Source organism: Microbacterium sp. CIAB417 (assembly GCF_022788845.1).
This window is the reverse complement of record NZ_JAHZUT010000012.1, coordinates 54350-110897: the sequence shown is the minus strand read 5'-3', so window position 1 is coordinate 110897 and position 56548 is coordinate 54350. Positions and strand designations below refer to the sequence as shown.

Genomic DNA, 56548 nt, shown 5'->3' with positions numbered 1-56548 from the left:
GTCGCCGACCTCGGCCTTGCCATGCGCCTGCACGCCTCGGGCGCCGTCCGCGATGCCCGACGCCACGGCTTGCGCGTCCGGGCGGCCCTCGTCGCCGAGGCGGAGAGCGACCGCGTTCAGGATGACGCCCCACAGCGCTCCGGACGTCCCGCCGGCCTTGTCGGCCCAGGCATCGGCCGCGCGGGCGAGCGTCGTGCGGGCGCCGGCCCCGGCGTCGGCGGCGCGGATGCCGGCCGCCAGAGCAGCGTGCGAACCGCGCTGCATGCCGATGCCGTGATCGCCGTCGCCGGCGATGGCGTCGATGCGGCCGAGCTCCTCGACGTTGGCGTCGACCGTGTCCGCGATCGTCTGAAGCGCCGCGCGGACGGTCTGTGCGACGGCCTGGGAGTCGGCGTCGCCCGGAACGATGGGGTCTTCGGTCGTGTCGATGTCGGCGGCCTCCGCCTGAGCGGCCACCGCGACGGACCCGCGCCGGTAGGCGGGGGCGTCCACCGGTGTCTCCCACAGCTCGGCGAGCTCGTCGTCCAGCCAGAACAGCGTGAGGGAGGTGCCGGCCATGTCGAACGAGGTGCAGTACTCGCCGACGTGCGGGTCGACGATCTCGACGCCGGCCTCTTCGAGCAGCTGGGCGATGCGCCGGTAGACGACGAACATCTCCTCGTACTTGAGCGAGCCGAGCCCGTTGAGGATCGGGATGACGCGGGCGCCGGCGACATCGACGCCATCCGGCACCTCGGCCAGGAGCCTGCCGACCAGCAGGGCGGCGAGCTCGTCCGCCGTCGGGATGCCGGTCTCGTCGATGCCGGGTTCGCCGTGGATGCCGAGTCCGACCGCCATCCGGCCGGCCGGCACCGTGAACAGCGGCTCGGGGGCGCCGGGGAGTGTGCATCCCGTGAACGCGACGCCGAAGGAGCGGGTGCGCTCGTTGGCCTTGACCGCGACCGCCGTGACGCCCGCCAGGTCGTCGCCGCGCTCCGCGGCCGCGGCGGCCGAGCGGAAGACCGTGAGGTCGCCGGCGATGCCGCGGCGCTTGTGCTTCTCGGCAGGAGCCGCGCTGGAGATGTCATCCGTGACCGTGACCGTGGCGGCCTCGATGCCCTCGGCGTGCAGACGCTCCTGCGCGGCGTCGAAGTTCAGCACGTCTCCGGCGTAGTTGCCGTATGAGAAGAACACCCCGGCTCCGCGGTCCGCGGCCTTCGCGACCGCGTGGATCTGCTGGGTGGACGGCGAGGCGAACAGGTTCCCCATCGCCGCGCCGTGCGCCAGTCCCTGCCCGACCATCCCGCCGAACGCGGGGTAGTGGCCGGAACCGCCGCCGATGACCACCGCGACCTGTCCCTCGGGCACGACGGTCGAGCGGACCACGCCGCCGGGAACGCGCCGCACGGAGCGGGCGTTCGCGGCGACGAAGCCGTCGATCATCTCGTCGGCGAAGTCCGCCGGGTCGTTCCACAGACGCGTCATCGAGGAGTCTCCGAAGCCGTGGCCTCGGCATCCGTGCTGCCGGACGTGTCGGATGCCGCGCGATCGCGTCCCCGGCGGGCGAGCACGATCATCAGGACGGCCGAGATGAGCATGAAGCCGCCGACGATGAACATCGGGACCTCGTAGCCGCCGGTCCAGTCGTGCACGGCGCCGGTGATGTAGGGCGCGCTGAAGCCGGCGAGGTTTCCGATCGTGTTGATGAGCGCGACGCCCGCGGCCGCGGCCACGCCGGTCAGGAACTGGGTGGGCAGCGTCCAGAAGTTCGGCAGCGCGGCGAAGATCGCGCAGGCTGTGACGGTGATGACGGCCATCGTGGCGGCCGGGGATCCGGCGAACAGCGCCACGGGGATCGAGATCGCGCCGGCGATCGCGGGTGCCGCGATGTGCCAGGTCTTCAGTCCGCGCTTTCCGGCATCCCGCGACCAGAAGTACATGACGATGGCGGCCGGCAGGTACGGGATCGCGGTGATCAGGCCCTTCTGGAACACGTCGTAGGTGACGCCGGACTGCGCCTGGAAGCCCTCGATGATGGTCGGCAGGAAGAACGCCAGCGCGTACAGGCCGTAGATGAAGCCGAAGTAGATGAAGGACAGCATCCAGACGCGGCCGCTGCCGAAGGCGAACCGCACGGAGACGTGCTTCTCCTTCGCCTCGGTCGTCTTGCGCTCGGACTCGAGCGCGTCGGTCAGCCAGACCTGCTCCTCGGTGGTGAGCCACTTCGCGTCGGCGGGCTTGTCCTTGAGGTAGAACCACGCGATGACGCCGACCACGATGGCCGGGATCGCGACGCCCATGAACATGAAGCGCCATCCCTCGAGGCCGAAGAAGACGCCGTGCTGCTGGATGAGGGCGCCGGCCAGGGGAGCGCCGATGACGGTGGTCAGCGGCTGGGCCAGGTAGAAGAGCATGAGGATGCGGCCGCGGTACTGCGCGGGCACCCAGAGGCTGAGGAAGAGGATCGCCCCGGGGAAGAAGCCGGCCTCGGCGACGCCGAGGAGGAAGCGCAGCACGACGAGCTGCTCGAAGTTCTGCACCCAGGTGAACAGGAGTGCGACGATGCCCCAGCTCACCATGATGCGGGCGAGCCAGCGCCGTGCGCCGAACTTGTGCAGGGCGATGTTCGAGGGCACCTCGAGGATGATGTAGCCGATGAAGAACACGCCAGACGCGAAGCCGAACTGAGCGGCGCTCAGCGCCAGATCCTCGTTCATGCCGTTCGGGGCGGCGAAGCCGATGGCCGTGCGATCGAGGTAGTTGATGAAGAACATCAACGCCACGAAGGGCACGAGGCGTACGGCCACTTTTCGGATGGCGGATTTCGCGACCGGGTTCTCGGTCTGGGTGCTGTCCACGATGACTCCTGGGATCGACGGTGATGCGCTGTGATGCTCGAGTCATTTTGGCAAACCGGTTGACCAATTGCAAGCCCACGTCGCCGAGGCTGCCCGGGCGTCAGCCGTGCGTGCGCGTCCGGATCCGGTACAGGCTCGTCGTCGCCGTGATGTAGAGGTCGCGGCCGTCCGGGCCCCCGAAGCACAGGTTGGCCGTGATCTCGGGCACCGGGATCCTCCCGATCTCCGTGCCGTCGGGCGCGAACACGATCACACCCGTGCCGCTCGAGGACCAGATCCGGTCCTCCTCGTCGACCCGGATGCCGTCGGGGATGCCGTCCGCGGCGTCCAGGACGGCGAACAGTCGCCCGTTCTTGCAGCGCGCGCCCTCCTGCACGTCGTACACCCGGATGTCCCGCCGCTCCGACGAGTCCGCCACGTACAGCAAGGAGCCGTCGCGGGAGAAGGCGAGTCCGTTCGGCTGCTCGATGTCGGTGATGACGGGCGACGTGCGTCCCGTCGCGGGGTCGTGGCGGAAGACGAAGTGGTCGCCGTACTCCCTCTCGCCCGGGTGCCCTTCGCGGGGTTGCGTGATGCCGTACGCCGGATCCGTGAACCAGATCGACCCGTCGCCGGCGACGACGATGTCGTTCGGCGAGTTCAGTCGGACGCCGGCGTAGGAGTCGACGACGTTCTCGACGATGCCGTCCCGATCGCGCTCGACGCGCCGCCGGCCGTGCGAGCACTGCAGCACGCTGCCGTCCCGGTCCCGCGTGCGCCCGTTCGTGAACTCGACGCCCTGTGCATAGACGGAGGTCTCGCCGCCCACGGGGTCGTACTCGCGGATGCAGTCGTTCGGGATGTCGCTGAACCGCAGGCGTCCGCGGTCGGGGATCCACAGCGGACCCTCCGCCCAGATCGAACCGGTGTGAACCCGCTCGAGCGACGCATCGGACGGCAGGATGCCCGCACGGATGAGCGCGGTGGTCATGGCGTTCCTTCCTTCGTCGCGCCTAACCGGTTGACCAAAATGATGCCGAATCGCGCGCCTGCCCGGTAGGTTACTGCCATGCCCGCCTTTCCCGGAGACCCCGTCGACGACATCGCCGCCGCGCTGGGAGTTCTGCCGTCCGGCACCCCGGTGTCGGAGGTCGCCCGGCGGCTGCTCGATCTGTTCACCGGCGGGTCGATCGCACCGGGGACGCGGCTTCCGCCGGAGCGCCAGCTCGCCACGGCCCTCGGCGTCGGACGGTCCGCGGTCCGCGAGGCGCTGGCCGCGCTCGAGATCCTGGGCATCGTCGACGTGCGCCCGGGATCCGGCACCTACCTGCGCGGGGCGGCCAGCGAGCTGCTGCCGCAGACCCTGCGATGGGGGCTGCTGATCGGAGAGCGCAACACCGCCCAGCTGCTCGAACTGCGCGAGGGCCTGGAGATCTTCGTCGCCCGGCTTGCGGCCGCGCGCGCGGATGCGGCGATCCTGAAGCGGCTCGAGAAGGACGTCGCCCGCATGCGCGAGACGATCGACGATCTCGGGGCGTTCGCGAAGGCCGACCTCGACTTCCACCACGCGCTCGCCGAGGCCGCGGGCAACGCGACGCTCACCGACCACCTGCACGTGATCCGCTCGCTCCTGCAGGTGTACGCCGACCGCGCCGTGCACGATCGCACGCACGCCGAGCGGGCGACTGCCGAGCACGAGGCCGTGCTCGCCGGGGTGAAGGCCGGCGACGGGGATGCCGCAGCATCCGCCATGGCCGTGCATATGGCCACGGCGACCAGCCGCCTGCTCGCCGAACCCACCAGCTGACGAGGAAGAGTGATGATCAACGACGATCACCGGACGCGCCGCGTCATCATCGACTCGGATGTGAAGAACGAGGCGGACGACCAGTTCGCGCTCGTGCACGCGCTGCTGTCTCCCACTCTCGACATCCGCGGCATCATTCCGGCGCATTTCGGCACGCATCGCACGACGTCGTCCCTCGCCGAGTCCCGCGACGAGCTCGAGCTGCTGCTCCGCCTGCTGTCCCTCGATCACGCGGTGCCGACCGCCGACGGGGCACCGCACGCGCTGCCCGATGAGCGCACGCCCGTCGACAGCCCCGGGGCGCGACTCATCATCGAGGAGGCACGGCGGGCCGACGCCGGGCCGCTGCACATCGCGTTCCTCGGGCCCCTGACCGACATGGCTTCCGCTCTGCTGCTCGCGCCCGACATCGCCGACACCGACACGACCGTGATCTGGATCGGCGGCCCGCCGTACGGCGACATCGTGTCGGACGGGTCCTGGCCGGAGTTCAACCTCAAGAACGACATCCCCTCGGCGAACGTCGTGCTCGACTCCGGCATCCGCATCTGGCAGGTGCCGTCGAACATCTACAAGCAGGTCAACGTCGGATACGCCGAACTCGAGGCACGGGTCGAGCCGCACGGCGAGCTCGGACGCTACCTCGCTCAGCAGGTCGTCGACTTCAACTCCGCGCACCATCGGCGCGCGATCGAGTCGCGCTCGCTCGGGGACTCTCCGGCGATCGCGCTCATGCTGGAGCCGTCGTGCGCGGCGCTGCGCCGGCAGCCGCGCGTGCGCTTCGCCGCCGACGGGCACTACGAACAGGGTCGCTCGGACGGCGAGCTCCTGGTGGTGGAGAGCATCGACGTGCGGTTTCTCCTGGAGGACATGTTCCACAAGATCGCCCGTCACGCCCGCTGAGTTGAGACACATCGTGCATGGGTTTCGACTCGGTCGGCTTCGCCGTCCTCGCTCGTCGCACCCTTCGTTCGTTGAGCGAGCGGAGCGAGTCGAAACGGGTTGATGCCGTGCGACGGTTGCTGCGTTTCGACTCGGTCGGCTTCGCCGTCCTCGCTCAACGAGCGGGAAGGCGGATCCGCGTTTCGCCCTCCTCGTTCGTTGAGCGACACTTCGACTCGCTTCGCTCGCTCAGTGCAGGTCTCCGCGAGTCGAACGGGGTTGATGCCCTGCGACGGTTGCTGCGTTTCGACTCGGTCGGCTTCGCCGTCCTCGCTCAACGAGCCGGGAAAGGGGCGGGGAAGGCTAGAGGCGGAACACGCTCCGCGGAATCGTGTCGACGAGGTCGTGAGCGATCGTGTGCGCCTCCTCCTCGCCCAGGCGCCCGGTGACGACGAGAGTCGCCAGCCACCCGGCATCCACGCGCCGCGAGACGTCGTGCCGAGCGGGGATCGACAGGTAGGCACGGGTGTCGTCGATGAAGCCGCTCGTCTTGTAGAACCCTGCGGAGTCGGTGACGCCTTCCCGGAAGCGCCGGATGCCGTCGGGGCTGTCGAGGAACCACCACGGCGCCCCGGCGAAGACCGAGGGGTAGAAGCCGGCGAGCGGCGCGATCTCCCGCGTGAACGAGGTCTCGTCCACGGTGAACAGCACGAGCCGGAACGTCTCGTTCGTGCCGAAGTCCCCGAGCAGCTCGCGCAGCGGCTCGGTGTACCGGGAGAACAGCGGCAGGTCGTGGCCCGTGTCCGGACCGAAGCGCTCGGTGGTGGGGCGGTGGTGGCCGCGCAGCACGCCGGGATGCAGCTGCATCACCAGGCCGTCCTCGCTGGACATGCGCGCCATCTCCCAGAGCATGTGGCGGCGATAGGCGGCTGCGTCCGCGTCCGTCGCCTCGCCGGTCAGGCCCGCGCGGTGGATGCGTTCCAGCTCACCGGCGGACAGCCGTGTGGCCCAGGCATCCACGACGCCCGAGTCGGTCGCCGTCGCTCCTAGGGATCGGAAGTGCGCCCGCCGATCCTCCAGAGCCCGGATGAGGCCGGCGGCCGTCCCGGTGTCGATGCCGCTGACGGCATGAAGCTCGTCGAGGGCGCCGCGCCAGCCGGCCGCGGACGGGTCGAAGAAGCGGTCGGGTCGGAACGTCGGCACGACGCGCCCGGTGAAGGACGTGTCCTCCCGCAGCGCCGCGTGCGCGTCGAGCGGGGCGGCGGGGTCGTCGGTCGTGGCCAGCACTTCGATGTCGAATCGGTCGAACAGGGCGCGGGGGCGGGACCCGTCCTCCGCGATCCAGGCGGCGATCGCATCGAACTGGGCGTCGGCGTTCGCCGCGGACGGATGCTCGTCGAGTCCGATCACGGAATGCAGGGTGTCCTCGAACCAGGCACGGACGGGCGTTCCGGCGAACACGTGCCAGTGCGTCGCGAAACGGCGCCAGATCTCGCGCGGTTCGATCTGTGACGATCCGCGGCCCAGTTCGTCGAGGTCGAGCCCGTGGGCGTGCAGCAGACGCAGCACGTAGTGATCGGGGACGATGAGCAGATCGGCCGGGTCCGTGAACGCCTGGTCGTCGCGCAGGAGCGCGGCCTCGACGTGACCGTGCGGCGACAGGATCGGCGCCTCGCGCACGCTCTCGTACAGGGTGCGGGCGAGGGCGCGCGTCGCGGGATCCGCGGGAAGCAGACGATCGGGGGAGGGGGCGAGTCTCACGGGGTGTCCTTCTCGGTCGCGGGCGCGGGGCCGCTGCTCTCGCGGGTGCGCAGGTAGGTGGGCAGAAGGGTGCGCAGTCGCGGCGTGCCGCTCTGCGACAGACGGCTCAGCAGCATGGTGACGGCGACGCGGCCGGCCTCCTCGATCGGCGCCGAGACCGTCGTGAGCGGCGGATGGCAGAAGTCCGACCCGAAGATGTCGTCGGTGCCGACGATCGACAGGTCCTCGGGGACGCGGATGCCGCGCTGGGACAGCCTCTTCAGCATGCCGATCGCCAGCAGGTCGTTGAACACGATGCAGGCCGTGACGTCGCGCGACGCGACGCTGTCCGCCGCCGTGGACCCGGCCGCGGCGTTCGGGGCCCACGGCCCGAGGAAGGTGAGCTCGACGTCGAGATCGGCCGCGGCTTCCTGCAGCGCCTCCCAGCGGCGTGCGCTCGACCACGAGCCCGCCGGTCCCGCCACGTAGGCGATCCGCCGGTGGCCGAGCGAATGCAGGTGCGTGAGTGCCAGGCGGACGCCGGTGGGTGTGTCGATGAGCACGCTCGGCACGTCGGGCAGGTCGCGGTTGACGGTGACGAGCGGCTGCCGGGCCGCCGCGGCGACGAGCTGGTCCTCGTCGAGACGCGAGGCGGCCAGGATCACACCGTCGGCGGACTTGCGCATGACCTCCAGCGTGTCGGCTTCGATCTCGCGGGACTCCTCGGTGTCGACGAGCAGCTGCGTGTAGCCCGCGGCACGCAACTGGCGCTGGGCTCCGCGGATCAGGTCGAAGTAGAACGGGTTCGCGATGTCGGGGACGAGCAGGGCGACCGTGCCGGTCCGGCCGGATGCCAGCGAGCGCGCCTGCGAGCTCGGAACGTAGGCGAGCTCAGCGGCCGCCTCCTCGATGCGCTGCCTGGTGACCGCATTCACGCGGGCGGGGTTGCTCAGCGCGCGGGACACCGTGGAGGCCGCGACGCCGGCGAGACGCGCGACGTCCGTGATCGTGGCGGCGCGGCCGGTCGTGCCGGCCGGTCCGGCAGCTGCGTCGGTGTCGGTCATGCGGCGAGCATATCTATTCGCATCACGGAATGGCAACCTTGTGGCAAACGCTTGTCAAACAGTTGCCGTATGGTTACGGTGGTCAGCATCGGAACGAGCCGAGCCAGCAAAGGAATGCGATGTCGCCTGCCCACGCCCCTTCTCCCGCCTGGGATCTCTCAGGCTTCGGAGACGAAGTCGACCCCGATCCGCGCATCCAGTGCGCGGTGCTGCTGGCGCTCGGAGCGCAGCACATCGAGGTGCGCTCGGCGTGGGGGATCAACATCGTCGATCTCGACGACGAGCGTCTCGCCGAGCTGGCCGGCATCATCCGGGAGAACGGTCTCGGCGTCTCGGCGATCGCTTCGCCGATCGGCAAGAGCGACCTCACTGCTCCCGTGGAGGAGGAGCTCGCGCGCCTGGACCGGGCGCTGCGCGCCGCCGACGTGCTCGGCTCTCGCTACATCCGGATCTTCTCCTTCTGGCAGCCCGAGGGCGAACCGGTCGAGCAGATGCGCGAGGAGGTCATGAGCCGCATCGCCCTGTTCGCTCAGCGCGCGCAGGCCGCCGGTGTGACTCTGCTGCACGAGAACGAGAAGCACATCTACGGCGACACCCCCGAGCGCGTGCTCGACATCGTCCGCACGGTCGGCTCGCCCGCGCTGCGCCTGGCGTGGGACAACGCGAACTTCGTGCAGGTGGGAGTGCGGCCGTTCACCGAGGCCTTCGCGCTCCTCGCTCCCTACGTCGAGTACCTGCAGGTCAAGGACGCCCGGTTCGACACCGGCGACGTGGTCCCCGCCGGCGACGGCGACGGCGAGCTCGCCGAGACGGTCGCCGGCCTGCGCGATCGCGGCTTCACGGGTTTCGCCTCCCTCGAACCCCACCTCACAGATCAGACCTCCCTGGGCGGTTTCACGGGTCCGCACGGCTACGGCCGCGCGGCCCGGGCCTTCCGCACCCTCACCGACAACGCTGGAGTGACCCTCGCATGAGTACCCTGTCCACCGCCATCATCGGCTGCGGCGTCATCGGACGCACGCATGTCGACGCCGTCCTGCAGCTCGCCGATCGTCTCACGCTGACGGCGCTCGTCGACGTCAGCCGTGATCGCGCTGACGCCCTGGCCGCCGTCGTCGAGGAGCGCACCGGCTCCCGTCCTGCGGTCTTCTCCACCGTCCAGGACCTCGTCGCCGCCGGAGCGCCGCAGCTCGTCGTCGTCGCGACCCCCTCCGGGCTGCACGTCGAGCAGGCCGTCGCCGCGCTCGAGGCCGGGGCGCACGTCCTCATCGAGAAGCCGCTCGACGTCGACCTCGTCCGTGCACGCCGGCTGGCCGCGGCGGCGGACGCAGCGGCCGCCCGCGGCCAGGTATGCAGTGTCATCAGCCAGCACCGCTTCGACCCGTCCAGCCGGATCGTGCACGAGGCGATCGCCGCGGGGAGCTTCGGCCGGGTCACCTCGGGTGTGGCGACCGTGCCGTGGTGGCGCTCGCAGGCCTACTACGACTCGGGCGACTGGCGCGGCACGTGGGCGCTGGACGGCGGAGGCGCGCTCATGAACCAGGGCGTCCACACCGTGGATCTGCTGCTGTGGTTCCTCGGGCGCCCCGTCTCGGTCTCGGCCGAGATCGCGCTGCTCGCCCACGAGGGCGTCGAGGTCGAGGACACCGCCGTCGCGACCGTGACCTTCGACAGCGGGGCGCTCGCCGTGCTCCACGCCACGACCGCTGCCTATCCCGGACTCGGAGTCCGGCTCCAGGTGATGGGGTCCGAGGGCTCGGCGGTCATCTCCCGCGACGCCCTGGAGTACATCCACATCAAGGAGGGCGACGGCGCCGACATGGGGCTGCAGGGATCGGGCAACCAGGCCGATCGCTATGCGGCCGGTTCTGCCTCGGAGGTCGACGCCACCCAGTTCGTCGACGGCCACATCCGTCAATACGACGACCTGCTCGCTGCGATCGACGAGCACCGCGAGCCGCTGCTGACGGTGGACGCCGCACTGCTGGCACTCGCCGCGGTCCGCGCGGTGTACGTCTCGGCGGTCCTCGGCCGGAAGGTCCTGATCGATGACGTGATCGCCGGCGAGTACGACGACCTCGTCCTGGAAGTGCCGAGCATCGAGGTCCCCGCGGTATGACCGTCCCCGACCGCGCGCCCGTCCGGATCGCCCACCTGGGCCTCGGGGCGTTCCATCGTGCGCACCAGGCCTGGTACACGGAGATCGTGAACCGTGCAGGCGGCGAGCAGTGGGGGATCGCAGCCTTCACCGGACGACGGCCGGATGCCGCGCTCGCGCTGTCCGCTCAGGACTGCCGGTACGACCTCGTGGTGCGAGGCCCGCAGGCGGACGCGGTCGAGCGCATCTCCTCGATCGTGGCCGCCCACGACGGTGCGGACGCCGAGGCCTGGCGCGCCGCGATGACGACGGTCGCCGTGCTCACCGTCACGATCACCGAGGCGGGCTATCGAGCCGACGGCGCGGCGATCGCCCGGATCGTCGACGGTCTGCGCGCGCGTCGAGACGCGGGCGCCGGCCCCATCGCGATCGTCGCCTGCGACAACATCGACCGCAACGGCATCCTGCTCGGCGAGCTCGTACGCGGGGCGGCGGACGCCGGGCTCGTGCCGTGGATCGACGCCGAGGTCTCTTTCGTGTCCTCGGTGGTCGACCGGATCACTCCGGCCGTGGCCGATGCGCTGCCGATCACGGTGAGTGACGATCCCTGCGCGATCGTCACCGAACCCGAGGCGTCCTGGGTCCTGTCCGGCGATTTCCCGGCCGGAAGGCCGGCATGGGAGCTGGCCGGCGCGGAGTTCGTCGACGACATCGCGCCCTACGAGCGCCGCAAGCTCTGGCTGCTGAACGCGGGCCACACCCTGTTGGCCGGGCTCGGGCAGCTGCGCGGCCACACCACGGTCGCCGAGGCGATGACGGACGTGGTCTGCCGCGAGGCCGTGGACGAACTGTGGGAGGACGCCGGGGCGGTGCTGCCGTTCGACGAGACCTCGCTCACCCAGCACCGCGCCGCCATCGTCGCGAGGTTCGAGAACGCGCGCATCCGTCACGCCCTGCGACAGATCGCGACGGATGCCGAGCTCAAGCTGCGCCTGCGCGTGATCCCGGTCATCCGCGCCCGCCTCGCGCGGCATCTGGACGCGGGGCGCGGCGAGATCCGCGCGCTCGCCGCCTGGGCGGCACTGGAGGGTCTCGACACGGACGCCGTCATGCGCCGTTTCGAGCTGGACGAGGTCGTGCGCGCCGAGCTGATCGGCGCGACCGCAGAACTGAAGGGAGTGCACGCATGATCATCGACAGGGCCGAGGTGATCGTCACGAGCCCCGACCGGAACTTCGTGACGTTGAAGCTCACGACGGACGACGGCCTGACCGGTCTCGGGGATGCCACGCTCAACGGGCGCGAGCTCGCGGTCGTCGCGTACCTCACCGAGCACGTGGTCCCTCTTCTGATCGGCCGCGACGCGCACCGCATCGAGGACACCTGGCAGTTCCTGTACCGCTCGGCGTACTGGCGCCGCGGCCCCGTGACGATGGCGGCGATCGCGGCCGTCGACATGGCCCTCTGGGACATCAAGGGCAAGGCCGCGGGCATGCCCGTGTACCAGCTGCTCGGCGGCGCCTCTCGTACCGGCCTGCTCGCCTACGGGCACGCCTCCGGCAAGGAGCTCCCCGAGCTGTTCGACTCCGTGCGCTCCCATCTGGAGCAGGGGTACAAGGCCATCCGCATCCAGACCGGCGTACCAGGCCTCAAGGCTATCTACGGCATCGCGTCGCAGTCGGCCGACACGTTCGGCGGTGAGGCGCGCTACGACCACGAGCCGGCCCGCCGCGGCGCGCGACCGGTCGAGGAGGACTGGGACACCCGGGCGTACCTGCGTCACCTTCCCGGGGTGTTCGAGGCGGTCCGGAACGAGTTCGGGCCCGAGATCCCGCTCCTGCACGACGGGCATCACCGGATGACGCCGATCCAGGCCGCGAGACTCGGCAAGGACCTCGAGCCGTACGACCTGTTCTGGCTCGAGGACTGCACACCGGCCGAGAACCAGGAGGCGCTGCGCCTGGTGCGCCAGCACACCACCACGCCGCTCGCGATCGGCGAGATCTTCAACACCGTGTGGGACTTCAAGGACCTCATCCGCGAGCAGCTCATCGACTACGTGCGCGGCGCGGTCACGCACATGGGCGGGATCAGCGCGCTGCGCAAGACGCTCGAGTACGCCGCGCAGTACCAGATCCGATCCGGGATGCACGGCCCGACCGACATCTCGCCGGTGGGCATGGCCGCGGCGATGCACCTCGGACTGAGCATCCACAACTTCGGCATCCAGGAGTACATGCGCCACGGCGCGAAGACGGATGCCGTGTTCCGGCAGTCCTTCACCTGGCAGGACGGGATGCTGCACCCCGGCGACGCCCCCGGCCTCGGCGTCGAGCTCGACGTCGACGAGGCGGGCAAGTACCCCTACGAGCAGGCCTACCTGCCGTACAACCGGTTGGCGGACGGCACCGTCCACGACTGGTGAGCACCGCACGACGAGAGGAAGACACGAGCATGGCACGGATCGGCATCCAGGCGATGATGCTGAAGAACGCCGTCGCAGAACTCGGGGCGTTCGAGACGTTCCGACGGGCGACGGACATCGGGTATCGCGTCGCGGAGCTGTCGCAGATCCCGCTGACGGGTGAGACGGTCGCAGAGCTGCGTCGCGCCCGGGAGGAACGGGGCGTCGAGTACTGCGCCCTGTCGGCCGCGCTCACGGCGGGCGGCATCAACGACTCGCTGGAGGACGACTTCGACAAGATCGTGGCGGACTGCCGGGCGCTCGGAGCGGACCTCGTCCGGATCGGGATGCTGCCGATCCCGGCGCTGCGCTCGACCGAGGCCGTGCTCGACTTCTGCCGGCGGGCGGATGCCGCAGCCGAACGTCTGAGCGACGAGGGCATCGCGCTGTACTACCACAACCACCATGTCGAGTTCGCGAAGGTCGACGGGCGCTACCTGCTGGAGATCATCGCCGAGAACTCGCCGCACGTCGGCATCGAGCTCGACGCGCACTGGATCGCCCGCGGCGGACTGGACCCCGCCAGGGTCATCGAGCAGTACGCGGGCCGGGTCCGCATGGTGCATCTGAAGGACTACCGCATCGCGCTGCCGGACGCCGCGGCGATCGACGCATTCGAGAGCGGCGATCACGCGGCCTGGGGCGCGGCGTGGAACGGCCTCGTCCAGTTCGCCGAAGTGGGCGAAGGCAACCTCGACTGGCCCGGGATCATCGACGCCGGCATCCGCTCCGGAGCCGAATACCTGCTCGTCGAGCAGGACGAGCTCTACGGGCGCACGGTATGGGAGGCGCTCGAGATCTCGCACCGCAATCTCACCCGGCTCGGCTTCGCCGAGCTCTTCTGAAACACCCGCATCACCACGTATCAAGGAGGATCACATGGCACATCGCAGGACTCTCACCGCACTCGCGGGAATCGCCGTCGCAGGACTCGCGCTCGCGGGCTGCGCATCCGGAGACTCGGGAGACTCGGGATCGAGCGGGGACGGCGGACCCGTCACGCTCGAGTTCTGGGCCTGGGGCTCGAACGTCGACAAGCGCGTTGCGGAATGGAACGAGCAGAACCCGGACATCCAGGTGAAGATCTCCGCCCCCGCCGGCGGAGCCGACTTCCCCGTCAAGGTGCTCTCCGCCGTCCGCGCGGGCGAAGGGCCCGACATGGCGCAGGCCGAGTACACCCAGATGCCGACGTACGTCTCGGCGGGCGTCGTGGCCGACGTCGAGTCGGTGCGCGGTGATCTCGAGGAGGCGTACTCCGAGACCACGCTGGACACCGTCACGTTCGACGACACGATCTTCGGCATCCCGCAGGACCTCGGGCCCGCCCTGTTCATGTACCGCACCGACCTCTTCGGCCAGCTCGGCATCGAGCCGGCCCAGACCTGGGACGACTTCCGCGCGCTCGCCGAGCAGGTGCGCTCCCTCCCAGGCGACCACTACCTCGCCAACTTCAGCTCCCTCGACGCCGACCTCTTCATGGGACTCTCCCTGCAGAACGGCGCGCAGTGGTGGGACTTCGCCGACGGCGAGTGGAAGGTCGACATCGACGACGAGGCCAGCGCCGAGGTGCTGGAGTACTGGCAGGGGCTCGTCGAGGACGACCTCGTCAGCACCTACCCGACCGGCAGCCCGGAGTTCAACGAGGCGACGGCGTCGGGGAAGATCCTCGGGCAGATCGCCGGCGCCTGGGCGCCCGGTCCGCTGCTGAACCAGTATCCGGACACGGTGGGACTCTGGGCCGCCGCCCAGATCCCGCAGTGGGATGCCGGGGAATTGAAGACCTTCGCCCGGGGCGGATCCGCGAACATCGTCCTCGCGGACAGCGAGCACTACGAGGAGTCGGTCGAGTTCCTCACCTGGCTGAACGCCTCGGACGAGGGCGCTGAGGGGCTCGTCGGGATCAACAAATTCACCGCCGCCCTGCACGGTCAGGAGATCGACCGGCCCGCGCCGGAGCTGATCCCCGAGGACGACACGTACTGGCCGACCGCCGCCGAGTCCGCATCGGGCCTGCTGTCCGTGCAGTGGGGACCCAACACGCAGGTCGCGTTCACGGCGCTGAACGACGCCCTGGGTGCCGCGATCGAGTCGGGCGCCTGGGCCGATGTCCTCCCCACGGTGCAGACCACCGTCGAGGGCGATCTGGACTGACGTCATGACCGCACTCCTCCAGGAGGGCAAGCCTGCGGGCGGGGAGGCGACGCGCGCCGTCGTCCTCCCGCCCCGCAAGGCGCGCCGACCGCATCTTCACCGGCACACCGGCTTCGCCTACGCCCTCATGGCGCCGGCGCTGATCATGTTCGCCGTCGTGTTCGTGATCCCGATCTTCTACTCGGGCTGGCTGAGCGTCCGCGGACGCGGAGCGTCCTCGAGCGGTGCCTTCGGCCCGCGTGAGGAGACGTTCGTCGGGCTGTCGAACTACGCGACGGTGCTCGAGGACCCGACGTTCTGGACGAGCCTCGGACATCTGGGCATCTACGCCGTGATCATGGTGCCGCTGCTCATGGGCACCTCGATCCTGCTGGCGCTGCTGCTGGACCTGCCGCGCGCCAAGGCCAAGGCGTTCAGCCGGACGTCGATCTTCCTGCCGTACGGCGTGCCGAGCGTGATCGCGGCATTGATGTGGGGGTTCCTGTACGTCCCCGACATCAGCCCGGTCTACCAGCTGGCGAGCACGTTCGGCGTGCAGCTGCCGAACCTGCTCAGCGGAGACTGGATCTACGTCGGCATCGTCAACGTCGTCCTGTGGGGCGGCATCGGGTTCAACACGGTGATCATCTACACCGCACTGCAGTCGCTCGATCGCTCGCAGATCGACGCCGCGCGCATCGACGGCTGCGGCGAGGGGCGCATCGCCTGGTACATCAAGCTGCCCCACGTCGTGCCGGCCACGGTCGTCACGGGCCTCTTCTCCGTGATCGGCGCGCTGCAGATCTACAGCGAGCCCGCGATGCTCTCGACGCTCACGAACGCGATCGACTCGACGTTCTTCCCGCTCATGCGCGTGTACCGCGACGCGTTCGCGCACGACGATCTCAACTCCGCCGCCGCGGCATCCATCCTCCTGGCGCTCGGGACGGTCCTGCTGTCCCTGCTCGTGCTGGCGGGACGGCGCCTGGCCACACGGAAGGGCGACCGATGACCCTGCTGTCCGCGCGCGAGAAGCGCGCCGCATCCTCCGACTCCCGTCCACCCGCGTACGACCGGCCGGCCGGCACTCGACGACGGGGCGTGCCGATCGCGGCGATCCTGCCGACGACCGTGCTGCTGCTGTCGGCGGTGTACTTCCTGCTCCCCGTGGTGTGGGTGCTGTTCTCCGCCACGAAGTCGTCGGCGGAGCTGTTCACGACCCCGGCGTTCAGCTTCGGCACGGCGCTGTGGGACAACATCGTGGCGCTGTTCACGTACGAGAACGGCGGGTTCGCGAAGTGGCTCGGCAACAGCTTCTTCTACAGCATCGTCGGCGCGCTGGCCTCGACCCTGTTCTCGGCTGGAGCGGGCTACGCGCTGGCGATGTACGAGTTCCGCGGCAAGCACGCCATCATGATCGGGCTGCTCGGCGGCGTCCTGCTGCCGACCATCACGCTCGCGATCCCGCAGTATCTGCTGTTCGCGCAGATCGGGCTCGCCAACACCTACTGGTCGGTGCTGATCCCCACGATGATCACGCCGTTCGGCATCTACCTGGCGTACGTGTTCGCCCGCGCCTCGGTGCCGGTCGAGCTGCTCGAGGCCGCCCGCGTCGACGGATCCAGCGAGTGGCGGACGTTCCGCTCGATCGGGCTGCCGATGCTGCTGCCGGGACTCGTGACCATCTTCCTGCTGCAGTTCATCGGCGCGTGGAACAACTTCCTGCTGCCGTACATCATGCTCACGGATTCGGATCTGTTCCCGATCACGGTGTCGATGTACATGATGCTGAACCGCGGCGGCAGCGAGCCCATCCTCTACACCCTCGCGATCGCCGGTGCGGCGGTCGCCATCATCCCGGTCATCGCGTTCGTGCTGGTGCTCCAGCGCTACTGGCGCCTCGACCTCGTCTCAGGGAGTCTCAAGTGACCACTGTCGGACTGATCGGCCCGCGGGCCAACGGCCTCGTCGCACAGCGCGCCGGAGCGGACTACGTCGAACCGACCATCGTCGGCAACGTCATCCTCTTCGACGAGGACGGAACGCCGAGCCTCAACCCGGAGTTCGCGGGCGAGCGGTATCCGTCCTTCGCGATCCTGCTTCCGGGGGACGTGCGGGTCGCCGACCCGGAGTTCGATCTCGACCGGGTGCGGTCGTACTTCGCCGGGGTGTTCCCCGTGCTCGCGCAGGTCGCCGAGCCGGGAGCGAAGATCGTGTTCGGATCGGGTGCCGCGCGGCGCATCCCGGAGGGTGCCGATCGCGCCGCCGCCGAGGCGCGCTTCGCCGAATCGCTCGTGATCGCCCGGGATGCCGCCGCCCAGCACGATCTGCGGGTCATGCTCGAGCCGCTGCACCAGGGCGAGACGAACCTGATCCACACGATCGGCGAGGCCGTGGCCTTCCTGGACGCGCACGGCATCGACGGCGTCCCGGTGGTGGCCGACCTGTTCCACATCGAGCAGGAGGGCGAGCCGCTGGACACGGTCACGGCCCACATCGACCGGATCGGCCACGCGCACATCGCCGACGCCGGCCGGCTCTGGCTGGGCTCGGGTGACGGTCAGTGGCGCGAGTTCGTGGCGACGCTGAGGGATGCCGGCTTCGACGGTCCTGTCTCGCTGGAGTGCAACTGGGGCGACGACCTCGAGACCGAGATCACGGCCTCGGTCGCGGCGTTGCGCGCGCTGCCGTAGCTCCCTCCGTTCGTTGAGCGACACTTCGACTCGCTTCGCTCGCTCAGTGCAGGTCTCCGCGAGTCGAAACGGGATTGATGCCGCATGGCGGTTGCCGCGTTTCGACTCCTCGCTGCGCTCGTCGCTCAACGAGCGAGGGAGGGCGCGCTGTGATGCGTGCGTTCTCGCTCCCTCCGTTCGTTGAGCGACACTTCGACTCGCTTCGCTCGCTCAGTGCAGGTCTCCGCGAGTCGAAACGGGGTTGGTGCCGCATGGCGGTTGCGGCGTTTCGACTCCTCGCTGCGCTCGTCGCTCAACGAGCGAGGGAGGGCGCGCTGTGATGCGTGCGTTCTCGCTCCCTCCGTTCGTTGAGCGAGCGGAGCGAGTCGAAACGGGGTTGGTGCCGCATGGCGGTTGCCGCGTTTCGACTCCTCGCTGCGCTCGTCGCTCAACGAGCGAGGGAGGGCGCGCTGTGCTGCGTGCGTTCTCGCTACCTCCCTCCGTTCGTTGAGCGACACTTCGACTCGCTTCGCTCGCTCAGTGCAGGTCTCCGCGAGTCGAAACGGGGTTGGTGCCGCATGGCGGTTGCCGCGTTTCGACTCCTCGCTGCGCTCGTCGCTCAACGAGCGGGGAAAGGGATCTCGTCGCTCAACGAGCGAGAGAAGCGGGGCGGGACGGGGGAACGTCAGGCCGGGATGACCAGCACGCCGTTGCGGCGGTGCGGCACGGACGCCAGCGCGGCGTCGCGCAGCTCGGGCGGCAGCAGTCGCTCGGGCGCGTCCTGGAAGACGACCGGACGCAGGAAGCGGCGGATCGCCGTCGCGCCGACCGAGGTGTGCAGCGAGGTCGTCGCCGGCCACGGGCCACCATGATGCTGCGACCACGTCACGGCGACGCCGGTCGGCCATCCGGCGAACAGCACGCGCCCGGCTCGCAGCTGCAGCAGCTCCAGCGTCTCGGAGACGTCGTCTCCGTCCTCGGCGTGCAGGGTCGCGGTGAGGCTGCCGGGCACGACGTGCAGCGCCGCGTGCAGGTCGGCCTCGTCGCGATAGCGCACCAGCAGCGTCAGCGGCCCGAACACCTCTTCCAGCAGCGTCTCGGGGCGCGCGGCGACGGCCGCGGCATCCGTCGTCACGACGACCGGACGCGCCCCGTCCGGGGTCTCGGCTCCGTGCGCGATGATCGACGTCGACGCGTCGTCCAACAGGGTCCGGATGCCGTCGGGGAAGGCCGCCGTGATGCGGTCCGTCAGCAGCGGACCGCCGGCGACGGATCCGACCGCGGTCGCCACGGCATCCTCGAACCCGGCGTCGGACGGGATGAAGACGACGCCCGGCTTCGTGCAGAACTGTCCCGCGCCGAGCGTGAACGAACCGACGAGGCCCGCGGCGAGATCCCGCCCCCGCGCCGTGACCGCGGCGGGCGTGAGGACGACCGGGTTGATGCTGCCCAGTTCGCCGTAGAACGGGATGGGGTCCGGGCGGCCGGTGGCGAGATCGAACAGCGCGCGCCCACCAGACACCGAGCCGGTGAAGCCGGCGGCCTGCACGACGGGATGCCGCACCAGGGCGTTCCCCGCCTCGCGGCCCTCGACGAGGGCGAACGAACCCTCCGGGGCACCGGCCGCCCGCAGCGCCTCGGCCACGATCTCGGCGGTGCGCCGCGACAGCTCCGGATGCCCCGAGTGCGCCTTGACGATCACCGGGTTCCCCGCGGCCAGTGCCGAGGCGGTGTCCCCGCCGGCGACCGAGAACGCGAACGGGAAGTTCGAGGCCGAGAACACCGCCACAGGGCCCAGCCCCACCAGCCATCGGCGCAGCTCCGGGCGCGGCGGGGTGGCCCCGGCATCCGCATCGTCGACGACGATCTCGCGGAACGAGCCCTCCTCGACGACCGAGGCGAACGACCGCAGCTGACCGGTCGTGCGAGCCACCTCTCCGGTGAGGCGTGCGGAACCCAGGCGGGTCTCGCGGTCGGCGATCTCGACCAGTTCGGTGGCGTTCGCATCGAGGGCATCGGCGATCGCCCGCAGCCATCCGGCCCGCTCGCCCGCGGAGGACGTGCGCCACACGGGCGCCGCCTCGGCCGCGAGCCGGGCGACCTGTTCGAGCTGTTCGGTCGTCGTGGTCATGTCAGGCCTTTCCGGTGAGGACGGGGGAGAAGCGGATGCCGAGACCGATGTGGGCGGTCTCGGTGAGGTGCCCGTCGGAGATCGCGACGGGAGAGGGGTCTTCCAGCGCGCCGAGGGCACCGAAGCCGGCATCCTCGACGTCCTCGGCCCAGGGCTCTGCGACGTTCCCGGGGAGCGTGAGCGCGAGCTGCCCGCTCAGCTCGGGGAGCAGATGCGGGTGCAACGCCGCACCGTGCTCGGATGCCAGGGCGGCGATGCGCAGGAACGGCGTGATGCCGCCGACGCGGACGATGTTCGGCTGGACGATCTGGGCGGCCCCCGCGCGCAGGAAGTCGGCGAACCGGTGCGCCGTGTGCAGGTTCTCGCCGACGGCGATCGGGACGTCGATGCGGCGGGCGAGCTCGGCGTGACCCGCGAGGTCGTCGGCACGAAGCGGCTCCTCGATCCAGGCCGGATCGAACCGCGAGAGGGCCTCGACCGAGCTCGTGGCGCGGGCGAGATCCCACCGCTGGTTCGCATCGATCATCAGGGCCCGGGCGGGACCGAGAAGCTCGCGCACCGCCTCGACGCGATCGACGTCCTCGGCGATGTCGGGCTTGCCGACCTTGATCTTGACGGCCTCGAACCCGGAGTCGATCCAGCGCTGCACCTGGGCCAGCAGCTCGTCCTGCGTGTAGTGCAGGTTGACGCCGGAGCCGTAGGCGCGCATCCGATCCCGTTTCCGGCCGATCAGCGCGGACACCGGCAGATCGCGCGCACGCGCCGCGGCATCCCAGAGCGCCAGGTCGAGCCCCGCGAGCGCGATCGTCGTGAGGCCGCCCCCGCCAGCCTCGTGCAGATGCTCCCACAGACCCTGCCAGGCCTCGCCCGGCTCGGCGGAGCGGCCGATCGCTGCTGTCGCGATGTCGTCCGACAGCAGGGCGTGCACGGCCGAGGCGCCGATCTGCGGCGTCCACGAGAATCCCCAGCCCTCGACGCCGTCCGAGCGCACGACGTGCGTCGCGACGATCCCGACCGACGTCACGTCGGCCGCCCAGGGGCGCGTCAGCGCGACCCGCTGCAGACGGGTGGAGAAGCGGGCGATCGTGATCACAGCAGGGCGTGTCCGGCGTCGAGGATCTCGGCCAGGCGCTGCTCCTGCGCCGGCGACGGATCCACCAGCGGCGCGCGGACCGAGCCGACGGGCAGTCCGCCCAGGCGCAGGCCGGTCTTGATGAGCGAGACACCGAACCCCGGGGTCTCGTCGCGCAGGCTGACCAGCGGACGGTAGAAGCCGTCGAGTATCTCGAGGCGCCGCGCCTCGTCGCCGTCGACGTACGCCCGGTAGAACGCGTTCGCCACCTCGGGGATCATGGCGAACGCCGCCGACGAGTACAGCGGAACGCCGATCCCGCGATAGGCGCCCTGGGTCAGCTCGGCCGTGAGAAGACCGTTGAAGAACGCGAAGTCCGCGCGCCCGGACTCGGCCACGGCACGGACGATGAGCTGGGTGGTGCCGATGTCGCCCGTGCCGTCCTTGAAGCCGACGACCTTCGGGTTGGCGGCCAGGGTGCGCATGGTGTCGACCGAGTACTGTGCCGCCCCTCGGTGATAGACGATGACCGGGAGATCGGATGCTGCGGCGATCGCCTGGACGTAGGCGATGAGCCCCGCCTGCGTCCCGCCCACGAGGTACGGGGGCAGCACGAGCAGACCGTCCGCTCCGGCATCCGCCGCCGCCTTCGCGACCTCGACGGCGTGGCCGAGCTGCCCGCCGGCGCCCGCGATCACCGGCACGCGACCCGCGACGGCCGACACGGCGGTGCGGGTGACCGCGGCGGCCTCGGCCGCCGAGAGCGCATGGAACTCGCCGGTCCCGCACGCCGGGAAGACGCCACCCGCCCCGGCGTCGACGCCGCGGGCGACATGCTCGGCGAGCAGGTCGTGCTCGATCGTGCCCGTCGCGGTGAAGGGCGTGACGGGGAAGAACAGGATGCCGTCGAAGTTCATGAGAGGCCTTTCGTCAGGAGGGCGTCCGCACTCGCGAGCTCGGTGCGCCAGTCGTGCTGCGGACGCCAGCCGAGCAGGCGCTCGGCCTTCGCGCTCGAGAACGCCGGGCGCGTGCCGGTCAACTCGGCGGCGGCCGGAGCGGTGCCGGGATGGAAGCGGGGCAGGAGGTCCGCCAGCGGTTCGCGGGCGAGCGCGTCGGCGGCGCCGACGAAGAAGACCTCGCCGTTGGGGATGTCGTCGAGGCCGTCCAGCAACGTGTGGGCGAAACCCGCGACATCGCGTGCGTCGACGTAGTTGAACAGCGCCGGCGCGGACAGCGCCGGGTCGTCGAGGCGCTCGCGGACGGTGTGACCCTGCTGCGTCGGTGCGCCCGCCCATTCCTCGGGGGCGATGACGTAGCACGGGCGGAAGGCTGCGAACCGGGTGGTGTCGCCGGTCTGGCGACGCAGCATGCCGAGCGTGTCCTCGATGAGGAGCTTGGACAGTGCGTAGGCGTTCCACGGTCGGGTCGGCGTCTGCTCGTCCAGCGGCAGCCGGTCGACGCTCCAGCCGGTGGGGCAGCCGTAGCCGAGCACCGTCGGACTCGACGCCGCGACGATCTTCGGGATGCCGGCCTGCACGGCTCCGTGCAGCACCGAGACGGCGAGGCCCGCGTTGGTGCGCATGATGACGTCCTCGCGGGCGCTGAACGGCACGGCGATCGCGGCGAGGTGGATGAGGGCGTCGGCGTGCGCGTCGGCGAGGACGGATGCTGCGGCATCCGCGTCGGACAGGTCCAGCGCGATCTGCGTGACGCCGTCCTGATCGAGCTCGGGGGCGTTCGTGCGGTCCAGGGAGAGGATCTCGTGGCCGAAACCGGCGAGGCCGGTGACGAGGCTGCGGCCGAGCCGTCCCGCGCCGCCGGTGATCACGATGCGGCTCATACCCGTGCCTTCCCTTCGAGCAGGCGGATGCCGAGGTCCGCGACCTGGACGGGCATCCCCGTCGTGAGCGACTGGTTGCCTGCGATGCCGACGGCGATCGAACGGACCCCGTCGCCCCAGTCCGCGGGCCGCGCGAGAGGATCGTCGCCCGGGCCCTCGAACACGTCGGAGAGCAGCAGCGCGTCGCCGCCGCCGTGTCCGCCCTCGCCGCGGAGGATCGGCACCTCGCGAGCGGCCTCCCAGTGCTTCTGTACGATCAGGCGCTCGCCCTCGGGACGCAGGGCCGTCGCGGCGTCGGAGCCGGACAGGCTCGGGTCGAGGCTCGGATGCAGGCCCTCGCCGGCCAGCACGGCACCCCGCTCGACGACCTCGAGCTCGGCGCGGCCGTGCGTGCCGTTGACGGCGACGCGGTAGCCCTCCCACGGTGCATGGGCGTTGAGCGAATAGGACAGCGTCGCGCCGGAGGCGTAGTCGACGATGAGGGCGAGGTTGTCCTCGATCGTGATGCCGCCTGCGAACACGTCGCGGTCGCGGATGTAGCCGTCGTGCTTCTCGGCATCCAGATACAGGGCCTTCAGGCGCGGATCGTCGCGCAGGTCGAGCTCGAACAGGTCGCCGTCGTCGTGGGTGCCTCGCTCGGGGCGGTCGGTGAGCCCGCGGGAGGCGGCGTTCTCGGCGCCGTAGAAGCGCAGTCCGCCGGAGGCGTACACGCGCCGCGGCTCGGAGCGCAGCCACCAGTTGACGAGATCGAAGTGGTGACTGGACTTGTGCACCAGCAGCCCGCCCGAATTCGCCTTCTGGCGGTGCCAGCGGCGGAAGTAGTCCGCGCCGTGCTTGGTGTCCAGCATCCACGAGAAGTCGATCGACGTGATCTCTCCGATCTCGCCGTCCTGCAGCAGCTGTCGCAGCGCGCTGTTGCGCGGGGAGTAGCGGTAGTTGAAGGTCAGCACCACCTGGCGCCCGGTGCGTTCGACGGCCTCCTCGATGCGCGCGGCGCTCGGGGCGTCGATGGTCAGTGGCTTCTCGACGACGACGTCAGCGCCGGCCTCGAGGGAGCGGACGATGAGCTCGGCGTGCAGGTCGTCGCGGGCGCAGATGATGACCCGCTCCACGCGCTCCTCGCGGATGACCTCCTCGAGGCCGTCGGGGTCGGACACCCGCGGGGCGGCGGCGCCGGCGGCGGCGATGCGGTCGAGGTAGTACCGCGCGCGTGCGGGGTTCGGCTCGACGATCGCCACGAGCTCGGCGCGATCGCGGTGCTCGCCGAGGATCGCATCGACGTACATCTGGGCGCGGTGGCCGGCACCGGCGATGGCGTAGCGCGTCATTGAGGTTCCGCTCTTCCGTCAGGAAACGTTTTCTCAACCGTAGCACAGCCGTCTCACCCTCGCCCGTGCCCCTCGTCCGTGCCCCTCGTCCGTGCCGCTCGTCCTCGCCCGTGAGACTTGGTTTGCGGAGCGACGCTTGGTCAGGCGAGCCAAGTCTCGCGCTGCAAACCAAGTCTCACGGTTGGGCGAGGGGCGGGGCGGTGGTCTCCCGGACGACCAGCGCCGGAACGACCGTGGATGCCGCGGTCGGTCTGCCGCCCTCGAGAAGCGCGTGCATCGCCTGCCATGCCTGCGCGCCCAGGTCGGATGCCGGAACGGATGCCGTCGTCAGGGGCGGCGTCGCGTTGGCGGCGAAGGGGATGTCGTCGAAGCCGGCGATCGAGAGGCGCTCGGGCACGTCGATGCCGCGGGAGCGGAGCGCCGACAGCAGGCCGAGCGCGACGAGGTCGTTGAAGGCGAGGACGCCTGTCGCGTCCGATGCCAGGACCGCATCGGCGGCTGCGGCGCCGCTGTCGAAATCGACGCCGGTCGGGATCTCGTCGATGCGCAGATCGGCGATCTCCGCGACGGCCCGTGCGATCGCGTCCTGGCGGGCGCGGTGGGAGGCGCTGCGCTCGGAACCGGCGAGATAGGCGAGGTGGCGATGACCGAGCCCGGTCAGGTGCTCGATGATCTCGCGCAGCCCGGCGCCGTAGTCGGCCGCGACGACCGGGGTGTCGGGCTGAGGCGAGCGGTTGATCACCACGGCGGGGGAGAGGTCGGGCAGCAGCTCCTGCAGCTCCTCCTCGGGCATGCGCGGAGCGCACAGGACGATCCCGTCCGTGCGCAGCCGGGTTGTGCGGGCGAGGGCGCGCTCGTTGTCGAGGTCCTCCACCGAGTCGGCGATGAGCACGTGATACTCGTCGGTCGAAGCCGCGCGGCTGAGGCCGCGGAGGATGGCTTGATAGGTGGGGTTCTCGAGGTCGGGGATCACGACGGCGACCGTCTGCGTGCGACCGAGGACGAGACTGCGCGCGAGCGGGTTGGCGGTGTATCCGAGTTCGGCGGCCGCGGCCTTCACGCGCTCGACGAGCGCCGGATCGACGGTCGGGTTGTCGTTCATGGCGCGGGACACCGTCGACAGCGAGACGCCGGCGAGCTTCGCGACGTCGGTGATGCGCGTCCGTGTCGAGCGGCCCATCGCTCACCCTCCGTTCTCGCGCGTGGCGCGACCCACGCCATCGTAGCGACTATCGTGTGAGAAAACGTTTCCGGAACGACGGCAGGAGATCGCGATGGCGGGATCGGATCAGGACCGCAGGGTCAAGCAGGATCGACTGGCGCGCGTGCGCGCGACGGCGGGCGCCCCGCTCGTGCTCGCTTCGCACGAGGCGGTGTCCTGGTATCTCGACGGCGTGCGCACGCACGTCTCGCTCGCCGGTCCGCCGGTGCTCGCCGTTCGCGTCGAGGATGCCGGGGACACGCTGTTCATCGCCGAGAACGAGGCCGACCGGCTGGTCGCCGAGGAACTCCTGCCCGCTGACGTGGAGCGGATCGTGCGCGTGCCGTGGCAGACGCCTCCGGCCGAGGCGGCGCTCGCAGCCGGTGCCGCGGCGCCGGAGGCCTCGGTCGCCGCGGAGCTGCGCGCGGCTCGCGCATCGCTGCTGCCGGGGGAGCGCGACCGCTACCGCGTGCTCGGACGGGATGCCGCCGAGGTGCTGACGGAGGTGCTCTCGCGGGTGAATCCCGAGGACGTCGAGCAGGCGGTGGCGGCGTCGGTGGCGGCCGGGCTCGTCGCGCGCGGCATCGATCCGCTGGTGATCCTCGTCGCCGGTCGCGAGCGCCTTCCGTTCCGGCATCCGCTCCCGACGACGGCGGCGCTGGGCGAGCGCGCCATGGTGGTCGTGTGCGGACGGCGCCATGGTCTGATCGCGAACATCACCCGCTGGGTCGGTGCGGATGCCGCGGACGAGCGCATCCTCGCGGTCGAGCGTGCCTTCCTCGACGCGTCCGTCCCCGGGCGCCCCCTCGACGAGGCGTTCGCCGAGGGAATCGCCGCCTACGGCGCGCACGGGTTCGACGCGGAGGAGTGGCAACGGCATCACCAGGGCGGTCCGACGGGTTACGCGGGTCGAGACCCGCGGGCGACGAGGGCGACGACGGATGCGCTCGCCGAATGGCAGGCGTTCGCATGGAACCCGACGGCGCCCGGAGTGAAGGTCGAGGACACGCTGCTGCGCACTCCGGACGGCTGGGAGACGCTGACGCTCGACGAGCGCTGGCCGACGATCACGCACGACGGCCTGGAGCGGCCCGTAGCGCTCCCGTACGGAACGGTCTAGTCTCCTCACCTCGCTCCTCGAGCGAGGCCGGCGCACGCGTCTCTGCCCCCGCCTTCCGCCCCCTTCCGCTCGTTGAGCGAGGCCGGCGCAGCCCTCGTGTCCCTTTCCGCTCGTTGAGCGAGGACGGCGCAGCGCTCGTGTCCCTTTCCGCTCGTTGAGCGAGGACGGCGCAGCCGCCCGAGTCGAAACGGGCCGACGTCTGAGCAACGCTCGCCGCTTCCCGTTTTCTTCCGCTCTCGCCCCCGCCTTCCGCTCGTTGAGCGAGGACGGCGCAGCCCTCGTGTCCCTTTCCGCTCGTTGAGCGAGGACGGCGCAGCCGCCCGAGTCGAAACGGGCCGACGTCTGAGCAACGCTCTCCGCCTCCCGCCCCGCTCCTCGCCGCCTCGCCGACAGCTCAACCGAGCAGCGCTGCGACCTCGGCATCCGTCAGCCGGCCGTCGGCGACGACACCGCGGAAGGAGAGGGTGACGGCTTCTCCGGCATCCAGGATCACCGGCCGGTCCCAGGCCAGAGCCGAACCGATCCCGGGGTAGTCCGTCACGCGCACGAACCACGGCCGGCGCTCCTCGGAGGCCAGCGCAACAGTCGCCTCGCCGTCCGGGAAGCGCGCGCTGAAGGCGATCCAGTCCGACTCGGTCCCGTGCACGGCGTCCTCGCCGGCCGCATCCGCGGTGCGCACGTCGACGTCGGATCCCGGGGGGAACCGCCACGAGAAGCCGCCGTAGCCGCCACCCGCGCGGCCGTGCGACCCGGGACTGCCCAGCTCGATGTCCGAGATGGCCCGCAGCGTCGTCTCGGTCCGAAACGTCCACGCCCGCGGATCGGATGCTTCGGCGAACCGCCAGGCCGTTCGCTCCTGCAGCAGCACGGCGCCGTCGGGGGCGAGCCAGTCCGCGGTCGCCGCGAATCCGTCGGCCGTGCGCTCGAACGAGGTCGTCGCGATGCGGCTGTGATCGTCGAGCCAGCGGTATCCGGCATCCGCGGTGTAGGTCGGACCGCCCCAGAAGTTCACGCCACCGGCGTGCTGGATCGCGACCGAGACGCCCAGGTGCCAGTCGTGGTCGGCCGGATGCGCATCGGTGACGACGACACCCGCCGGGGTGCGGACAGGGTGCAGGAACGGCCGGGGGCCGGAGGTGGGGGTCACGGCCGATCCGTCGTCGCGCACCGCGATCACGTGGTCGCCGAGCAGGAGGTCCTCGGTGGCCCCGTCGGCCGTCTCAGGCGCGAACGGCGCGCGGACCTCGCTGAAGAGGGCACCGGCGCGGGCGGTGCGCTCGACCCATTCCCCGATGTCGTCCACGGCGATCCGGTCGGAGAGGACGGTGAAGGCGGCATCCGGGATCCGGACGGGATCCTCGGCGGTGCGGACGGCCTCGAGGACCTCCATGTAGGCGCCGGTGTCGACGAGAGCGGACAACTGCGGGACGCCGTGATCGAGATGGTCGAGGAACTGCTCGAACAGCTCGACGCGTCCCGGCCGGGAGACCCGCCCGTCGGGATAGGTGAGGACGTCGTCGGTGTAGGAGAACAGGACGTCCGCGGACGCCGTGCGCACCTCGATCAGCGGCTGGTGCTGGTCCGGCCCTGCCAGGGTCAGGGCCGCCGAGACGACCCGGCCGTCGGAGAGCGTGATCCGGACGCTGGAGGTGTCGTCGGCTTCGATGTCGTTGGCGCGGTACAGCTCGAGCTCGATGCGGCCGATGTCCTCGCGCCGCCGTGCTCCGGCGATGTGCAGGGCGGTGGCGATGGCGTGCGAGAGGGCGTTGGTGAGGACGCCGTCGACGACGGGCTGTCCGTTCAGGGTGCGCCTGCCTGCCCAGGCCGAGCGTGTCCAGTAGGCGAACTCGCGGCTCCAGTTCGCCCAGGTCGCCACCGACGTGGCGCCGCCGAGCTCGGCGATCTCGGCTAGGGCGTGCGAGCCGAAGCTCTGGAACCCGACCTGCACCGTGCGCCCGGTGCGCTCCTGCAGGGCGAGCAGTTCCTCGAACTGATCCATCGTGGCGACCGGTGGCTTCTCGAGGTAGACGTCGCTGCCGTGCTCGAGAGCGCGCGCAGCGAGGCCGAAGTGCGTGTTGGTCGGGGTGGCCACGATGACGATGTCAGGCCGGATGCCGGTGGCGAGAGCGGCGTCCAGGTCCGGCCAGCTCGCGGCATCCGATCCGAACCCCTCGGCCGGTCCGCCCTTGGGATCGACGAGGCCGATCAACTCGACGCGGTCGCCGAGGCGCTCGAGGTTGCGCAGGTGGACGTGGCCGTAGCCGTGGGCGCCGACGAGGAGGACGGTGGTCATGCGGATTCCTTCGCGGTGCGGGATGCTTCGATGCGATCCGTGCCAGCATATCGGAAAGCGCTTACCGAGTCACGGTCGCCGGGTGGTTCGTGGTGGCTGGCCGGAGCGGTTATGATGGCATGACGCGTCCGCGCCTCGGCCGGATGCTTGGAGACGTCGCATAGTCAGGCCTAGTGCACCACCCTGCTAAGGTGGAGTCCCCTCACGGGGACCGAGGGTTCAAATCCCTCCGTCTCCGCCACAGAATTCCTGGTCAAGTGCTCTTTCGTGGGTCCGGATCGTGCGGGCGTTCGGCCCGGTGACCGCGAGACCGCTGAGGGATGCCGCCGTTGACGCATCCAACTGCGCGGTGGTCCTCAGGGAAGGGTTTCGCCTCGCTTGAGCATCTCGACGTACTCGGCCACACGTGCAGCTCGCGAGGCGGGCCGTTTGAGGTTCGCGACACGGAAGGCCATCGAGAATCGGTTCTGCGCCGATTGAGATGCGAAGGCCTCGGCGATCTCCGGGTCCGCATCGAGGGCTTCCCGCAGCTCCATGGGAAGATCGTTGTCGCGTTGCCGGTACGCGCTGTCCCATCGTCCGTCCGCCTTCGCGCGGTCGATCTCGCGCTGACCTTCGGGACGCATGCGACCTTCCTCGATCAGCCGAGTCACGTGACCGATGTTGACCTTCGACCACATGCTCCGCGGTCGCCGCGGCGTGAAGGTCTGCAGGAAGTAATCGGCGTCGACAGATTGCGACTGCCCATCGATCCACCCGAAGCACAGCGCGACATCGAGCGCCTCGGCGTACGTGATCCCAGGCCGGGTCGTCGCCTTCTTGCGCAGTCGTAGTCGGACCCCGCTCGGGTCCGGGTCCGCACTCAACCAGGCTTCCCAGTCCGCGACGGAATCCATGTGCAGCTCGGGCTTGTTCGCGCGATCGGCCATGAGGGGAGGATAGCCCGGACGTACGACGGATCGCTCTGTGCCGTGCGCTGTCGGGGAGCTGGGTGACGAGTCCGCGGGTGCGGCGAGCAGTGCCGGCTGGCGAGTGGCGCTCCCGACGGCCTATAGGCGTTCACGAGACCCGCTCGGTGCGTGAGCATCGCCGCGGCTTCGACACGGTGCGTAGGCCTCCGTCTCCGCCGATTTTCCGGGGATCGTCGGCCCCCGCTAAGGTGCTCGCATGATCGGACCCGTGCCTTCGCCGAACACTCCGCTCCGGATCTTCCTGGCCGGCGCCACCGGTGTGATCGGCACTCGCCTGGCCGGGATGCTCGTCCGGACCGGCCATGTCGTCGCCGGGATGACCCGCTCTGCGGACAAGGCGACACTGATTCGCGACCTCGGCGCCGAACCGGTGATCTGTGACGTCTACGACGCCGCGGGGCTGACGCAGGCCATGCAGGGATTCGGCCCGGACCTGGTCATCCATCAATTGACGGACCTGCCCGATTCCGCCGCAGAGCTACCAGCCAGACGGGCCGCGAACGCGCGCATCAGGGTCGAGGGGACTCGGAACCTGGTCGAGGCCGCCGCGGCAGCCGGGTGCTCGCGGATGCTGGCGCAGAGCGTCGCCTGGGAACTGCCTCCCGGAGAGGGTGCGGCCGGCGTGCAGAGCCTGGAGGACGCCGTCCTCCGTTTCGGCGGCGTGGTGCTGCGCTACGGCCAGTTCTACGGGCCGGGGACCTTCTACCCGGATGCGCTTCCGGCAGGGCCGCGCGTTCACATCGATGAGGCGGCGGCCTGCACGCTCGCCGCGCTGGATGCGTCGAGCGGGATCATCACGATCACGGACGTCGGCGTGCGGCCCGTCTGACAGGGGTCACTCGCCGGCCGGCGGCTCTCCGGGTGCACCGCCAGCGGGCGCCTCGCCGGCCCCGCCGCCGGGTCCTGCGCCCATGCCGCCGGTCGCCTCCTGCTGCTCGACGCTGTTCGCGTAGTCATTCGACGGATCACGGTAGATGGTGTGCACGTGCCCCCATCCGCTCGTCGTGACCCCGTCGACGTCTGCTCCCGCCGAACCGTTCTGGGCCTGGAACGCGACATACACGTCGGGTCCGGAGATCGAGAACGAGATGCCGTCCCCCGTGCTCATGTCGTAGGTTGTCTCGCCTGACCAGGCGATCACAGTCTCGTCGAGCGTCGCCTCGATCTCGGCAAGGGTCGTCGCGGCTGTCTCCTCGTCGGCCATGGCCGCCCAGTTCGCGATGAGTTCCAGCAGGAGTTCCCGCTGATCATCCGTCAGGTCCGCGCCGGTGAGGCCGTCCCCGGACGAGTAGTCGCAGGTGTCACCGGGCGCGCACATCGTCACGTCTCCCGAGGTGAGCGTCGTTTGCTGCTCGGCCGTGAGGCTGTCGAAGAAGGCGAACGCGTCGGTGTAGATCGCGTCGAAGGGCTGCACCTCCTCTCCGTCCTCCGTCGTGTAGACCGCGGGCTGGACGCCGAGGTGGGTCGGCGCGAACGTGATGGACTCCTCGCCGCCGTTCAGGTCGGCGTTGATGCCGAGGTGATGTCCGCCGAACTGCACGGCGTACGCATCGGTGTCCGACGCCTCCCCGAAGAACGCGATGTAGTACTGGCCGAGGGAGGTCTCGGTGCTGCTGCTGTTCTCCAGCAGGTACTGATCGCCGCCCATGATTCCGGTCACCGTTTCGTACGCCTCGTCGCTCAGCAGGGCTTCGAGCACGGCCATCGCCGCCTGCTGCTGTTCGGTGGTGAGATCGGCGAGATTGAGGCCCGCCCGCTCAACGAAGGTGACCGGGAAGTTCGACCAGGACGTCGTCTTGGTCTCGTCGTCGTAGTCGTACGTGACCGCCTCGACCTGCTCGTCCGAGAGCGTCGCGAGGAAGGCCTCGACGGCGGCCGTGGTGTCCTGGATCGTCTGAGCGGTGGTCGTGGCATCCGTGCTGCCGTTGGAGGCGGTGGCGATCGCGCTGTCCAGTGTGCTCGTCGAGGACGACGAGGACGACGGGGACGATTCCGAAGGCGATGCGCATCCTGCGAGGGTCAGGCCGGTCGCGAGCAGGAGAGCGGTGGCCCCGGATGTCACGGGGCGGATCCATCGACGGCGGACGGACGCTTGAGCTGCGTTCTTCGTGTTGATCATGCCGACGACGGTACGCATCGCTTTTCAGCAGGGCCGATGACGAGACTATGGGATTCCTTTGAGGGGTGGCTGCTGACGGGGCGAGCCGCGCCGAAGCGAGCCCGCGAACCCGCGCACAATAGGAGGACGATGACGACCGACCTCCCCGCCCTGTCCGTGGTGATCCCGGCTCGGGACGACGCGCGCATGCTCGAAGCGTGCCTGCGCGCGCTCCAGAACCAGACCCGCCCGGCGGACGAGATCGTCGTCGTCGACAACGGCAGCACCGACGAAACCGCGGCCGTCGCGGAGCGATTCGGCGCACGCGTCGTCGTCGAACCGGTGCCGGGGATACCGCAGGCGGCCTCCGCCGGCTACGACGCGGCATCCGGCGACATCATCGCCCGACTGGATGCCGACTCCCGTCCGGGGTCGGAGTGGATCGAACGGATCGTGCGGACGTTCCGCGAGCGCCCCGAGCTCGACTTCCTCACGGGCGATCCCCGCTTCTATGGGTCGACCCCGCTCGTGCACTGGATGGGCGAGCGCCTCTACATCGGCGGCATGTACGCCGTGCTCACCCCGTTCCTCGGGCATGCGCCGCTGTTCGGCTCGAACATGGCGATGCGGGCGAACGCGTGGCGGATGCTGAGCGAGGAGGTGCATCGCGAGGAGAAGAACATCCACGACGACTTCGATCTCTCCTTCCACGTGCGCCCCGACATGACCGTGCTGCGCGACCGCGGCCTCGTCGTCGAGGTCTCGGCGCGGCCGTTCCGGAACTGGGCTTCCCTCTGGCGACGGCTCAGCTGGGTGCTGCCGACGGTCCGGCTCCATCTGCCGCAGGAGAGTCCGCGTCGACGGCGGCAGGCACGGCGCCGCGCGCGCGAGGCCTCTGCGCGCCGGGGATCAGCCCTCGGAGGAGGCGTACAGCTCGAGCAGGTCGGCGCTGAGCTGGTGCGGGGTCGTCTCGCTCGGGCTGTGCCCGGTCGGATAGACACGGAACTCCGCTCCGAGTTCTCGGGCGAACCGCGCGTGAGCGGTGAGTGGCCACAGGTCCCGTGAGCCGGCGGCGACCAGCTTCGGCAGTGCGAGTTCCCGCACCTCGGTGCGCACATCGGGGGAGGCCATCATCAGTCCGACGATTTCCTCGACGCTGCGCCGGCTCGTGAGCGCGAACCGCGATCGCACGAAGGCGAGCCGACGAGGCGGCACCCGGTTCTTGTTCGTCATGATGCCCCAGATCATGAGCGCGGCCCCGCGGCGCGCGCTCGCGATCGGAGCGAACGGTCCCAGCCATCGCATGCGCGCGAAGACGTTCCCGTGGCCCGGCGGCGTCGTCAGCAGAGCGAGTGAGCGCAGCAGGTCCGGCCGTCGCACCGCCACGAGCTGGGCGACGGTGCCCGCGAACGAGTATCCCAGCAGATGCGCGGGCCCGCCGGATTCCAGGAACGCGATCAGGTCGTCGACGAACAGCTGATAGGTGTACGCCGCGTCCGCGCCGGCGGCATGCGATTCGTACTGGCCGGCGAGATCGAGCGACTGCACGAAGTAGCCGGCCTCGGCGAGGATCGGCAGGACGAGCGAGAAGTCCTCTTTGGAGCCGGTCGCACCGGGCACGAGCACGACGCGCGGGCGCTCCGGATCGCCGAGCGACACGACCGCCAGCTCTCCGCTCGGAGCCGCGAAGCGCGAGGGCTCGGACCCCGCCGGCAGGCGCGTCCAGTCGATGTCGCCGAGCGCCGCGTCCAGGGCGGCAGGCGAGACCTGGGCCCGTCCGCTTCTCGGTTCCGTCGACACGCTCACACGGTACCGTCCGGATCGCCCGGACGGTAGAACTTCCACCCGGAGGTTTCTGCTATTCTGGCCCGCGGGTGCCGCGGAGGCCCCATGTTCCCGTCAGAGAAGGAAGGTCAACGTGGCCCTGCCAGAAGCCTCGGTCCAGCTGTACACGCTCGCAGCGGAGTTCTCCGCCGACATGGAGGGCTCGCTCGACAAGCTCGCCGCGATCGGCCTGCGCAACGTCGAGGCGTTCGACTTCGTGCGCCGTCCGGGCGAGATCCGCGCGGCGCTGGATGCCTCGGGGCTCGCCTCCCCGACCGGGCACGCGCCACTGCTCTCGGACGAGCTGTGGACGCCGGACGGATCGATCCCCACCCCCGCACCCGAGGCGGTCTTCGAGGCCGCAGCGAAGGTCGGGCTCACGACCGTCATCGACCCGTTCGTCGCGCCGGAGCGCTGGTTCACGCTCGATGGCGTCACCGACATCGCCGACCGGTTGAACGCGCTCGTCGACAAGGCCGCCGAGTTCGGCCTCCAGGTCGGATACCACAACCACGCGCAGGAGTTCGTCGCGGACTTCGACGGCCAGACCGCCTACGAGCGCTTCGTGTCGCTCACGGACGAGCGCGTCGTCATCGAGCTCGACCTGTACTGGGCCCTCGTGGGCGGACAGGACGTCGTCGGTCTCGTCTCGCGCCTCGGCGACCGGCTCGTCGCGGCCCACGTCAAGGACGGCGTCGCTCCGGCGAGCAACCCGTTCGCCCCCGGTGCCGAGGCCTTCGGCTCCGACTCCCTCGACCAGCGTCACGCCGGAACCGGAGACGTCCCGCTCGCCGACGCGCTGAACGCGGCATCCGCGCTCCAGTACGCGATCATCGAGTACGACAACGCCCCCGGAGACGTGTTCGCCGATATCGCCGCCAGCTACGCCTTCCTCACCGAGGGCGGGTTCGCCCGATGAGCGCCATCGGCATCGGCATCATCGGGGTCGGCGTCATCAGCGACACGTACCTGCAGAACCTGTCGTCCTTCCCGGACGTCGAGGTGCTCATCGTCGGCGACCTGCTGCTCGACCGCGCGCAGGCGCAGGCCGAGAAGTACGGCGTCCCCGCCTCCGGCTCCGCCGAGGACGTCCTCGCCCACCCCGGCGTCGACCTGGTCGTGAACCTCACCGTCCCGGCCGTGCACATCGAGGTCTCCCGTGCCGCGATCGCCGCGGGCAAGCACGTGTGGACCGAGAAGCCGCTGGGCCTCGACCGCGAGGGCGCCGCCGAGCTGCTGCGCGAGGCGGACGCCGCGGGTCTGCGGATCGGCTCCGCGCCCGACACCCTGCTCGGTCCCGCCTTCCAGGCCGCGCGACGTGCGATCGAGGGCGGGCTCATCGGCCGCCCCCTGTTCGCACAGACCGCGTTCCAGACGCAGGGCCCCGACCTCTGGCACCCGAATCCCGCGTTCCTCTTCGCGCACGGCGCGGGCCCGCTGCTCGACATGGGCCCGTACTACTTCTCGGCTCTCGTCAGCCTGCTCGGCCCCGTCGACCGCGTCGCCGCCGTCGGATCGAAGGCGCGCGAGGAGCGCGAGATCCACACCGGCCCGAACGCGGGGACGACGTTCCCGGTCGAGGTGCCGTCGACGATCCAGATCGTCACGGCCTTCGAACAGGGCACTCAGGCCCAGAGCCTGCTGAGCTTCGACTCGGCGCTCGAGCGGCACGGCGTCGTGGAGATCCACGGCACCGAGGGGACCATCGTGATCGCCGACCCGAACCAGTTCGCCGGTCGCATCGCGTACGTCAAGCCGCTCGGCGTGATCCGCGACGGCATGTCGTTCCAGCAGGAGTGGATCGAGATCGAGCACGACGCCGTCGAGGTCGGCCGAGGCATCGGCGCGCTCGACATGGTCCGCGCGATCGCGGAGGACCGCCCGCACGTGGCCTCCGGCGAGCTCGGGTTCCACGTGCTCGACATCCTGCTCTCCGCTCAGGAGTCCGCGGCCACCGGCCAGACCGTCGTGGTCGGCAGCACGGTCGCACCGGTGCCGCTGCTGCCCGAGGGATTCGACCCCTTCGCGTCGACGCTCTGACTCAGGCGCTCGGGGGCGTCGCGCCCCTGAGCAGCCGGTCGAGCATCTCGAGCGCCGCCTCGTGATCGACGGCATCGTCGAGCAGCCACTGCGTCTGCAGACCGTCGGATGCCGCGATCACGAGGGCGGCGACGAGCACCGGATCGAGATCCGCGCGCAGGTGGCCGGCGGCCTGCAGCTCGCGCACCTGCTCGGCGATGCCCGCGCGGAGCCGCGCGAACCGCTCCGTGATGAACTCCTGGGCGGCAGGATGGTTCTCCTCGAGCGCCATCGCCGTCAGCGTCGAGTACAACTGCACGAGGCCGGGGATGCTGCGGTTCTCCTCGGCGGACGCCCGCATCGCCATGGCAGGGCTCGATGCGGCCGGAGGCTGCTTCGCCCCGCGCGGCTTGCGCTGCGATTCGCGGTACACCTCCACGAGCAGCTCCTCGAGCGAGCCGAAGTAGTGGGTGAGCGCGGCGTGCGTGACGCCGACCTCCTGCGCGATCGCGCGCAGGCTGGTCTTCTGCGACCCGCGCCGCGCGAAGACCTCGATGGCCTTGTCCAGGATCTCCTGGCGCCGCGCGATGCCCTTCGGGTAGCGGCCCCGGGGGCGCGGCGCGTCGGCGTCGGGCGAGCTCATATCCCGATGATACCGAGACGAGCGCGAAAACCTCCGATCGGAGGTTCAGTCCCTGCGCAGGACTGTTGAGGAACGGCATCACCCCTGCGGGATGACCCGTTGGCCGTCCTTCCCGGACGAGTGCGAGCATCCTCGCAGACGCATTCCGTCGCGGGAGGGAGTCGGCCGATGAGCGGCAGCCGCGCCACGCTCGCTCCGGTGCAGTTCGGGCCGGTGGAGCTCACGGTCATCGCGTTGCGCGAGCCCGTGCTGTCCGCCGAGCTCCTGCACGCGCTGGCCGCGCAGGTCGCCGACGGCGTCGTGCGGATGCTGGACTTCGTGCTTCTCTCCAAGAGCGTCGCGGGCGTAGTCCGCGTCGACGAGGTCGACCTCGACGGCTTCGCGCTCGACGGACTGGAGCTGCATGCCCCTGGTCTGGCGGGGGAGGAGGATCTCGCAGCGATCGCGGAGAGGCTCCCGTCCGGAGGCGCCGCGGCGGTCGTCGCCCTCGAGCTGCTGTGGGCCAGGGAGCTGGCCGAGCAGCTCGCGCGAGACGGGGCAACGGTCATCGCGGCCGAGCGGATCCCGGCGACCGTCGTCAACACGGTCGTCGGCATGGCCTCGGACGACTGAGTCGCCCGCCCCTCTCAGGCGAAAAGGCGAACGGCCTCGCGGCGGGACGCGACGCCGAGCTTGCGGTAGATCGCGCGCTGGTGCGTCTTGATCGTGTTGATCGACACGCCCAGCCCCTCGGCGATCTCCTGCATCGTGCGCGTGGTGCGCAACTGTGCGAACACCTCGCGCTCCCGCTCGGACAGCTCCTGCAGCGACCCGGCTCCCGGACGCGGAGCGAGGCAGGCCGTGATGAACTCCTCGTGCTTCGTGCCCCACGCCAGCTGCTCCGTGAGCACCTGGCGCACGTCCAGGCCGCCGCCGGCGAACGGCCGGCGCAGATCCTCGGCGACCGCGACCTCCAGCGCACGCTCGATCACGTCGTGCGCCTGCGGCAGGCGCTCGGCGCGCCAGTGCAGCACGCCCTCGACGAGCATGCGGCTCACCCGCACGTAGGAGATCGCGTCGTAGCGGGCGATCCGGCGCAGCATGTGCAGCGCGGTCTGCGGACGGCCGAGCCGTTCGGCGACGCCCGCGAGCATGACCGTCACGAGCGGGAGATCATCGGCCTCCTCATACATCGACACGATCCGCAGCGCCTGCTCGCGTCGTCCGGTCGCCTCGAAGAGCATCGCCAGTGAGGCATGCCGGAACGCCGGCCAGGACACCCCCTGCTGCATCGTGGCCGGCAGCGCCTGCAGCTCGCGCGCAGCGTGCTGACAGGCGTGCGCGTCGCGCGTGGCCGCGGCCGTGAACGCGAGCATCATCCGGGCGATCCCGGCGAAGGACCGGTTGGCGCTGCCGCTGCGCGTCGCCCGCGTCAGGTCCGCCTGAGCCCGGTCGAGGTCGTCGCGCCAGAAGGCGGCGAATCCGGATGCGGTGGCGGCGCTGCCTCCCGCGTACGCCGCCCATCCGGCCTCGTCCGGTCGTTCATCCGATCCGTCGAGGACCTCGTCCGCTCGGGCGAACTGACCCGCCCAGGCGAGCGTGAACGCCAGATGCCCGAGAGAGCGCTGCTCGAGCGTGTCCTGACCGGCGGCGCGCGCCTCGACAGCGGCGGAGGAGAACAGCTGGACGATGAGGTCGGGGGAGGCGCGATGCCGCAGCTCCGACCAGCCGAGCAGGTACAGCAGCGCGGCCCGGTCCGTGGAGCTCTGGGCGTTCGCGACCTCCAGCTGCTGACGCACCTGCGCGCTCGCCGCGGCCAGATCGGTCCGGTCGTCGAGCAGGAAGAGGTCCGCGCGAGAGCGCAGCACGGCGTACTCGGCGGCGTCGACGAGCCGGGATCGTGCGTCGGCCCTCGCCGAGTACATCAGCGCGACGTCGCGGTTGCCGACCACGTCCTGCGCGCACGCGCGCATCAGCAGCACGCGGGGGTCGTCGGCGTACTCACCGGGCAGCGCCGCGCACCACGCGTCGAGTGCGCGGGCCTTCGGCCCGACGGTGAGCCCCAGCCAGTGGTCGAGGACGATGCGCAGGGCCGCGTCGGGATCCTCCGCGTCGAGCAGGTAGCGCGCAGCCGCGAGCGGGTCCTCGTCCCGCAGGTGCGCGGCCGCGATGCGGAGCACCTCCTCGCGCCGGCCAGGCGACTTCTGCTCGAGCAGGCGCCGGAACTGCCGTGCGGCGATCCCGTGCCAGCGGTACGCCGGGCCGGATGCCGTCTCGAACCGATCCAGGAACAGCCCCATCTCCGTGCACCGCTCCAGCAGCGCGCCCCCGTCCGGTGCGCCGGCGATCGCCGCGCCGAGCTCAGGCGTCAGCACGCTGCACACTGAGGAGTCCAGCACGAAGGCGGCCAGCTCCTCCGGCAGCGCGGCGATGACGTGGTCGCGCACATAGCGCTGCAGCAGCGACTCGTCGCCGCCGCCGGCGGTGTCGGGGTGCACCCCGGACAGCTGCACGAACCTCAGCGCGATCGGCCAGCCGCTCGTCTCGGCGAGCACGGCGTCCGGGTCGAGCGGAAGCCCGGTCGCGGCGTACAGCGCGGCGATCTCCTCGTTCGAGAACGCGAGGTCCTGCGGGTGCACGACGCAGTGCGGCGCCGACAGCGCCAAGCGGCTCAAGGCGATCTCGACGTAGCCCGTCCCGACCACCGCGACCTGCAGCTGTTCGCACTCTCCGCGGATGAAGGCGCCGAGCAGGCCTTCGGACAGCTCGTCCTCGGCGCGGTGCGCGTCGTCGACCACGAGGACGACGGGCTCGGGGGAGGACGCCAGCGCTTCCGAGACGACGTCGAACGCGAGTGCGGCGTCGACCTCTTCGGGCTGAAGCGCCAGGAGACCCGCGAGCTCCGGCCGCCGGGACTCCGCGGCCAGCGCCTGCAGAGCGCGGAGGACGCTGACGTCGAGGTGTGCGCGGTCGGCGTCCCAGGACCCGAGCGTCAGCCACGCGACGCGCCCCGCGCGCGTTGCGGCCCATTCGGCCACCGCGGAGGTCTTGCCGTAGCCGCTGGGTGCGACGACGAGGACGGTCGGATGCTCGGCCAGCCGCGCATCCAGCAGCTCCGTGAGCCGGGGCCGCCGCAGGTGCCCGCGCTGCTGGACGGGCGGCCGGAACCGGACGCCGCGAACGCGGGCGGGAGCGGATGGCGGGGGGACCATGCCCCTCAGTATTGCGTGCCGCGGCTGTTCGGTACGAGCACCGCCCCGCCGCGTGTCCCGAGGGGATCTGCGGTCAGCGGATGCCGATCGGAACGTCCGAGCCGCCTTCGCGGGTCAGTCGCGCCCCCATCTGCACGAGCTGCGGCTCCGACGCGAACCCGCCGGCGAACAGCGCCTGCCCCTGGCGGAACGTCGGCGACTGATCCAGCAGTTCTGAGGGGGCGAATCCGAAGATCTGGCCGAGCTCGGCGAGATCGCGCGTGGAGCTCATCTTCAACAGCGCCAGGTTGTCGCACTGCGAGATCACGTTGGGGTGCAGCTTCGAGGGCCGTTGCGTGGAGAGCAGCAGCCAGATGCCGTATTTTCGCCCCTCGGCCGCGATCTGCACGATGCGCTCGGTGAGGGCTCTGGCGAGCGGAGTCCCGGCATCCGGCGCCGCGAGGTTGTGCGCCTCGTCGATCACCACGAGGCGGCCGGTGCGCTCGTGACGCTGGGCCCACAGCCGGTCGAGGACGGCGAGCGCGGCGGTCTGCAGCTGTGCGGCCGAGTCGAACCCGCCGAGGTCCAGCACGGTGGCGTCCGGCGTCGCGTTCACGACATCGGTCACGTCGTGGCCGCCCCACGCCCACAGGTCCCACTCCAGGATGCCGAGATTGCGCAGTCGCAGCGCGAGCCGCCGGAACATCGGGTCGTCGTGGGATTCCAGCCAGTCGCCGAGGCGGCGGTCGTCCGCCTTCGTGAATGTCGCGCCCACCCGCAGCATCGCGTTGAACTCCTCGGCGTCCAGCACCGGGTCGAGCTGCAGCACGGCCGCACGGGAGCGGATGTCCATGTCGACGAATCTCACCTGAAGATGGTCCTCGCCCTCGGACCCCGGTCGCAGGATGCGGATGTCCCGCGCGGCCAGTTGCGCCGCGGCGTCCTCCGGCGCGGACTCCCGGGGGGTGTCGAGGTGCACGAAGTCCGAGTTCGGGTCGAGCACGACGATGGGCAGGCGCGTGTGCAGCAGCACCTGCTCGAGGACGACACCGAGCGCGTACGTCTTCCCTGAGCCGCTCTGGCCGCACCAGAACGTGTGCCGGTTGAACCGGGGTGCGCGCAGGTACGCGGTGTCCGACGAATCCAGGAGGGTGCCGATCGGCATCTCAGCGCTCATGCCCGTCATCGTAGAGGCATCGACGGAGGGCGGAGGGAGCGCGTCGCCCGGCCGGGGTGACGCCTCAGCCCGCGTCGTCCGGCGATCGCCGCGCGCGGATCGCGTTCAGCGCGTCGTCGAGCGAGTCGCCGAGTCTCCGGCGCAGCGGGAAGATGTTCTCCTCGCCCACGATCGCCCCCACTCCCGTCGCGTCCAGCTGATGCGCGAGTCGCGGCTCGACGCCCGTGATCATGAGGGTGGCGCCGTGGGCGCGCAGGTCGACGGCGTAGTCGCGGATCATCGTGAGGAACGTGACGCCGAGCTCCTCGGTGCCGCGCAGCCTGATCACCACCACGGCGCCGGCCGAGGAGGGCGTCGGCTGCGGCAGCTGGGCGCGGAAGGAGTGCGCCGAGGCGAAGAACAGGCTGCCGTAAGCGGTCAGGACCACCGTCTCGCCTCCGGGGAGCTCCGCGGGCGGCGCCACCTCCCGCGGCCGGAACCCATCGCCGTCGAAAACCCACCGCAGCACCCTGATGCGATTGGACTGCCGCGCGATGTGCATCACGACCGACAGGCCCACACCCGCCAGCACGGCGTACTGCAGCGGGATGAGCAGCGTGAGGACGAAGGTGACGAGGAACACCGCGATCTGCATCGCACCGGTGCGCCACACCAGCAGCACCTGATGGATCTTGAAGGTCCTGACGCCGATGAGGATCAGCAGGGCCGCCAGCGCCGGCATGGCGACGTATTCGATCAGCGGGCCGCACACCAGCAGCGTCACGAGCATGACGACCCCGGCGGTGAGGTTCGCCAGAGCCGTCCGCGCTCCGGCGGCACGCACCAGGGCCGTGGCCGACATCGATCCGCCGACCGGCATGCCCTGCAGCATCCCCGTCGCGATGTTCGCTATCCCCTGGCCGCGGAAGTCCGCGGAGGCGTTCGGATAGCGGCCGTCCGGGTTCGGGATGGAGCCCGAGATCGCCGCCCCCTGCACGAGCCCGACGAGGGCGAGCGACAGTGCGGGGACGATGAGCGCCAGGATCAGGGACGGATCGGGAAGGCTCAGCCCCGGCACCGACCGCGACACCTCGGCCAGATCGCCGACGGTCGCGACGGACTCGTTCGGCATCAGCAGTGCCGCGGCGGAGCCGAGGACGACGGCGACGACGAGGGCGAGCGCGCCGATCCTGGTGCGCTCCAGGAGCAGGATGATCGCCGCCGTGACGGCCCCGACGAGCAGCGAGGGCCAGCTGAAGTGCGACATGCCCAGCGCGCTGTCCAGCGCCCGCACCAGCCGGTTCGCGCCGGTGCTCGTGAAGCCGGTGAGGTTGTCGAGCTGGCCGAGGACGATGTTGACCGCCACGGCGTTGACGAATCCGATCAGCACGGCCGTGGGGATGAAGCGGACGAGGCTGCCCATGCGGGCGAGCCCGAGGCCGAGCATGATGAGCCCGGCCATCACCGTCACGGTCGCGACGGCGGTGGCCGCGAGCGGCCCCTGCATCTCGGGGACATCGGCGAGGATGACGCTCATGGCGCCCGTCGCCTGCACGCTCATGAACACCGAGCCCGTCGTGAGGGCCCCGGCGAACGTACCGACCATATAGGCGTTCAGACCGAACAGCGGATTGACCCCGGCGAGGACACCTGCGGCCAGGCCGTCCGGAACGCTCTCGACGCCGAGCGCGACCCCGGCGACGAGATCCTTGCGCACCGTGCCGCGTCCGCCGAAGCGGCCGAGGTACGCCTGGACAGGGCCGGGGATCCTCATGAGCTCAGGCCGGAGGCCGCGACACGGTCGCGGCGGCCTCGGCATCCGGTGCCGCGTCCGTCGCCGTCTCCGGTTCATCGGCCGGGCGGCGCAGCACCTCGATGAGCAGCAGGAGGACGATCACGCCGACCAGAGTCCACAGCACGCCGCCGATCGTGATCGGCCGCGACAGGAACAGGATCGCGACGGCGCCGAGCACGACGATCACCCGCAGAGCCGGGGCCGCGCGGTCGAGGAACGCGCCGAACGATCCCGTGCTCAGGCCGTACCGCTCGGCGGTCCGGCGCAGGGTGTTCTCGGCATCCTGTCCGATGCGCCGGATCCGGCGCGCGGGCCGCCAGGGCCCGGACAGCCACGCGCCCAGGGCGATGAGCAGGGCGAGCACCGTGAGTGCCACCAGCGTCGCGTTCATGAGCTCGGTCACCTGGTCGAAGACGACCGCGGCCGTTCCCGCAGGCATGACGGACGGGCTCACCGCGCCGATGAAGAACTGCCGGCCGATGCCGAAACCGGCGAGCAGCGCCAGGAACGCGATCGTGAGCCCCGCGCCGGCCGCCACGACCGCGCGGGAGCGCTTCACGGCGAGCGCGACGCCGACGACGAGCAGGCCCAGCACGACCCAGGGCAGCCAATAGCCGGCCGCCGTGGCCACCTGGTACAGGGTCCGGATCAGGACGAAGGAGTCCGCCGTCGCGAGCGGGATGGTGCGCTGGATCTCGGGGATCGCCTCGGCGAAGCCGAAGCCGCTGTCGACGAGATGGTCCTTGACGTTGCCGATCACCACGCCGAGATCGATCGACAGCGTGCCGTCCCCGCCGAGCGTGATCGCCGTGCCCTCCTGCCCCTGGATGATGGCGACGGCGCGGGAGTGGGTCTCGCGCAGCGTCGTCTGCCAGATCCCCGCGAACGCATCCGAGGCGACGACGCGGTCCACCGCGTTGCCGACAAGGGTGCGGATCCCCTGCGCGGCGGGAACCGTGAGCAGCTGGATCGCGTTCTCGGCGCGCGGCGGCAGATCCAGCTGGGTCAGCCCGTCCGCGAGGTCGTCGACGATGCCCTGGATGTCGAGGTTCTCATCGATCGCGGTCATCGCCTGGTCGGCGATGTAGGACTGGACCTGTGGGTCCTCGGCGAGCGGGGCGAAGGTCGCGACGAAGCGGTCCGTGTCGACGAGCTGAACGCGCGCCCAGGTGCCGAGCACTGCGATCGGCGCGAGCAGGATCGCGACGACCAGCAGGACGCCCGCGAGGATGCTGCGACCGCGGACGCGCCGCCGGCGCGGCGTTTCGGTGCGCAGCGCGTCGTTCTCGGCCTCGAGGGCGGCGATCCTCGCCTGCAGCGCTGCGGTGTCCGTCTCGGCGGCCATGGTTCCCCCATCCGTGTCCGGGCCGCGGCGGCGGCCCGCTTCCTCACTGTGCCCCGCGTCCGTCCGGAGGGACGCGCTCGATCATCCCGCGCGGGTGAGCGCGTCGGGGCGCAGCACGACGAGCTCGCGCGTGGAGCGCGTCATCGCGACGTAGCGGTCGACGGCCCCCTCCACCCCGTCGCCCCAGCCGTCGGGGTCGAGGAGCACGACCAGGTCGAACTCGAGGCCCTTCGCGGTCTCCGGCGTGAGGGACAGCACGCGCGGCGGAGTCGGCCCGGGATCGATCCCGATCACGGCGGCCGTTCCGTCCTCGTTCCCGGCGAGCCAGGAGGTCAGGATCGCGTCCCGCTCGCGGAGGGCGCCATGGTGCACCGGCACGCCGCCGGAGCGGATCGACCTCGGGACGTTGGCGTCGGGGATCGCCGCGCGGATCACCGGCTCCGCCTCCGCCATGATCTCGGAGGGCGTGCGGTAGTTCACGGTGAGCGAGGCCATGCGGACCTCGCCCAGGCCCGCGCGGGCGAGGCGGGCCTCCCACGTGTCGGTGAACCCGTGCCTGGCCTGCGCGCGGTCACCCACGATCGTGAAGCTGCGCGAGGGGCAGCGCTCCAGCAGCATCCGCCATTCGGCATCCGTGAGCTCCTGGGCCTCATCGACGACGATGTGCGCGAACGGGCCGTCCAGCGGGGCGCTCGACACGTCCGGAAGGGCGTCGAGGTCGTCGAGCGAGTTGCGCAGGTCGTCGCCGCGCAGCATGGACATGAGACCGAGGTCGTCGTCGGAGCTGGCGATGAGATAGTCCGCGATGTCCTCACGGTACGCGCGCTCTGCGGTCAGCTGCGCGGCGCGCTCACGGCGGACACGTTCGGCGGACGGATCGCCGACCAGTCGGCGGGCGGCGTCCAGGAACGGCAGATCGGAGACCGTCCAGGCGGCGTCCTCCGCCCGGACGAGCGCATCGACCTCGGCTGCCGGGAGCCATGGAGCGCATCGGCGCAGGAACGCGGCATCCGAGAACAACGCGGCCGTGAGCGCGGTCGGGTCCAGCAGCGGCCACGCGCGTTCGAACGCCCGGCCCAGCCGATCGTTCGCGGCCAGAGCGGGGGCGAGCACGCGCTGCGGCACACGGGCGCGACGCGCGAGGATCTCGACCAGGGCGCGCCAGATGTCCGGCCGGGCGTCGTCGTGCGCAGTACCCGGTTCGACGGCGTCGAAGGCATCGGCCCAGTCCTCCGGGTCGAGCGGGATGTCCGCCCACTCCGTCTCGACGAGCATGCGGTCCTGAGGCGGTCGCCGGTACAGGCGCACGGCGGTCGCCACGGCATCCAGCAGACGGGCATCGGCCTTGAGCGCGGCGCGATGCGGGTCGGGCTCGGCCAGGGCCTCAGCGCCCTCGGGCACGAGATCGCGCAACGTGCAGGTGCGCACACCCTCCTCGCCCAGGCTCGGCAGCACGTCCTCCACGTAGGAGAGGTACGGCTGATGCGGGCCCACGACGAGCACGCCCCCACTGCCCGCGGCGATGCGCGGCTCGGCGTACAGCAGGTACGCGGCCCGGTGCAGCGCCACCACGGTCTTCCCCGTCCCCGGGCCGCCGTCGACCACGAGGGCGCCGTCCCCGCCCGCGCGGATGATCGCGTCCTGATCCGCCTGGATCGTCGCGAGGACGTCGCGCATCCGCGGTGAACGGCTGGCACCCAGGCTCGCGATGAAGGCGGACTGGTCGTCCAGCGCCGCGCGATTGCGAAGTCCGTCCGCCGTGAACACCTCGTCCCAGTAGTCGGTGATGCGCCGGCCCGTCCAGCGGTAGCGCCGTCTGCTCACCAGTCCCATCGGGGCGCCATGGCTGGCCGCGAAGAACGGCTCCGCTGCGGGCGTGCGCCAGTCGACGAGCAGCGCCTCGCCCTCGGCATCCGTCAGGCCCGTGCGTCCGATGTACACCGGCTCGCCGCTGTCGGGGGTCATCTTCCCCAGGCAGAGGTCGACGCCGTACCGGCGCAGCATGCCCAGGCGCGCGTTCAGCCGGTGGATCTCGAGGTCGCGTTCGACCGCGGCTCCGCCGACGCCCGCCGGCGAATGCAGGACGGCGTCGAGCCTCGAGGATGCTGACGAGACGGCCTCCTCGAGGGTCGCGGCGATCCGGGCGAAATGGGCTTCGTCCTCGGCGATGAGGGCCGAGTCGGCCTTGGCGGCGAGGCGGTCGGGCAGGTCGAAAACGGTGAGGGACGAGGGGTTCACGCGGGCTCCGTTCGCACGCGCCCCGCCGGGTGTCGACGGGCGCGACGGACCAGTATGCGCCCTCCGGGGGCCCTTGCCGCAAGCCCCCGTCTCCCCGGTATCCTGGAAGTGCGGGGGAGCTGGGAGACTGGTCTCATGCACGCCTCCCGTCCGTCGGATCCGCCGTTCCAGCGCAATGCGCTGGCGCCCGGCATCCTGGCCGCCATCGCCCTGTTCCTGTCGCCCCTCGTGCCGGAGGGCATCGGCGCCACGATCGTCCGCTTCGTCGTGGCGATCCTCGCCCTGATCGTGGCGTGGTTCGCGGTGCAGGCCGGGCAGTGGTGGTGGACGATCGTCTTCGTGCTGGTGGCGGTGTTCTGGAACCCGGTCTTCGCGGTGGACGTGGAGTACGGCGTGTGGGCGATCGCGGGTGTGATCGGCGCTGTGCTGTTCCTCGCCGCGGGAGCGCTCATCAAGACCGAGAGGAACGCGTCCGACCGGTGAGCGCCGTGCTGAGGTTCCGGTCGCGGGACGTCGGGCGCGTCGAGGAGACCTGGCAGCGCTTCGTCCCGTCGGCCGGGCTGGAGCGGGTCGAGGCGCGGGACTTCCGGTTCGACTGGGCGTCCGCGACGCTTCCGAAGCTGTCCGTCGTGCGTTACGAGCTCGCCGCCGGCGTGACCTCCGTCGTGGAACCCGTCGACCAGATCCTGGCCTGCCGGGTGCGAGGCGGCGGCGCGCGGGTGCGGACCGCGGACGGCGTCGTGACCGGCGAGAGCGCCTGGATCACGGACGGACGATCCGTGGGCGCGCACTGGGACGGCCCCGCGACCGTGCAGGCTCTGATCTTCGACCAGGCGGCTGCCCAGTCGGCCGCGCGGCAGATCTCCGGCGACGACGGGCTCGAGCTGTCCGTGCAGGACGCGCTGATGGCGGATGCCGCGGCGAGCAAGCTCTGGAGCGGCACAGTCGACTATCTGCTGTCGGCGCTGTCCTCCGCAGAGCTGAAGGACGAGATCCTGCTCGCCTCGCTGCAACGGCACGCGCTCGTGATCACGCTCTCCTCCTTCGGCACCTCGTTCCGCGACACGATGGGGCGCTCGCCGCAGACGCGGGCGGCTCCGGCAACCGTGCGTCGCGCTCTGACGCACATCGAGGAGCATGCGCATCTGCCGATCACCGTCGACGATGTGGCAGCGGCGGTCCACATGTCCACGCGCGGCCTCCAGCGCGCCTTCCAGCGCGCGCTGGACACGACTCCCGGTGAGGCGCTCCGACGCGCGCGCCTGGAGGGCGCTCGCCGGGACCTCGAGCGCACCGGCGATACCGTCGCGGCCGTCGCACGGCGCTGGGGATTCACCCACCCGTCGCGGTTCGCGGCCTATTTCCGCGCCGAGTACGGCGTGGCGCCGGGAGTCGTCGCCCGACGCCTTCGGTGACGCAGTTGGTGACGCGGTGCGCACCGCTCGCGTCGCGTTGCGGATACCCGGCACGTCCCGGCGCTCGACCCCCGGACGGACGGCCTAACGTCGCGTCATGGGACATCTGCACTACGGCGACGCGAAGCCGATCTTCATCGAGGACCGGGCTCTGGCGCACCTGAAGGTCGTCGTGGCGACGAAACTGCGCCGCAACGAGAGCTTCACGCTCTCGTGGCGGCATCCGGAGGGAGAGCCGGGAGGCCGTTCGACGATCTGGCTGCATCCGTCGATCCCGCTGCGGTTCGTGTTCGAAGAGCCGGAGCCGACCGAGCTGAGCGCCGCGTGGGTCGCGGATCTCGCGAACTCCGCGAGCTCGAGCGGAGGCATCGTGCTCGTCGAGGAGCACCTCGAATCCAGTGACTGAGCACCTCGGGGGTGAGAAGCTAGAAGGATGAGCTCCACCACGACAGCCGCGGCTGCGCTGACCGACGCCGAGGTGCGCCGGATCCGCGCAGACTTCCCGATCCTCGGCACGGAGGTGAACGGGCATCCGCTCGTGTACCTCGACTCCGGGGCGACCTCGCAGCGCCCGCTCGCCGTGCTGGACGCCGAACGCGACCACCTGCTCACGCTGAACGCCGCCGTGCACCGCGGAGCGCACACGCTCGCGGCCGAGGCGACCGAGGTGTTCGAGGACGCCCGCGCGACCGTGGCAGGATTCATCGGCGCGGGCGAGGGCGAACTGGTCTGGACCTCGAACGCCACCGAGGCCGTGAACCTCGTCGCGTATGCGATCTCGAACGCGTCGGCCGGTCGCGGTGGCGCAGCCGCCGAGCAGCTGCGGATCGGTCCGGGCGACGAGATCGTCACCACCGAGATGGAGCACCACGCCAACCTCATCCCGTGGCAGGAGCTCGCGGCGCGCACGGGCGCGACGCTGCGCGTGCTGCCGCTCGACGACGACGGCGCCCTGCGGCTCGAGGAGCTGCCCGCGTACATCACCGAACGCACCCGCCTTGTGGCCGCCACGCACGTGTCCAACGTGCTGGGCGTGGTCAACCCCGTCGAGGATCTGGTCGCCGCAGCTCACGACGTCGGTGCGCTGTTCCTGCTGGACGCCTGCCAGTCCGTGCCGCATCTGCCGGTCGATGTGCGCGCGCTCGACGTCGACTTCGCAGTGTTCTCCGGGCACAAGATGCTCGGTCCGACCGGCATCGGCGCGCTCTTTGGCCGCCGGACGCTGCTGGACGCGATGCCCCCGTTCCTGACCGGAGGGTCGATGATCACGACCGTCTCGACGACGGAGGCCGAGTACCTGCCGTCGCCGCAGCGCTTCGAGGCCGGGACGCAGCGGGTGTCGCAGGCGATCGCGCTCGCCGCGGCAGTGCGGTACCTGGACGCGATCGGGATGCCGCGGATCGCCGCGCACGAGGCCGAACTCGGCAGGCGCCTCGTCGACGGCCTCGGCGCCATCGACGGCGTCCGCGTGCTCGGCGGAGGCATCGACCTGCCGCGCGTGGGTCTCGCGAGCATCGACGTCGACGGCATCCACTCGCACGATCTCGGCCAGTTCCTCGACGACCGCGGGATCGCCGTGCGGGTCGGTCACCACTGCGCGCAGCCGCTGCACCGCCGGCTCGGAGTCACCTCCTCGACGCGGGCGAGCACCTACGTCTACAACACCGCCGACAACGTGGACGCCGTGATCGACGGCGTCGCGGCCGCCATCGACTTCTTCGGGGGGAACCGGTGAGCTCGTCCGATCTGCAGAACCTGTACCAGGAGCTCATCCTGGACCACTCGCGCACCCCGCACGGCTACGGCCTGCGCGACGAGGTGCCGTCGCAGTCGCATCAGGTGAACCCGACATGCGGGGACGAGATCACCCTGCAGGTGCACCGCGCCGTCGACGGCACCATCGAGGCCGTGGCGTGGGAGGGTCACGGCTGTGCGATCTCCCAGGCGTCCGCCTCGCTGTTCGCCGAACTCGTCGAGGGGATGCCCCAGCCCGAGGTCGAGCGCCGCATCGAGGTGTTCCGCGAGGCGATGCGCTCCCGTGGGAAGATCGAGCCCGACCCCGACCTGCTCGGGGACGCGGCAGCGCTCGGCGGAGTGTCCCGCTACGTCGCGAGGGTGAAGTGCGCCATGCTCGCGTGGGTCGCGGCGGAGGACGCGCTGCGCAAGCTCGACTGATTCCGCGAGCGGCCCCGCACTCCGTGTGACGCCGTGTGTCGCTTCGTGAAGCGACGTGTCATGACCCGATGACGGCGGGCGCCCGGACGCGGATGCTGGGGCCATGACCAATCTCGTCAGCCCGGCGCAGCTGATCCACCTTCAGCGGCGCGCCGAGCACGGTGAGGGCCCCGCCGTGCGGGTCCTCGACGTGCGCTGGCGGCTCGATCGCCCGGAAGGGCGCCCGGAGTACGTGCGCGCGCACCTGCCCGGAGCCGTGTACGTGGATCTGGAACACGAGCTCGCCTGTCGCAGCGAGCCGGAGCGGGGACGCCACCCGCTTCCGGCCCTCGACGACCTCCAGGTCGCCGCGCGCGGCTGGGGCCTGCACGACGAGGACATCGCGGTCGCGTACGACGACAATCGCGGCGTCGCCGCCGCGCGTCTGTGGTGGCTGCTGCGTCGCGCGGGCGTGGACGTGCGGGTGCTGGACGGCGGAATCCGCGCCTGGGTCGCGGAGGGGCTGCCGCTGGAAGGCGGCGACGTGCTCCCCGAAGCGGGCGACGTCGTGCTGGCGGCGGGGGAGGGCGACCGGCTCGAGATCGGCGAGGTGGCGGACTTCGCGCGCGACGGCATCCTGCTCGACGTCCGCACGCCCGAGCAGTACAGCGGTGCGCAGGCCTCGCTCGACCCCGTCGGCGGGCACATCCCCGGCGCGGTGAATCTGCCGGCCATGGCGACCGTGGGCGGCGACGGGAGACTGCTGCCTCCTGCTGCGCTGCAGCGGGTCTTCGCCGGGGCGGGCATCCGTGACGGCAGCCGCGTCGCGGTGTATTGCGGCTCCGGCGTCGCTGCCATGCACACGGCGTTGGCCCTCGAGCAGGCCGGGATCCGCGCCGCGGTGTATCCGGGGTCGTGGAGCGAGTGGTCGAACCACCGCGGGTTGCCGGTGGCCGTCGGCATCCTGCCGTATGGGAGGCTCACGGCGGTGTGACGTCTGGACGCGGCGCGGCGCGGAGCGGAGGATGGTGGCGTGACGCTGCGCCTGGAGCCTCTTCCCGCCGATCGCCTGCCCGCTTGGAGATCGCGGACGAGAGGACGCCTGATCCGGCTGCTGCAGGAATCCGGCTTCCGTCCCGGTCCGGATGCCGTGGAGCACGCCGACGCGATCTTCGGTCAGCTGATGCCCGGCGGCGCGGCGACGGAGGAGTCGGCGATCCTGCGGGTTTTCGACGCAGCCGGGGCGGAGCGCGGTTTCGTGTGGCTGAGCCTTCCGGGCGAGCGCGCGTTCCTCGTCGACGTGCAGGCGGACGACGACCTGGCTCCCGCCGACCGCGAGGCGCTCGCAGACCTGATCGAGGACGCCGGGCGCCGGTCGGGAGCCGTCACCCTCGCGGTGACCCTCTTCCCCCAGGACGTCGCGACCCGCCGGCTGCTCGCGGGGCGCGGATTCGCGGCATCCTCCGTCCAGATGCTGCTCGAACCGCTGCCGGAGCGCGTCGAGGAGCCGGGAGCCGTTCGCGTGGTGGGGATGACTCCGGAGCGGTTCGAGCGCTTCGCGGCCGAGTCCGAACGCGGTTTCGCCGAGGAGCTCGCTGGCACCGGGCGCATGACTCCCGCGGATGCCGCGGCCGAGGCGCGTCGGCAGTTCGCGAAAGAGCTGCCGGAGGGCCTCTCCAGTCGCGGACAGGCGCTGTTCGTGGCGGAGGCGGAAGGGGTGGAGGTCGGCATTCTCTGGCTGGGCCTGCGCACCCGGGCCGGGACGCCGCACGCGTTCATCCTCGACGTCGCCGTCCATGAGGCCCACCGCAGGCGGGGTTACGGGCGGGAGATCATGCTCGCGGCGGAGCGGGAGAGCGCCGCGAGGGGTGCCGGATCGATCGGTCTGCACGTGTTCGCCGCGAACGCGCCGGCCGTGGCCCTGTACGAGCGGCTCGGTTACCGCCGTGTCGAGGAGCTGGCGCTGCTGAGGCTGTGAGCCCTGGATGGGATACCAGCGGTGGTGCGAATCCCGGGCAGGTGGGAGAATCCATCCATGACGGAGGCGGGGGCCGTGGAGCTGGAGTCGGCGCGGGTGGCGAGGATGCTGCGCGACGACATCATGCTCGGGCGCCGCGCACCCGGTTCACGGCTCGTGGAGCGGGACATCGCCGCCGAGCTGAACGTCTCCCGCCTGCCCGTCCGCGAGGCGATCCGCGCGCTCGTCGGAGAGGGCATCGTCGTCGCCCGGCCGCGCACCTGGGCGGTGGTCCGGGAGTTCACCGCCCGCGACATCCAGGACTTCTCCGAGGTGCGCGAGGCCATCGAGACTGTGATCTTCCAGTTCGCTGCGGCACGGCACGACGAGGAAGGACTGGTGCAGCTGCGCGAGGCGCTCGATCGGGAGGCTGCCGCCGCGGAGGCGGGCGACATCCTCGCCGGCCGATCGGCGGCGGGGGAGTTCCACGAGGTCGCCGCCCGGCTGTCGGGGAACGACATGCTCACCGAGCTGATCGGCGTGTTCGTGACCCGACTGCGCTGGCTGTTCGGCCAGCACGACGACCTGGCGGGAATGGTCGCCGAGCACGAGGAGATCTTCGCCGCCATCGCCGCGCGCGATGTGGAGCTGCTGGGGGATCTCGTGCCCCAGCACCTCGCCAGAGGGCGGGCCACGGCCGAACGCCGCCTGCGCGAGGCGACCGGAGCCCCGGACAGAGAAGCCGCCCGTCCGTGATGCGCACGACGGCGTTCGTCCTCGGCGGGCTGCTGCTCGTAGCGGGTGCGAGCGCCGTCGTGCTCGCGGATCAGCAGCGCCAGCAGGCGGTGGCGCAGGCACGAGAGGAACTCGAGGACGCCGAGGCGCGCCGGGAGGCGGCGCGTGCGGAGAACCTCGAGCTGGCGGGGACGCTCACGGCGCTTCGCGTCACGATCGCGGAGCAGCAGGATCGCCTGGCGGACACCGAGGGGTTCCTGAAGTGATGCGGCGCCGAGCGGTCGCGGTGACGCTCGCCGTCGTCGCCGTGGTGGCCGCCGGCGTGTACGCGAAGGCAGCGACGCTGGATGAGCAGCGGCGGGACCTCGTCACGCAGGTGATCGAGGTCACGACCCAGGCGGACGAGGCCGAAGCGCGTGCCGTCCACCTGGCGGGGATGATCGCGCTCGCCGACGACGAGTCCGCCGAACTCGAATCGGTCCTCGAGGTCCGTCCCGAGTTCCTCGCCGAGCTCGAAGCGCTGTCCTCGGCGTTCGCGGAGGCCGAGGGCAAGGTGGATGTCGCGGACGAGCGGACGGCGGCCGTGTCCACTCAGCAGACGGTCCTCGCCGAGCGCGAGGAGCCGGGTGTCGTCGTCGCCGCGACCGCGACGATCCGCGCCCTGAGAACCGAGGTCGACGAGGAGGTCGCAGGCTGGGAGCGGGTGCAGGCGGCGAGCTCGGCGGCGCCGGGGCCGAAGTGGGCGGCGGGCGGCCAGGACGCCTACGCGCGGGTCCGTGCAGCGCTGGACCGGGTCGGCGGCGGGGGCGTGGGGCTCTACGAGTCCTCGTCGTGCGCGGGCGGATCGGCGCCGGCGTGTGCGAACAGCAACGGCTACATCAAGTTCCGGGCGGACATCGCGACCTGGAGCGACGGCAGGCTGAACTGGGCGATGGCGCACGAACTGGCACACATCCATCAGTTCCGTGTGTGGGGCTCGTTGAACGCGTCGGCGGCGTACCAGAGCCTGTTCGGCGGTGACCCGGAGTTCCTGGCGAACTGCATGGCACTCGTGCGCGGCTACGCCGGCTCGGTGGGGTGCGACGGCGACCAGCAGGCGTGGGCCTCGGGCATCTGGGTCGGCGCGGTGCGGTGACCCGTGCCGGTACGATTTCAGGGAGGAGGTCGTCGTGGGTCGGACAGCGGATGCCATCGCAGAGGGCGTCGCCATCGCCACGGCCGCGACCCGGCTGGCGGTGAAGAACCACATCCTCGTCGGCACCATCGCGCAGGGCGGCGTGTTCGACACCGATCGCTATCTCGACGACGCGCGTCAATCGCTGCTCGCCATGGCGCAGGAGTCCGAGGACGCCGCCGAGCTGGTGACGAAGCTCCGCAAGCGCGCCAGGGGGCGGCATTCGGACCCGTCTGGCACGCACGACTACCGGGATCGCGATGTGCGCAACCTCCGCCGCAGGGCGAAGCAGTCCGCGGGCGTCGCCACGCGGCTGCGGGCGATGGCCGAGGACGACGACCGGCTTCGCGCACTCGTGGAGGAGGCGCGCGAGGCCGCGTGGGCGGACGTGCGCCACAATCTCGATCGGCGTCTGCGGGTCGAGGGCATGCGGCCCGATCAGGATCCGGAGTACGAGACCATGCGCGAAGCGCGCATGCAGGCGCTGCGCCTGGTCGACCTGCAGGCGCTGTCCTCCGAGCAGCGGGCGCGGCGCAAGCGGCAGGCCGAGTCCGCCTGAGGCTCGATTCGCTCCGGCGCGGTTCCTCATGTATTCTTGACGACGGCCCGGAAAGCGTTCAGCGGAACAGGCCGTGCGCCCCTAGCTCAATGGATAGAGCATCTGACTACGGATCAGAAGGTTGGGGGTTCGAGTCCCTCGGGGCGCGCACTGTGTTGAGACAGTATTGAAACCCCCGTCGCGGAAGCGGCGGGGGTTCTCTCTTTTCCGGACGTCTGCTCTCGAGCGTAGCCTGGGACGGTGACTGCGTACGTCTCGGCTTTCGACCTGTTCTCCGTCGGCGTGGGGCCGTCGAGCTCCCACACGGTGGGACCGATGCGAGCGGCGCTGGACTTCGTCGACCGGACGCCGCTGGATGCCGTGGCGCGCGTCACCTGCACGCTGTACGGGTCGCTCGGAGCGACCGGCATCGGCCACGGCACCCCGGACGCGGTCGTCGCGGGCCTCCGAGGGCTGAGCCCGGAGACGTGCGACCCGGTCGGCGTACGCCGCGCGTGGGCGGACTTTCCGGACGGTGCCGCGCTGCACCTGGCCGGAGTCCATCCCGTCGCGTTCGCCAAGGAGGACATCGTGTTCGCCCCGCGGACGCGGCTGCCGGGGCATCCGAACGCCATGACGATCACGGCGCACGGTTCGGGCGGCGAGGTCGTCGCCGAGGAGACCTACTACTCGGTCGGCGGCGGATTCATCCGGCGCGAGGGCGAGGCGGGTCGGATCGCGACGGCGCCGCTGCCGTTCGCGTACGACGACGCCGCGACGCTGCTCGAGTTGTGCGACGAGCACGGCCTGACGATCGCCGAGCTCGCCCGGCGCAACGAGACGGCTCTGCGCGACGAGGCCGAGGTGGCGGCGGGGCTGGACGCCGTCTGGGACGCCATGGCCGGATGCGTGGACGCCGGCCTGCACGCCGAGGGCGTTCTCCCCGGCATCCTGAAGGTGAAGCGGCGCGCCGCGGTGATCCGCGCGCAGCTCGAGGCCGCCGAGGCCGAGGGCGGACGGGAGATCCCGGGGGAGTGGCTGGGCGCGTTCGCGCTGGCAGTGAACGAGGAGAACGCCGCGGGCGGGCGCGTCGTGACGGCTCCGACGAACGGCGCCGCCGGCATCCTCCCCGCCGTGGCGATGTACTGGTGGCGCTTCCTCGCCGACTCCGGACTCGGGTCGGGAAACGCCGTCACCCCGCACGGCGAGCTCGTCGGCAGCGCGCTGCTGCAGTCGCCGGCCGAGCCCGCCGACGACGCGGTGGCCGACGACGCGGCGATCGCCGAGGCGAACCGGCGTCGCGGCATCCGGCGCTTCCTGCTGACCGCCACGGCGCTCGGCTCGCTCTTCAAGGCCAACGCGTCGATCTCCGGTGCCGAGGGCGGATGCCAGGCCGAGGTCGGGTCGGCGTGCGCCATGGCCGCCGGGGGACTGACGGCCGTGATGGGCGGCACCAACCGCCAGATCGAGAACGCCGCCGAGATCGCCATGGAGCACCACCTGGGGCTGACGTGCGATCCGATCGGCGGGCTCGTGCAGATCCCGTGCATCGAGCGCAACGCGATCGCGGCGTCGACGGCCGTGACCGCCGCCCGACTGGCGCTGCGCGGCGACGGCCGGCACTACGTGTCCCTGGATGCCGTCGTCGAGACCATGCGCCAGACGGGCCTGGACATGTCGACCAAGTACAAGGAGACCAGCGAGGGCGGGCTCGCGGTCAACGTGATCGAGTGCTGATGAGGGACGCCTCCGAGTCGATCTGGGCGCCGGGCAGCCGACGGCGCCGCGAGCAGCCGGTCGTGTCCGTGCGGGCGACAGACGACGCCCCGGCCCCGGGCGGCCGCTGGCCCACGAGCATCCCTGCGGTCGCGCAGGTGCTGCGCGAGGGCATCGACCTCTCGCCAGGGGTGACGTTCCTCGTCGGGGAGAACGGCAGCGGGAAGTCGACGATCGTGGAGGGCATCGCCGTCGCGTACGGGCTGTCCCCCGAGGGCGGCTCGCGTCAGGCGCAGCACAGCACGCGCCCGACCGAATCGCCGCTCTCGGACTGGCTGCGGCTGCAGCGCGGCATCGGCGCGAGCCGCTGGGGATTCTTCCTGCGGGCCGAGACCATGCACTCCTTCTACACGTATCTCGAGAAGAACCCGTCGCTGCGCGCGCCCGACGTCCCCTTCCACGAGATGAGCCACGGAGAGTCGTTCCTCGCCCTCCTGGACAGCCGTTTCGACGAGCCCGGCTTCTACTGTCTGGACGAGCCGGAGGCGGCGCTGTCGTTCCAGTCGACGCTCGCACTCATCGCGGTGCTCCGCCGCATCGCCGACGACGGCGGCCAGGTGCTGTGCGCGACGCACTCCCCGGTGCTGGCCGCGCTCCCCGGGGCGCGGATCCTCGAGGTGGGGGAGTGGGGCATCCGCGAGGCGGAGTGGGACGGGCTCGAGCTCGTGAGCCACTGGCGCTCGTTCCTCGACTCGCCGCCGCGGTATCTGCGGCATCTCCTGGACTGACCCGCCGTCGTGTCGCGGCCTCGGCGCTGAGTAGGCTGGCGGCATGACGGAGGCGAGTGCACCGCGGCGACGAGGGCGCCCGCGGGGTCGATCCGACGCGCGCGCCCGGATCATCGCCGCGGCCGTCGACGAGTTCGGTGAGCAGGGATACGAC

General features: G+C 71.0%; 51 protein-coding genes, 2 tRNA genes and 1 pseudogene (2 of these 54 cut by a window edge). 33 read left to right on the top strand and 21 right to left on the bottom strand.

The genetic code is table 11. From position 1 onward, the window contains the following. The 3 genes from KYX17_RS29365 to KYX17_RS29355 form a co-directional block, all read right to left on the bottom strand. On the bottom strand, positions 1-1464 hold the 5' portion of the coding sequence (locus KYX17_RS29365) for a dihydroxyacetone kinase family protein (RefSeq protein WP_243232893.1). Its footprint begins 270 nt before the window's first position; 1464 of the gene's 1734 nt are visible here — the first part of the coding sequence; the start codon lies at positions 1462-1464; the stop codon falls past the left edge of the window. Next, complete coding sequence (locus KYX17_RS29360) at positions 1461-2753, bottom strand: MFS transporter (protein WP_249224444.1); 1293 nt, start codon at positions 2751-2753, stop codon at positions 1461-1463. Before KYX17_RS29360 ends, KYX17_RS29365 begins: the two co-directional genes overlap by 4 nt. Positions 2754-2937: 184 nt before the next feature. Next, positions 2938-3807: an SMP-30/gluconolactonase/LRE family protein gene (locus KYX17_RS29355; protein ID WP_243232889.1), complete on the bottom strand. Its 870-nt coding sequence runs from the start codon at positions 3805-3807 to the stop codon at positions 2938-2940. 78 nt (positions 3808-3885) lie between these two features. Here KYX17_RS29355 and KYX17_RS29350 point away from each other — a divergent pair, with 78 nt between their 5' ends. Together KYX17_RS29350 and KYX17_RS29345 are read left to right on the top strand one after the other, a co-directional pair. Beyond that, entirely contained in the window at positions 3886-4623 is a 738-nt protein-coding gene (locus KYX17_RS29350) for a FadR/GntR family transcriptional regulator (RefSeq protein ID WP_243232887.1), read from the top strand. Positions 4624-4635: 12 nt separating this feature from the next. Then, positions 4636-5526, top strand: a complete 891-nt coding sequence (locus tag KYX17_RS29345) for a nucleoside hydrolase (RefSeq protein ID WP_243232885.1) — start codon at positions 4636-4638, stop codon at positions 5524-5526. 342 nt (positions 5527-5868) lie between these two features. On the opposite strand, the gene uxaC is transcribed toward KYX17_RS29345, so the two are convergent. Beyond that, a complete protein-coding gene (gene uxaC / locus KYX17_RS29340; protein ID WP_243232883.1) occupies positions 5869-7266 on the bottom strand; it encodes a glucuronate isomerase in 1398 nt (465 codons plus the stop codon). Next, positions 7263-8309, bottom strand: a complete 1047-nt coding sequence (locus KYX17_RS29335; protein ID WP_243232875.1) for a LacI family DNA-binding transcriptional regulator — start codon at positions 8307-8309, stop codon at positions 7263-7265. The genes uxaC and KYX17_RS29335 overlap by 4 nt, the downstream gene beginning before the upstream one ends. A gap of 119 nt (positions 8310-8428) precedes the next feature. Here KYX17_RS29335 and KYX17_RS29330 point away from each other — a divergent pair, with 119 nt between their 5' ends. The 9 genes from KYX17_RS29330 to KYX17_RS29290 are packed head-to-tail and all read left to right on the top strand — an operon-like array spanning position 8429 to position 17694. Then, complete coding sequence (locus tag KYX17_RS29330) at positions 8429-9283, top strand: sugar phosphate isomerase/epimerase (protein WP_243232874.1); 855 nt, start codon at positions 8429-8431, stop codon at positions 9281-9283. After that, positions 9280-10428: a Gfo/Idh/MocA family protein gene (locus tag KYX17_RS29325; protein ID WP_243232873.1), complete on the top strand. Its 1149-nt coding sequence runs from the start codon at positions 9280-9282 to the stop codon at positions 10426-10428. Before KYX17_RS29330 ends, KYX17_RS29325 begins: the two co-directional genes overlap by 4 nt. Beyond that, positions 10425-11597: a mannitol dehydrogenase family protein gene (locus KYX17_RS29320; RefSeq protein WP_243232872.1), complete on the top strand. Its 1173-nt coding sequence runs from the start codon at positions 10425-10427 to the stop codon at positions 11595-11597. Before KYX17_RS29325 ends, KYX17_RS29320 begins: the two co-directional genes overlap by 4 nt. Then, positions 11594-12832 carry a D-mannonate dehydratase ManD gene (gene manD / locus KYX17_RS29315; protein ID WP_243232871.1) on the top strand — a complete coding sequence of 413 codons (1239 nt, stop codon included), beginning with the start codon at positions 11594-11596 and terminating at the stop codon, positions 12830-12832. The genes KYX17_RS29320 and manD overlap by 4 nt, the downstream gene beginning before the upstream one ends. A gap of 29 nt (positions 12833-12861) precedes the next feature. Next, positions 12862-13716 (top strand): sugar phosphate isomerase/epimerase, encoded by an 855-nt coding sequence (locus KYX17_RS29310; protein ID WP_243232870.1) that lies wholly within the window; start codon positions 12862-12864, stop codon positions 13714-13716. 34 nt (positions 13717-13750) lie between these two features. After that, on the top strand, positions 13751-15022 hold the full coding sequence (locus KYX17_RS29305; RefSeq protein ID WP_243232862.1) for an ABC transporter substrate-binding protein: 1272 nt from the start codon (positions 13751-13753) through the stop codon (positions 15020-15022). Positions 15023-15026: 4 nt separating this feature from the next. Beyond that, positions 15027-16013 (top strand): carbohydrate ABC transporter permease, encoded by a 987-nt coding sequence (locus tag KYX17_RS29300; protein ID WP_243232858.1) that lies wholly within the window; start codon positions 15027-15029, stop codon positions 16011-16013. Continuing rightward, positions 16010-16930 (top strand): carbohydrate ABC transporter permease, encoded by a 921-nt coding sequence (locus KYX17_RS29295; protein WP_243232857.1) that lies wholly within the window; start codon positions 16010-16012, stop codon positions 16928-16930. The genes KYX17_RS29300 and KYX17_RS29295 overlap by 4 nt, the downstream gene beginning before the upstream one ends. Beyond that, complete coding sequence (locus KYX17_RS29290) at positions 16927-17694, top strand: sugar phosphate isomerase/epimerase (RefSeq protein ID WP_243232856.1); 768 nt, start codon at positions 16927-16929, stop codon at positions 17692-17694. The genes KYX17_RS29295 and KYX17_RS29290 overlap by 4 nt, the downstream gene beginning before the upstream one ends. 664 nt (positions 17695-18358) lie before the next feature. On the opposite strand, the gene KYX17_RS29285 is transcribed toward KYX17_RS29290, so the two are convergent. The 6 genes from KYX17_RS29285 to KYX17_RS29260 all read right to left on the bottom strand — a co-directional run bounded on the left by KYX17_RS29285 (position 18359) and on the right by KYX17_RS29260 (position 25224). Next, positions 18359-19804 carry an aldehyde dehydrogenase (NADP(+)) gene (locus KYX17_RS29285; protein ID WP_243232854.1) on the bottom strand — a complete coding sequence of 482 codons (1446 nt, stop codon included), beginning with the start codon at positions 19802-19804 and terminating at the stop codon, positions 18359-18361. 1 nt (position 19805) lies between these two features. Then, positions 19806-20897 carry a mandelate racemase/muconate lactonizing enzyme family protein gene (locus KYX17_RS29280; protein ID WP_243232852.1) on the bottom strand — a complete coding sequence of 364 codons (1092 nt, stop codon included), beginning with the start codon at positions 20895-20897 and terminating at the stop codon, positions 19806-19808. Then, entirely contained in the window at positions 20894-21793 is a 900-nt protein-coding gene (locus KYX17_RS29275) for a 5-dehydro-4-deoxyglucarate dehydratase (RefSeq protein WP_243232850.1), read from the bottom strand. The genes KYX17_RS29280 and KYX17_RS29275 overlap by 4 nt, the downstream gene beginning before the upstream one ends. Next, positions 21790-22716: an NAD(P)-dependent oxidoreductase gene (locus tag KYX17_RS29270; RefSeq protein WP_243232849.1), complete on the bottom strand. Its 927-nt coding sequence runs from the start codon at positions 22714-22716 to the stop codon at positions 21790-21792. Before KYX17_RS29270 ends, KYX17_RS29275 begins: the two co-directional genes overlap by 4 nt. Further along, on the bottom strand, positions 22713-24044 hold the full coding sequence (locus KYX17_RS29265) for a Gfo/Idh/MocA family protein (protein ID WP_243232847.1): 1332 nt from the start codon (positions 24042-24044) through the stop codon (positions 22713-22715). The genes KYX17_RS29270 and KYX17_RS29265 overlap by 4 nt, the downstream gene beginning before the upstream one ends. A 175-nt stretch (positions 24045-24219) precedes the next feature. Then, entirely contained in the window at positions 24220-25224 is a 1005-nt protein-coding gene (locus KYX17_RS29260) for a LacI family DNA-binding transcriptional regulator (RefSeq protein WP_243232844.1), read from the bottom strand. Between the two features lie 94 nt (positions 25225-25318). Between KYX17_RS29260 and KYX17_RS29255 the strand changes: the two genes are divergently transcribed. Continuing rightward, positions 25319-26365: a Xaa-Pro peptidase family protein gene (locus KYX17_RS29255; RefSeq protein ID WP_243232843.1), complete on the top strand. Its 1047-nt coding sequence runs from the start codon at positions 25319-25321 to the stop codon at positions 26363-26365. Positions 26366-26759: 394 nt separating this feature from the next. On the opposite strand, the gene KYX17_RS29250 is transcribed toward KYX17_RS29255, so the two are convergent. Further along, positions 26760-28658 (bottom strand): DUF6807 family protein, encoded by a 1899-nt coding sequence (locus tag KYX17_RS29250; RefSeq protein ID WP_243232841.1) that lies wholly within the window; start codon positions 28656-28658, stop codon positions 26760-26762. Positions 28659-28807: 149 nt separating this feature from the next. Here KYX17_RS29250 and KYX17_RS29245 point away from each other — a divergent pair. Continuing rightward, positions 28808-28899 (top strand) — tRNA-Ser (locus KYX17_RS29245). A 115-nt stretch (positions 28900-29014) separates the two neighbouring features. Here KYX17_RS29245 and KYX17_RS29240 read toward each other — a convergent pair. Continuing rightward, complete coding sequence (locus KYX17_RS29240; protein ID WP_243232833.1) at positions 29015-29587, bottom strand: YdeI family protein; 573 nt, start codon at positions 29585-29587, stop codon at positions 29015-29017. 238 nt (positions 29588-29825) lie between these two features. Here KYX17_RS29240 and KYX17_RS29235 point away from each other — a divergent pair, with 238 nt between their 5' ends. Beyond that, positions 29826-30458 (top strand): NAD(P)-dependent oxidoreductase, encoded by a 633-nt coding sequence (locus KYX17_RS29235; protein ID WP_243232832.1) that lies wholly within the window; start codon positions 29826-29828, stop codon positions 30456-30458. Positions 30459-30464: 6 nt separating this feature from the next. Here KYX17_RS29235 and KYX17_RS29230 read toward each other — a convergent pair whose 3' ends face one another. Beyond that, on the bottom strand, positions 30465-31748 hold the full coding sequence (locus KYX17_RS29230) for a DUF3500 domain-containing protein (protein WP_243232831.1): 1284 nt from the start codon (positions 31746-31748) through the stop codon (positions 30465-30467). A 36-nt stretch (positions 31749-31784) separates the two neighbouring features. On the opposite strand from KYX17_RS29230, the pseudogene KYX17_RS29225 reads away from it, so the two are divergent. Next, positions 31785-32429, top strand: a pseudogene (locus tag KYX17_RS29225) (glycosyltransferase family A protein); the annotation flags it as partial. 207 nt (positions 32430-32636) lie between these two features. On the opposite strand, the gene KYX17_RS29220 reads toward KYX17_RS29225, so the two are convergent. Continuing rightward, entirely contained in the window at positions 32637-33533 is an 897-nt protein-coding gene (locus KYX17_RS29220; protein WP_374209000.1) for an alpha/beta fold hydrolase, read from the bottom strand. Positions 33534-33645: 112 nt separating this feature from the next. On the opposite strand from KYX17_RS29220, the gene KYX17_RS29215 reads away from it, so the two are divergent. Together KYX17_RS29215 and KYX17_RS29210 are read left to right on the top strand one after the other, a co-directional pair. Next, positions 33646-34470 carry a sugar phosphate isomerase/epimerase gene (locus tag KYX17_RS29215; RefSeq protein ID WP_243232829.1) on the top strand — a complete coding sequence of 275 codons (825 nt, stop codon included), beginning with the start codon at positions 33646-33648 and terminating at the stop codon, positions 34468-34470. Further along, the gene (locus KYX17_RS29210) at positions 34467-35591 is read left to right on the top strand and encodes a Gfo/Idh/MocA family protein (RefSeq protein ID WP_243232828.1); all 1125 of its coding nucleotides are present in this window, start codon (positions 34467-34469) and stop codon (positions 35589-35591) included. The genes KYX17_RS29215 and KYX17_RS29210 overlap by 4 nt, the downstream gene beginning before the upstream one ends. Before the next feature lies 1 nt (position 35592). Here KYX17_RS29210 and KYX17_RS29205 read toward each other — a convergent pair whose 3' ends face one another. Next, positions 35593-36213 (bottom strand): TetR/AcrR family transcriptional regulator, encoded by a 621-nt coding sequence (locus KYX17_RS29205; RefSeq protein WP_243232827.1) that lies wholly within the window; start codon positions 36211-36213, stop codon positions 35593-35595. Between the two features lie 168 nt (positions 36214-36381). Between KYX17_RS29205 and KYX17_RS29200 the strand changes: the two genes are divergently transcribed. Beyond that, the gene (locus KYX17_RS29200) at positions 36382-36825 is read left to right on the top strand and encodes a DUF6325 family protein (protein WP_243232826.1); all 444 of its coding nucleotides are present in this window, start codon (positions 36382-36384) and stop codon (positions 36823-36825) included. Positions 36826-36839: 14 nt separating this feature from the next. On the opposite strand, the gene KYX17_RS29195 is transcribed toward KYX17_RS29200, so the two are convergent. From KYX17_RS29195 to helR, 5 genes are all read right to left on the bottom strand, one after another. Beyond that, positions 36840-39404 carry a LuxR C-terminal-related transcriptional regulator gene (locus KYX17_RS29195; RefSeq protein ID WP_243232825.1) on the bottom strand — a complete coding sequence of 855 codons (2565 nt, stop codon included), beginning with the start codon at positions 39402-39404 and terminating at the stop codon, positions 36840-36842. A 73-nt stretch (positions 39405-39477) separates the two neighbouring features. Continuing rightward, positions 39478-40560: an ATP-binding protein gene (locus KYX17_RS29190; protein WP_243232822.1), complete on the bottom strand. Its 1083-nt coding sequence runs from the start codon at positions 40558-40560 to the stop codon at positions 39478-39480. A 64-nt stretch (positions 40561-40624) separates the two neighbouring features. After that, on the bottom strand, positions 40625-42313 hold the full coding sequence (locus KYX17_RS29185) for a SulP family inorganic anion transporter (protein ID WP_243232821.1): 1689 nt from the start codon (positions 42311-42313) through the stop codon (positions 40625-40627). Between the two features lie 4 nt (positions 42314-42317). Continuing rightward, positions 42318-43679 (bottom strand): hypothetical protein, encoded by a 1362-nt coding sequence (locus tag KYX17_RS29180; protein WP_243232819.1) that lies wholly within the window; start codon positions 43677-43679, stop codon positions 42318-42320. A gap of 81 nt (positions 43680-43760) precedes the next feature. After that, positions 43761-45917 carry an RNA polymerase recycling motor ATPase HelR gene (gene helR, locus KYX17_RS29175; protein WP_243232817.1) on the bottom strand — a complete coding sequence of 719 codons (2157 nt, stop codon included), beginning with the start codon at positions 45915-45917 and terminating at the stop codon, positions 43761-43763. Positions 45918-46052: 135 nt separating this feature from the next. Here helR and KYX17_RS29170 point away from each other — a divergent pair, with 135 nt between their 5' ends. The 15 genes from KYX17_RS29170 to KYX17_RS29100 form a co-directional block, all read left to right on the top strand. Beyond that, positions 46053-46400: a DUF6804 family protein gene (locus KYX17_RS29170; RefSeq protein ID WP_243232816.1), complete on the top strand. Its 348-nt coding sequence runs from the start codon at positions 46053-46055 to the stop codon at positions 46398-46400. Further along, positions 46397-47332 (top strand): helix-turn-helix transcriptional regulator, encoded by a 936-nt coding sequence (locus KYX17_RS29165; RefSeq protein ID WP_243232815.1) that lies wholly within the window; start codon positions 46397-46399, stop codon positions 47330-47332. The genes KYX17_RS29170 and KYX17_RS29165 overlap by 4 nt, the downstream gene beginning before the upstream one ends. 97 nt (positions 47333-47429) lie before the next feature. Next, complete coding sequence (locus KYX17_RS29160) at positions 47430-47738, top strand: hypothetical protein (protein WP_243232814.1); 309 nt, start codon at positions 47430-47432, stop codon at positions 47736-47738. A 27-nt stretch (positions 47739-47765) separates the two neighbouring features. After that, on the top strand, positions 47766-49067 hold the full coding sequence (locus KYX17_RS29155) for an aminotransferase class V-fold PLP-dependent enzyme (protein ID WP_243232813.1): 1302 nt from the start codon (positions 47766-47768) through the stop codon (positions 49065-49067). Continuing rightward, the gene (gene sufU, locus KYX17_RS29150; RefSeq protein WP_243232812.1) at positions 49064-49507 is read left to right on the top strand and encodes a Fe-S cluster assembly sulfur transfer protein SufU; all 444 of its coding nucleotides are present in this window, start codon (positions 49064-49066) and stop codon (positions 49505-49507) included. Before KYX17_RS29155 ends, sufU begins: the two co-directional genes overlap by 4 nt. Positions 49508-49610: 103 nt before the next feature. Continuing rightward, a complete protein-coding gene (locus KYX17_RS29145) occupies positions 49611-50480 on the top strand; it encodes a sulfurtransferase (RefSeq protein WP_243232811.1) in 870 nt (289 codons plus the stop codon). 39 nt (positions 50481-50519) lie between these two features. Further along, the gene (locus tag KYX17_RS29140) at positions 50520-51464 is read left to right on the top strand and encodes a GNAT family N-acetyltransferase (RefSeq protein WP_243232810.1); all 945 of its coding nucleotides are present in this window, start codon (positions 50520-50522) and stop codon (positions 51462-51464) included. Between the two features lie 57 nt (positions 51465-51521). Next, the gene (locus KYX17_RS29135; RefSeq protein ID WP_243232809.1) at positions 51522-52199 is read left to right on the top strand and encodes a GntR family transcriptional regulator; all 678 of its coding nucleotides are present in this window, start codon (positions 51522-51524) and stop codon (positions 52197-52199) included. Then, on the top strand, positions 52196-52444 hold the full coding sequence (locus KYX17_RS29130; RefSeq protein WP_243232808.1) for a hypothetical protein: 249 nt from the start codon (positions 52196-52198) through the stop codon (positions 52442-52444). Before KYX17_RS29135 ends, KYX17_RS29130 begins: the two co-directional genes overlap by 4 nt. Then, a complete protein-coding gene (locus tag KYX17_RS29125) occupies positions 52444-53313 on the top strand; it encodes a hypothetical protein (protein WP_243232912.1) in 870 nt (289 codons plus the stop codon). The genes KYX17_RS29130 and KYX17_RS29125 overlap by 1 nt, the downstream gene beginning before the upstream one ends. Positions 53314-53347: 34 nt before the next feature. After that, the gene (locus tag KYX17_RS29120; protein ID WP_243232807.1) at positions 53348-53911 is read left to right on the top strand and encodes an asparagine synthase; all 564 of its coding nucleotides are present in this window, start codon (positions 53348-53350) and stop codon (positions 53909-53911) included. A gap of 75 nt (positions 53912-53986) precedes the next feature. Then, a tRNA-Arg gene (locus KYX17_RS29115) sits at positions 53987-54059 on the top strand. Positions 54060-54151: 92 nt separating this feature from the next. Continuing rightward, positions 54152-55627 (top strand): L-serine ammonia-lyase, iron-sulfur-dependent, subunit alpha, encoded by a 1476-nt coding sequence (locus tag KYX17_RS29110; protein ID WP_243232802.1) that lies wholly within the window; start codon positions 54152-54154, stop codon positions 55625-55627. Further along, complete coding sequence (locus KYX17_RS29105; protein ID WP_243232801.1) at positions 55627-56394, top strand: AAA family ATPase; 768 nt, start codon at positions 55627-55629, stop codon at positions 56392-56394. The genes KYX17_RS29110 and KYX17_RS29105 overlap by 1 nt, the downstream gene beginning before the upstream one ends. 43 nt (positions 56395-56437) lie before the next feature. Next, positions 56438-56548, top strand: the beginning of a protein-coding gene (locus tag KYX17_RS29100) for a TetR family transcriptional regulator (protein WP_243232800.1). Its footprint extends 486 nt past the window's final position; only the first 111 of its 597 coding nucleotides appear in the window; its start codon is at positions 56438-56440; its stop codon lies beyond the right edge, outside the window.

Excerpts from the sequence above, each read along its gene's own strand:
- KYX17_RS29145 (WP_243232811.1), top strand. The coding sequence starts at position 49,611 with ATGACCAATCTCGTCAGCCCGGCGCAGCTGATCCACCTTCAGCGGCGC.
- KYX17_RS29155 (WP_243232813.1), top strand. The coding sequence starts at position 47,766 with ATGAGCTCCACCACGACAGCCGCGGCTGCGCTGACCGACGCCGAGGTG.
- KYX17_RS29260 (WP_243232844.1), bottom strand. The coding sequence starts at position 25,224 with ATGGGCCGCTCGACACGGACGCGCATCACCGACGTCGCGAAGCTCGCC.
- KYX17_RS29295 (WP_243232857.1), top strand. The coding sequence starts at position 16,010 with ATGACCCTGCTGTCCGCGCGCGAGAAGCGCGCCGCATCCTCCGACTCC.
- KYX17_RS29200 (WP_243232826.1), top strand. The coding sequence starts at position 36,382 with ATGAGCGGCAGCCGCGCCACGCTCGCTCCGGTGCAGTTCGGGCCGGTG.
- KYX17_RS29230 (WP_243232831.1), bottom strand. The coding sequence starts at position 31,748 with ATGATCAACACGAAGAACGCAGCTCAAGCGTCCGTCCGCCGTCGATGG.
- KYX17_RS29105 (WP_243232801.1), top strand. The coding sequence starts at position 55,627 with ATGAGGGACGCCTCCGAGTCGATCTGGGCGCCGGGCAGCCGACGGCGC.
- KYX17_RS29195 (WP_243232825.1), bottom strand. The coding sequence starts at position 39,404 with ATGGTCCCCCCGCCATCCGCTCCCGCCCGCGTTCGCGGCGTCCGGTTC.
- KYX17_RS29255 (WP_243232843.1), top strand. The coding sequence starts at position 25,319 with ATGGCGGGATCGGATCAGGACCGCAGGGTCAAGCAGGATCGACTGGCG.
- KYX17_RS29335 (WP_243232875.1), bottom strand. The coding sequence starts at position 8,309 with ATGACCGACACCGACGCAGCTGCCGGACCGGCCGGCACGACCGGCCGC.
- manD (WP_243232871.1), top strand. The coding sequence starts at position 11,594 with ATGATCATCGACAGGGCCGAGGTGATCGTCACGAGCCCCGACCGGAAC.
- KYX17_RS29265 (WP_243232847.1), bottom strand. The coding sequence starts at position 24,044 with ATGACGCGCTACGCCATCGCCGGTGCCGGCCACCGCGCCCAGATGTAC.
- KYX17_RS29310 (WP_243232870.1), top strand. The coding sequence starts at position 12,862 with ATGGCACGGATCGGCATCCAGGCGATGATGCTGAAGAACGCCGTCGCA.
- KYX17_RS29180 (WP_243232819.1), bottom strand. The coding sequence starts at position 43,679 with ATGGCCGCCGAGACGGACACCGCAGCGCTGCAGGCGAGGATCGCCGCC.
- KYX17_RS29300 (WP_243232858.1), top strand. The coding sequence starts at position 15,027 with ATGACCGCACTCCTCCAGGAGGGCAAGCCTGCGGGCGGGGAGGCGACG.
- KYX17_RS29355 (WP_243232889.1), bottom strand. The coding sequence starts at position 3,807 with ATGACCACCGCGCTCATCCGTGCGGGCATCCTGCCGTCCGATGCGTCG.
- KYX17_RS29360 (WP_249224444.1), bottom strand. The coding sequence starts at position 2,753 with ATGTTCTTCATCAACTACCTCGATCGCACGGCCATCGGCTTCGCCGCC.
- KYX17_RS29185 (WP_243232821.1), bottom strand. The coding sequence starts at position 42,313 with ATGAGGATCCCCGGCCCTGTCCAGGCGTACCTCGGCCGCTTCGGCGGA.
- KYX17_RS29235 (WP_243232832.1), top strand. The coding sequence starts at position 29,826 with ATGATCGGACCCGTGCCTTCGCCGAACACTCCGCTCCGGATCTTCCTG.
- KYX17_RS29270 (WP_243232849.1), bottom strand. The coding sequence starts at position 22,716 with ATGAGCCGCATCGTGATCACCGGCGGCGCGGGACGGCTCGGCCGCAGC.
- KYX17_RS29205 (WP_243232827.1), bottom strand. The coding sequence starts at position 36,213 with ATGAGCTCGCCCGACGCCGACGCGCCGCGCCCCCGGGGCCGCTACCCG.
- KYX17_RS29285 (WP_243232854.1), bottom strand. The coding sequence starts at position 19,804 with ATGACCACGACGACCGAACAGCTCGAACAGGTCGCCCGGCTCGCGGCC.
- KYX17_RS29135 (WP_243232809.1), top strand. The coding sequence starts at position 51,522 with ATGACGGAGGCGGGGGCCGTGGAGCTGGAGTCGGCGCGGGTGGCGAGG.
- KYX17_RS29190 (WP_243232822.1), bottom strand. The coding sequence starts at position 40,560 with ATGAGCGCTGAGATGCCGATCGGCACCCTCCTGGATTCGTCGGACACC.
- KYX17_RS29330 (WP_243232874.1), top strand. The coding sequence starts at position 8,429 with ATGTCGCCTGCCCACGCCCCTTCTCCCGCCTGGGATCTCTCAGGCTTC.
- KYX17_RS29320 (WP_243232872.1), top strand. The coding sequence starts at position 10,425 with ATGACCGTCCCCGACCGCGCGCCCGTCCGGATCGCCCACCTGGGCCTC.
- KYX17_RS29345 (WP_243232885.1), top strand. The coding sequence starts at position 4,636 with ATGATCAACGACGATCACCGGACGCGCCGCGTCATCATCGACTCGGAT.
- KYX17_RS29125 (WP_243232912.1), top strand. The coding sequence starts at position 52,444 with ATGCGGCGCCGAGCGGTCGCGGTGACGCTCGCCGTCGTCGCCGTGGTG.
- KYX17_RS29210 (WP_243232828.1), top strand. The coding sequence starts at position 34,467 with ATGAGCGCCATCGGCATCGGCATCATCGGGGTCGGCGTCATCAGCGAC.
- KYX17_RS29250 (WP_243232841.1), bottom strand. The coding sequence starts at position 28,658 with ATGACCACCGTCCTCCTCGTCGGCGCCCACGGCTACGGCCACGTCCAC.
- KYX17_RS29350 (WP_243232887.1), top strand. The coding sequence starts at position 3,886 with ATGCCCGCCTTTCCCGGAGACCCCGTCGACGACATCGCCGCCGCGCTG.
- KYX17_RS29325 (WP_243232873.1), top strand. The coding sequence starts at position 9,280 with ATGAGTACCCTGTCCACCGCCATCATCGGCTGCGGCGTCATCGGACGC.
- KYX17_RS29170 (WP_243232816.1), top strand. The coding sequence starts at position 46,053 with ATGCACGCCTCCCGTCCGTCGGATCCGCCGTTCCAGCGCAATGCGCTG.
- KYX17_RS29305 (WP_243232862.1), top strand. The coding sequence starts at position 13,751 with ATGGCACATCGCAGGACTCTCACCGCACTCGCGGGAATCGCCGTCGCA.
- KYX17_RS29160 (WP_243232814.1), top strand. The coding sequence starts at position 47,430 with ATGGGACATCTGCACTACGGCGACGCGAAGCCGATCTTCATCGAGGAC.
- KYX17_RS29275 (WP_243232850.1), bottom strand. The coding sequence starts at position 21,793 with ATGAACTTCGACGGCATCCTGTTCTTCCCCGTCACGCCCTTCACCGCG.
- KYX17_RS29240 (WP_243232833.1), bottom strand. The coding sequence starts at position 29,587 with ATGGCCGATCGCGCGAACAAGCCCGAGCTGCACATGGATTCCGTCGCG.